The 55,216-nt window shown below is 57.5% G+C and carries 55 protein-coding genes and 7 pseudogenes (1 of these 62 cut by a window edge); 35 read left to right on the top strand and 27 right to left on the bottom strand.

The annotated features are described in order from the left end of the window. The 4 genes and pseudogenes from ACYZTY_RS17095 to ACYZTY_RS17080 form a co-directional block, all read right to left on the bottom strand. Positions 1–131, bottom strand: the beginning of a protein-coding gene (locus tag ACYZTY_RS17095; protein WP_461954703.1) for a putative selenate ABC transporter substrate-binding protein. The gene continues 721 nt to the left of window position 1, outside the view; 131 of the gene's 852 nt are visible here — the first part of the coding sequence; it begins with the start codon at positions 129–131; its stop codon lies beyond the left edge, outside the window. A 173-nt stretch (positions 132–304) separates the two neighbouring features. Then, positions 305–634, bottom strand: a pseudogene (locus ACYZTY_RS17090) (HIT family protein); the annotation flags it as partial. A gap of 296 nt (positions 635–930) precedes the next feature. After that, complete coding sequence (locus tag ACYZTY_RS17085) at positions 931–1,290, bottom strand: DUF6124 family protein (protein WP_461954702.1); 360 nt, start codon at positions 1,288–1,290, stop codon at positions 931–933. A 450-nt stretch (positions 1,291–1,740) separates the two neighbouring features. Next, the gene (locus tag ACYZTY_RS17080; RefSeq protein ID WP_461954701.1) at positions 1,741–1,989 is read right to left on the bottom strand and encodes a hypothetical protein; all 249 of its coding nucleotides are present in this window, start codon (positions 1,987–1,989) and stop codon (positions 1,741–1,743) included. Between the two features lie 207 nt (positions 1,990–2,196). On the opposite strand from ACYZTY_RS17080, the gene ACYZTY_RS17075 reads away from it, so the two are divergent. Beyond that, a complete protein-coding gene (locus ACYZTY_RS17075) occupies positions 2,197–2,538 on the top strand; it encodes a hypothetical protein (RefSeq protein ID WP_461954700.1) in 342 nt (113 codons plus the stop codon). A gap of 98 nt (positions 2,539–2,636) precedes the next feature. Continuing rightward, positions 2,637–3,062, top strand: a pseudogene (locus ACYZTY_RS17070) (acyltransferase family protein); the annotation flags it as partial. A gap of 84 nt (positions 3,063–3,146) precedes the next feature. On the opposite strand, the gene ACYZTY_RS17065 reads toward ACYZTY_RS17070, so the two are convergent. From ACYZTY_RS17065 to ACYZTY_RS17055, 3 genes are all read right to left on the bottom strand, one after another. Further along, positions 3,147–3,749, bottom strand: coding sequence for a P-loop NTPase family protein (locus tag ACYZTY_RS17065; protein WP_461954699.1), 603 nt, complete (start codon positions 3,747–3,749; stop codon positions 3,147–3,149). A gap of 98 nt (positions 3,750–3,847) precedes the next feature. Then, positions 3,848–4,033, bottom strand: coding sequence for a winged helix-turn-helix transcriptional regulator (locus ACYZTY_RS17060; protein ID WP_461954698.1), 186 nt, complete (start codon positions 4,031–4,033; stop codon positions 3,848–3,850). 152 nt (positions 4,034–4,185) lie between these two features. Beyond that, positions 4,186–5,064, bottom strand: coding sequence for a LysR family transcriptional regulator (locus tag ACYZTY_RS17055; protein ID WP_461954697.1), 879 nt, complete (start codon positions 5,062–5,064; stop codon positions 4,186–4,188). A 206-nt stretch (positions 5,065–5,270) separates the two neighbouring features. Here ACYZTY_RS17055 and ACYZTY_RS17050 point away from each other — a divergent pair, with 206 nt between their 5' ends. From ACYZTY_RS17050 to ACYZTY_RS17015, 8 genes are all read left to right on the top strand, one after another. Continuing rightward, positions 5,271–5,696 carry a VOC family protein gene (locus ACYZTY_RS17050; RefSeq protein ID WP_222586807.1) on the top strand — a complete coding sequence of 142 codons (426 nt, stop codon included), beginning with the start codon at positions 5,271–5,273 and terminating at the stop codon, positions 5,694–5,696. A 113-nt stretch (positions 5,697–5,809) separates the two neighbouring features. Further along, positions 5,810–7,069: a cation:dicarboxylate symporter family transporter gene (locus ACYZTY_RS17045; RefSeq protein ID WP_461954696.1), complete on the top strand. Its 1,260-nt coding sequence runs from the start codon at positions 5,810–5,812 to the stop codon at positions 7,067–7,069. Between the two features lie 109 nt (positions 7,070–7,178). Beyond that, the gene (locus tag ACYZTY_RS17040) at positions 7,179–7,760 is read left to right on the top strand and encodes a TetR/AcrR family transcriptional regulator (RefSeq protein ID WP_461954695.1); all 582 of its coding nucleotides are present in this window, start codon (positions 7,179–7,181) and stop codon (positions 7,758–7,760) included. A gap of 57 nt (positions 7,761–7,817) precedes the next feature. Continuing rightward, positions 7,818–8,921 carry an alkene reductase gene (locus ACYZTY_RS17035; protein WP_461954694.1) on the top strand — a complete coding sequence of 368 codons (1,104 nt, stop codon included), beginning with the start codon at positions 7,818–7,820 and terminating at the stop codon, positions 8,919–8,921. 77 nt (positions 8,922–8,998) lie between these two features. Beyond that, on the top strand, positions 8,999–9,742 hold the full coding sequence (locus ACYZTY_RS17030; RefSeq protein WP_461954693.1) for an SDR family oxidoreductase: 744 nt from the start codon (positions 8,999–9,001) through the stop codon (positions 9,740–9,742). Positions 9,743–9,814: 72 nt separating this feature from the next. Beyond that, positions 9,815–10,195: a nuclear transport factor 2 family protein gene (locus ACYZTY_RS17025; protein ID WP_461954692.1), complete on the top strand. Its 381-nt coding sequence runs from the start codon at positions 9,815–9,817 to the stop codon at positions 10,193–10,195. Positions 10,196–10,234: 39 nt separating this feature from the next. Continuing rightward, entirely contained in the window at positions 10,235–10,621 is a 387-nt protein-coding gene (locus tag ACYZTY_RS17020; RefSeq protein ID WP_461954691.1) for a nuclear transport factor 2 family protein, read from the top strand. A gap of 192 nt (positions 10,622–10,813) precedes the next feature. Beyond that, positions 10,814–11,251 (top strand): SRPBCC family protein, encoded by a 438-nt coding sequence (locus tag ACYZTY_RS17015; RefSeq protein ID WP_461954690.1) that lies wholly within the window; start codon positions 10,814–10,816, stop codon positions 11,249–11,251. 252 nt (positions 11,252–11,503) lie between these two features. Here the strand turns inward: ACYZTY_RS17015 and ACYZTY_RS17010 are convergent, their stop codons facing one another. The 4 genes from ACYZTY_RS17010 to ACYZTY_RS16995 form a co-directional block, all read right to left on the bottom strand. Then, entirely contained in the window at positions 11,504–12,502 is a 999-nt protein-coding gene (locus ACYZTY_RS17010) for an NADP-dependent oxidoreductase (protein ID WP_461959338.1), read from the bottom strand. A 76-nt stretch (positions 12,503–12,578) separates the two neighbouring features. Continuing rightward, positions 12,579–13,439 (bottom strand): alpha/beta fold hydrolase, encoded by an 861-nt coding sequence (locus ACYZTY_RS17005; protein ID WP_461954689.1) that lies wholly within the window; start codon positions 13,437–13,439, stop codon positions 12,579–12,581. A 51-nt stretch (positions 13,440–13,490) separates the two neighbouring features. Then, complete coding sequence (locus ACYZTY_RS17000) at positions 13,491–14,279, bottom strand: SDR family NAD(P)-dependent oxidoreductase (protein ID WP_461954688.1); 789 nt, start codon at positions 14,277–14,279, stop codon at positions 13,491–13,493. A gap of 69 nt (positions 14,280–14,348) precedes the next feature. Next, positions 14,349–15,449 (bottom strand): alkene reductase, encoded by a 1,101-nt coding sequence (locus tag ACYZTY_RS16995; RefSeq protein ID WP_461954687.1) that lies wholly within the window; start codon positions 15,447–15,449, stop codon positions 14,349–14,351. Positions 15,450–15,598: 149 nt separating this feature from the next. Between ACYZTY_RS16995 and ACYZTY_RS16990 the strand changes: the two genes are divergently transcribed. Beyond that, a complete protein-coding gene (locus ACYZTY_RS16990) occupies positions 15,599–16,198 on the top strand; it encodes a TetR/AcrR family transcriptional regulator (protein WP_461954686.1) in 600 nt (199 codons plus the stop codon). Between the two features lie 111 nt (positions 16,199–16,309). Beyond that, positions 16,310–16,768: a metallophosphoesterase family protein gene (locus ACYZTY_RS16985; protein WP_461954685.1), complete on the top strand. Its 459-nt coding sequence runs from the start codon at positions 16,310–16,312 to the stop codon at positions 16,766–16,768. A gap of 128 nt (positions 16,769–16,896) precedes the next feature. Here ACYZTY_RS16985 and ACYZTY_RS16980 read toward each other — a convergent pair whose 3' ends face one another. Beyond that, the gene (locus tag ACYZTY_RS16980; protein WP_461954684.1) at positions 16,897–17,961 is read right to left on the bottom strand and encodes an alpha/beta fold hydrolase; all 1,065 of its coding nucleotides are present in this window, start codon (positions 17,959–17,961) and stop codon (positions 16,897–16,899) included. Positions 17,962–18,238: 277 nt separating this feature from the next. Between ACYZTY_RS16980 and ACYZTY_RS16975 the strand changes: the two genes are divergently transcribed. Continuing rightward, complete coding sequence (locus ACYZTY_RS16975; protein WP_461954683.1) at positions 18,239–18,511, top strand: hypothetical protein; 273 nt, start codon at positions 18,239–18,241, stop codon at positions 18,509–18,511. 42 nt (positions 18,512–18,553) lie between these two features. On the opposite strand, the gene ACYZTY_RS16970 is transcribed toward ACYZTY_RS16975, so the two are convergent. The 3 genes from ACYZTY_RS16970 to ppk2 all read right to left on the bottom strand — a co-directional run bounded on the left by ACYZTY_RS16970 (position 18,554) and on the right by ppk2 (position 20,522). After that, positions 18,554–18,913 carry a DoxX-like family protein gene (locus ACYZTY_RS16970; RefSeq protein WP_461954682.1) on the bottom strand — a complete coding sequence of 120 codons (360 nt, stop codon included), beginning with the start codon at positions 18,911–18,913 and terminating at the stop codon, positions 18,554–18,556. 5 nt (positions 18,914–18,918) lie between these two features. Next, positions 18,919–19,371 carry a thiol-disulfide oxidoreductase DCC family protein gene (locus ACYZTY_RS16965; protein WP_461954681.1) on the bottom strand — a complete coding sequence of 151 codons (453 nt, stop codon included), beginning with the start codon at positions 19,369–19,371 and terminating at the stop codon, positions 18,919–18,921. A 233-nt stretch (positions 19,372–19,604) separates the two neighbouring features. After that, positions 19,605–20,522 carry a polyphosphate kinase 2 gene (ppk2, locus tag ACYZTY_RS16960; protein ID WP_461954680.1) on the bottom strand — a complete coding sequence of 306 codons (918 nt, stop codon included), beginning with the start codon at positions 20,520–20,522 and terminating at the stop codon, positions 19,605–19,607. 199 nt (positions 20,523–20,721) lie between these two features. On the opposite strand from ppk2, the gene ACYZTY_RS16955 reads away from it, so the two are divergent. From ACYZTY_RS16955 to ACYZTY_RS16935, 5 genes and pseudogenes are all read left to right on the top strand, one after another. Continuing rightward, positions 20,722–21,657 carry a Ppx/GppA phosphatase family protein gene (locus ACYZTY_RS16955; RefSeq protein ID WP_461954679.1) on the top strand — a complete coding sequence of 312 codons (936 nt, stop codon included), beginning with the start codon at positions 20,722–20,724 and terminating at the stop codon, positions 21,655–21,657. A 152-nt stretch (positions 21,658–21,809) separates the two neighbouring features. Beyond that, positions 21,810–21,893: pseudogene (locus tag ACYZTY_RS16950) on the top strand (DUF1801 domain-containing protein); the annotation flags it as partial. Positions 21,894–21,978: 85 nt separating this feature from the next. Then, positions 21,979–22,518, top strand: a complete 540-nt coding sequence (locus ACYZTY_RS16945; protein WP_438661461.1) for a PAAR domain-containing protein — start codon at positions 21,979–21,981, stop codon at positions 22,516–22,518. After that, positions 22,519–23,247: a peptidoglycan recognition protein family protein gene (locus ACYZTY_RS16940; RefSeq protein ID WP_461954678.1), complete on the top strand. Its 729-nt coding sequence runs from the start codon at positions 22,519–22,521 to the stop codon at positions 23,245–23,247. Then, on the top strand, positions 23,244–23,531 hold the full coding sequence (locus ACYZTY_RS16935) for a hypothetical protein (protein WP_438661463.1): 288 nt from the start codon (positions 23,244–23,246) through the stop codon (positions 23,529–23,531). Before ACYZTY_RS16940 ends, ACYZTY_RS16935 begins: the two co-directional genes overlap by 4 nt. Before the next feature lie 93 nt (positions 23,532–23,624). Here the strand turns inward: ACYZTY_RS16935 and ACYZTY_RS16930 are convergent, their stop codons facing one another. From ACYZTY_RS16930 to ACYZTY_RS16915, 4 genes are all read right to left on the bottom strand, one after another. Continuing rightward, positions 23,625–23,918: a DUF3077 domain-containing protein gene (locus ACYZTY_RS16930; protein WP_131063042.1), complete on the bottom strand. Its 294-nt coding sequence runs from the start codon at positions 23,916–23,918 to the stop codon at positions 23,625–23,627. Positions 23,919–24,329: 411 nt separating this feature from the next. Further along, positions 24,330–24,884: a hypothetical protein gene (locus tag ACYZTY_RS16925; RefSeq protein ID WP_461954677.1), complete on the bottom strand. Its 555-nt coding sequence runs from the start codon at positions 24,882–24,884 to the stop codon at positions 24,330–24,332. After that, entirely contained in the window at positions 24,862–25,068 is a 207-nt protein-coding gene (locus tag ACYZTY_RS16920; RefSeq protein ID WP_461954676.1) for a helix-turn-helix transcriptional regulator, read from the bottom strand. Before ACYZTY_RS16920 ends, ACYZTY_RS16925 begins: the two co-directional genes overlap by 23 nt. Continuing rightward, positions 25,065–25,439, bottom strand: a complete 375-nt coding sequence (locus ACYZTY_RS16915; protein WP_461954675.1) for a hypothetical protein — start codon at positions 25,437–25,439, stop codon at positions 25,065–25,067. Before ACYZTY_RS16915 ends, ACYZTY_RS16920 begins: the two co-directional genes overlap by 4 nt. Before the next feature lie 187 nt (positions 25,440–25,626). On the opposite strand from ACYZTY_RS16915, the gene ACYZTY_RS16910 reads away from it, so the two are divergent. Further along, a complete protein-coding gene (locus ACYZTY_RS16910; protein ID WP_461954674.1) occupies positions 25,627–25,962 on the top strand; it encodes a hypothetical protein in 336 nt (111 codons plus the stop codon). A gap of 294 nt (positions 25,963–26,256) precedes the next feature. Here ACYZTY_RS16910 and ACYZTY_RS16905 read toward each other — a convergent pair whose 3' ends face one another. Both ACYZTY_RS16905 and ACYZTY_RS16900 read right to left on the bottom strand, forming a co-directional pair. Continuing rightward, the gene (locus ACYZTY_RS16905; protein ID WP_461954673.1) at positions 26,257–27,942 is read right to left on the bottom strand and encodes a sensor domain-containing diguanylate cyclase; all 1,686 of its coding nucleotides are present in this window, start codon (positions 27,940–27,942) and stop codon (positions 26,257–26,259) included. A gap of 134 nt (positions 27,943–28,076) precedes the next feature. Continuing rightward, positions 28,077–28,211, bottom strand: a pseudogene (locus ACYZTY_RS16900) (LysR family transcriptional regulator); the annotation flags it as partial. On the opposite strand from ACYZTY_RS16900, the pseudogene ACYZTY_RS16895 reads away from it, so the two are divergent. Beyond that, positions 28,195–28,596 (top strand): annotated as a pseudogene (locus ACYZTY_RS16895) (enolase C-terminal domain-like protein); the annotation flags it as partial. The pseudogenes ACYZTY_RS16900 and ACYZTY_RS16895 overlap by 17 nt on opposite strands. A 71-nt stretch (positions 28,597–28,667) precedes the next feature. Here ACYZTY_RS16895 and ACYZTY_RS16890 read toward each other — a convergent pair. Further along, entirely contained in the window at positions 28,668–29,561 is an 894-nt protein-coding gene (locus ACYZTY_RS16890; RefSeq protein WP_461954672.1) for an AraC family transcriptional regulator, read from the bottom strand. Between the two features lie 138 nt (positions 29,562–29,699). On the opposite strand from ACYZTY_RS16890, the gene ACYZTY_RS16885 reads away from it, so the two are divergent. From ACYZTY_RS16885 to ACYZTY_RS16875, 3 genes are read left to right on the top strand one after another with little or no spacing between them, the layout of a single operon-like run. Beyond that, positions 29,700–30,443, top strand: coding sequence for an SDR family NAD(P)-dependent oxidoreductase (locus ACYZTY_RS16885; RefSeq protein ID WP_461954671.1), 744 nt, complete (start codon positions 29,700–29,702; stop codon positions 30,441–30,443). A gap of 18 nt (positions 30,444–30,461) precedes the next feature. Further along, entirely contained in the window at positions 30,462–30,863 is a 402-nt protein-coding gene (locus ACYZTY_RS16880) for a VOC family protein (RefSeq protein WP_461954670.1), read from the top strand. Continuing rightward, positions 30,860–31,828, top strand: coding sequence for a saccharopine dehydrogenase family protein (locus ACYZTY_RS16875; protein ID WP_461954669.1), 969 nt, complete (start codon positions 30,860–30,862; stop codon positions 31,826–31,828). Before ACYZTY_RS16880 ends, ACYZTY_RS16875 begins: the two co-directional genes overlap by 4 nt. Here the strand turns inward: ACYZTY_RS16875 and ACYZTY_RS16870 are convergent. Both ACYZTY_RS16870 and ACYZTY_RS16865 read right to left on the bottom strand, forming a co-directional pair. Next, on the bottom strand, positions 31,825–32,130 hold the full coding sequence (locus ACYZTY_RS16870; protein ID WP_461954668.1) for a DUF7693 family protein: 306 nt from the start codon (positions 32,128–32,130) through the stop codon (positions 31,825–31,827). The two genes, ACYZTY_RS16875 and ACYZTY_RS16870, sit on opposite strands and share 4 nt — an antisense overlap. A 74-nt stretch (positions 32,131–32,204) precedes the next feature. Further along, positions 32,205–32,780, bottom strand: coding sequence for an acyl-CoA thioesterase (locus ACYZTY_RS16865; protein ID WP_461954667.1), 576 nt, complete (start codon positions 32,778–32,780; stop codon positions 32,205–32,207). 105 nt (positions 32,781–32,885) lie between these two features. Here ACYZTY_RS16865 and ACYZTY_RS16860 point away from each other — a divergent pair, with 105 nt between their 5' ends. From ACYZTY_RS16860 to ACYZTY_RS16850, 3 genes are read left to right on the top strand one after another with little or no spacing between them, the layout of a single operon-like run. After that, positions 32,886–33,851, top strand: a complete 966-nt coding sequence (locus tag ACYZTY_RS16860) for a GlxA family transcriptional regulator (RefSeq protein WP_461954666.1) — start codon at positions 32,886–32,888, stop codon at positions 33,849–33,851. 38 nt (positions 33,852–33,889) lie between these two features. Beyond that, positions 33,890–34,279, top strand: coding sequence for a c-type cytochrome (locus tag ACYZTY_RS16855; RefSeq protein WP_461954665.1), 390 nt, complete (start codon positions 33,890–33,892; stop codon positions 34,277–34,279). Between the two features lie 31 nt (positions 34,280–34,310). After that, positions 34,311–34,838: a GNAT family N-acetyltransferase gene (locus ACYZTY_RS16850; protein WP_461954664.1), complete on the top strand. Its 528-nt coding sequence runs from the start codon at positions 34,311–34,313 to the stop codon at positions 34,836–34,838. Positions 34,839–34,914: 76 nt separating this feature from the next. Here the strand turns inward: ACYZTY_RS16850 and ACYZTY_RS16845 are convergent. Then, positions 34,915–35,157 (bottom strand): annotated as a pseudogene (locus ACYZTY_RS16845) (phage infection protein); the annotation flags it as partial. Positions 35,158–35,863: 706 nt separating this feature from the next. On the opposite strand from ACYZTY_RS16845, the pseudogene ACYZTY_RS16840 reads away from it, so the two are divergent. From ACYZTY_RS16840 to ACYZTY_RS16830, 3 genes and pseudogenes are all read left to right on the top strand, one after another. After that, a pseudogene (locus ACYZTY_RS16840) lies at positions 35,864–44,998 on the top strand (non-ribosomal peptide synthetase); the annotation flags it as partial. Positions 44,999–45,158: 160 nt separating this feature from the next. Beyond that, entirely contained in the window at positions 45,159–46,367 is a 1,209-nt protein-coding gene (locus ACYZTY_RS16835) for an MFS transporter (protein ID WP_461954663.1), read from the top strand. Positions 46,368–46,414: 47 nt separating this feature from the next. Beyond that, complete coding sequence (locus ACYZTY_RS16830) at positions 46,415–46,894, top strand: VOC family protein (RefSeq protein WP_461954662.1); 480 nt, start codon at positions 46,415–46,417, stop codon at positions 46,892–46,894. A 39-nt stretch (positions 46,895–46,933) separates the two neighbouring features. On the opposite strand, the gene ACYZTY_RS16825 is transcribed toward ACYZTY_RS16830, so the two are convergent. After that, the gene (locus tag ACYZTY_RS16825) at positions 46,934–47,827 is read right to left on the bottom strand and encodes a LysR substrate-binding domain-containing protein (protein ID WP_461954661.1); all 894 of its coding nucleotides are present in this window, start codon (positions 47,825–47,827) and stop codon (positions 46,934–46,936) included. 135 nt (positions 47,828–47,962) lie between these two features. Between ACYZTY_RS16825 and ACYZTY_RS16820 the strand changes: the two genes are divergently transcribed. From ACYZTY_RS16820 to ACYZTY_RS16795, 6 genes are all read left to right on the top strand, one after another. After that, positions 47,963–49,015, top strand: a complete 1,053-nt coding sequence (locus tag ACYZTY_RS16820) for an agmatine deiminase family protein (protein ID WP_461954660.1) — start codon at positions 47,963–47,965, stop codon at positions 49,013–49,015. 2 nt (positions 49,016–49,017) lie between these two features. Then, positions 49,018–49,926 (top strand): N-carbamoylputrescine amidase, encoded by a 909-nt coding sequence (aguB, locus tag ACYZTY_RS16815; RefSeq protein ID WP_461954659.1) that lies wholly within the window; start codon positions 49,018–49,020, stop codon positions 49,924–49,926. A 1-nt stretch (position 49,927) separates the two neighbouring features. Then, positions 49,928–51,025: an extracellular solute-binding protein gene (locus ACYZTY_RS16810; RefSeq protein ID WP_461954658.1), complete on the top strand. Its 1,098-nt coding sequence runs from the start codon at positions 49,928–49,930 to the stop codon at positions 51,023–51,025. Positions 51,026–51,048: 23 nt separating this feature from the next. Beyond that, entirely contained in the window at positions 51,049–52,167 is a 1,119-nt protein-coding gene (locus ACYZTY_RS16805) for an agmatine deiminase family protein (protein WP_461954657.1), read from the top strand. Between the two features lie 332 nt (positions 52,168–52,499). After that, positions 52,500–53,276, top strand: a complete 777-nt coding sequence (locus ACYZTY_RS16800) for an alpha/beta fold hydrolase (protein WP_461959337.1) — start codon at positions 52,500–52,502, stop codon at positions 53,274–53,276. Positions 53,277–53,540: 264 nt separating this feature from the next. Beyond that, positions 53,541–54,362: an alpha/beta fold hydrolase gene (locus ACYZTY_RS16795; protein ID WP_461954656.1), complete on the top strand. Its 822-nt coding sequence runs from the start codon at positions 53,541–53,543 to the stop codon at positions 54,360–54,362. Positions 54,363–54,607: 245 nt separating this feature from the next. On the opposite strand, the gene ACYZTY_RS16790 is transcribed toward ACYZTY_RS16795, so the two are convergent. Beyond that, positions 54,608–54,856, bottom strand: a complete 249-nt coding sequence (locus ACYZTY_RS16790) for a hypothetical protein (RefSeq protein WP_461954655.1) — start codon at positions 54,854–54,856, stop codon at positions 54,608–54,610. Between the last annotated feature and the right edge of the window lie 360 nt (positions 54,857–55,216).

The raw sequence follows: 55,216 nt of genomic DNA, 5'->3' as shown, positions 1-55,216 counted from the left end.
AACTTGCGCAGCAATTCGGTAGGGGCTTCATCGGGAATCGCACTGACTTTCAGGGTGTCGGCGGCCTGCGCCAACAAGCTGCCAAAAGACAGCGTAAAGCCGACGGCCAATGCCAGGGTACGCTTGAGCATGGAAGCTCTCCGGTGAAATGAACAAAAAGAATATCGTTGCGCCTGGCACAAGCTGATTGCTGCCTGGCGCTTTGTGAGGGTAGACGAAGCGCAGCGATATTAACCGCTTTTGACCTAATCATTATGTGTCGTGAGGGGGGCAATCGACACCAGAGCAGACAAACTCGCTGCCCCTATCTGAATGCTTTGCGTAAATCATCAATGACCCGGTCGATTGACGGCCCTTGGACTGCCGACGGCTCCGGGCTTTCTCCAAACTCACGCCAGATGAACAGCGTCAGTTCCGCTCCGTCAGTCAGTGACTGGGCGTTTTCGACGCTGGCGAATGTCTGCAAAAGCCTGTACCTGGCATCTTTCCAGAAAAGCTCCTCGACCCAGGCGTACACCGGGATGAAGTGAAAGTGGATGGGGTAGTCAGGGTCATGACCGAATCGACTGATGTAGAGCCACTTCGGTTTCAGCTGCAACTCCAAGGTTTTCTGGATGTTGGCCATCAGCCCACCAGAGAAGCCAGTGGGTGGTTTCAAGAATGACGAATTGTGGTGCTACTTCCATGTGCTGATGTCCATGATCATGGGGCACACAGAGTATGTGATCTGGACGGCAACAAACTGGCTGCTTATTGCTTTAACCCTGTTTAAGCCTTGTATGAGGCTAATGCCGTTCACTTCAGAAAATCTTTAGTTGAGCAAAAAACTGTGGCGAGGGGATTTATCCCCGTTGGGTCGCGCAGCGGCCCCAAAAAAGGGACCGCTGCACAGCCCAACATCAATTACCCGCTCAACACAGCAGACCGCACCTACTTGGGCAGATCAATTCTATCCAACACCCGGTTCGCTGTAATCTCCGCCACCATGATGCTGTTGGAAATACCCAGCAGGGCATAACGCGACTCACCCTCCAGATGATCCACCAACTGGTGGACCATCACGTCGACCGAGGCCAGGATCTCGACCAAATAAACTGCCAGAATTTCGGCCGTGGCTTCCGGGTCCACGGAAAACAGACTGCTGCGTGTTCGTGGGGCGGCTTTGATGTCGGCATTCGACGGGAAGTGGAAGTCGAGCGCCCGCTCGGCGGCCTCGTTGAGCTTCTTTGAATCAGGTTCGTACGGGGAGGCCGGATCGGTGTCCGGTGGGTTTGGCGTAACTTTGAACATGGCAAAACTCCTAGAGATATGGAGCTGCCACCATTCGCTGCGAAACGAAAATAGGTGGCAACTGTACGCGGGTTCGCAGACCAGGACTCTAGGAACCCGGCAGACCCTAAGGTCTCCCACGCACAGCCGCCATGACATGAATGACAGACCTGATGAAGCGTCTGCTCATGAGACGTAGACGTTGTGCGTCTAGAGATTACCCGGGCTGCGAAACCCGATCACTGATGGGCAGTGACGGGTATCAAGTTACCGAGGGGCCCAAAGGCGCACAAGCCGGCGGATTCTGGCGCAGCCGTAGGCAACGGCGCAAGGTTTTGTAGCTTTCAGGACGTAAACTCGAAGGCGTTTAAACAGGCCGTCCCCAGCCTGTTTAATCAGCAAGCGCACGCCGTGAGAGGCGATCAAATCAAGGATCAATTCCGGCCAACGAATCGCCCCCCCCCGAACCTGTCATGGGTCAGGCGAAAGCCACGTATCCACCACCCGCCGATCCAGCTCCTCCCAAGCCGCCATGCCCAACACCCGCGTGGTGTTCAACCCGCGCAGATAACCGCGCAGTTGATTGGCGGTGGCATGCACAAGCTCCGAGTCGGGCGCGTTTTCGCACAACAATACGGTTTCGTACTCGATCAAATAGTCGGCCACCCGGTCACGGAAATCGGGCAGGACGGCGTCGCGGATCAGGTCAAACGTTCTCAAGGAGAGGCCTCATCAATCTTTTTAAGTTGGGATTGAGTGTGTACCAGTCTGCGCGGCACGCAACTATTGCTGGAAGTAATAGTGACAATCAAGAAACACAAGTTCTGCTTTGTCAGCAATGACCGGACAATCGCCCCCATCGAACACCCCCCGTGACGCTGTCACGTCGCGTGATGAACCGGACTTTTTATTTTCAGGATGACACCGATGAGCCCTTTGTTTGTGCCTGTCATGGCGTTGGCTTCTTTGTTGCTCGCCGGTTGCGCCTCTGCGCCGAACGACCCGACGCTGACCTTGCAGACCCGCAAGACACCTGCGCAATACGCCGATTGCGTCGTACCGAAATTGCAGGGCAGTGCGTTGAACCCGACCGTCTCGCAGACCCAGCGCAGCTACCGGATCGTGGTGCCGAGCAAAGTTTCCGCGGACAACGTGCTGGAAGCCTACAAGGCCGGCAGTGGGGGCAAGGTGTTCATCTACGAGCGGCACTTGCTGGCCTCGAACTACCTGCCTTCGAGTTTTGAACGCGCCGCACAGGATTGCATCTGACCCGGCCCGTAAACGTTTTCAAGCGCTCCTTTGGTTGGCCGCAACCAACCAATTTTTTGCCCCGCACCGCGTTTCGGTTGCGGGGCTTTTTTTTGCGCCGACAGGCGAAGGGCTTGGCGATCGCCGCCGGCACCGCCGTGGTGGCTGCCTTGATGTTTGCGGCAATCGAAGCGGGACTGATTGAGCGCCGGCCGTTCAATGCGGAGGTGACTGCGGGTATAGCGTCAGGCATCCCGGCCGTGTACGTGCTGACAAAAATCAGGTTTCATCGGATTGACGAGTTCCTCGGCGACATCAGCTACGGCGTGTTTTTGAACCACTTTGTGGTGATGTACTTCCTGCGCGCTTTCTGGCCCGTTGCCTATGACGCGCACATCGTTGCCGCCGTTCTGGTCCTGTCGTTCGGATTGAGCTGCGTTTCGTACTACTCCATCGAACGGCCGGCCCTGCAACTCCGTCATGTGCTTCGGGCGGGCGTGAGGTATGGCGTAGGTAAACCGCAAGGCGGCGAAACAGCGGTTTAGTGCGAGTGGTGGCTGGTGCTCGTAGAGCGGAGGCCGAGTGGCAATCGACGGTGATGCCTTGCGCTGGATTGCAGCCTTCTGGGACTACTGACCGCTTGTGGGGTCCGGACCTCCGTCCGGGCCAAGGCAGCTCGCGCGCGCGGGGTGTGGAGGCCGGGCGGAGGTTTCAGGCGCTGCGGGCAAACTATCGAGAAATGCCGCAATCTGCCGAGTGCCGCGCAAGTGCAGCGTAGGAATGTGCGGACCCACGGCCAGGTGCACCGCCTCGATACCTGGGCGGTAGCCGCGATCGAAATTCCATACGAAGTTCAGAAAGGTCAAGAACTCCCGGTCGAGCTTCTCTGTACAGCCCGCTGCAAGGTCTGGGCGTGGGCGGTTCATTACGCTGCGCATGATCACCCGTGTGAAACAGGTGAACCGCGGCGTATCGAGCCAGATGATCAGGTCGGCACGGGGCAGGCGAAGGTCGAAGGTTCGCCGCGCATAGTTGCCTTCACAGACCCAGGCATCCGTTGCGATCGCTTCGCAGACCCGTGCACGGAATTGCTCAGCATCGGGTTCGACCCAGCCCGGCTCCCAGAACAGCGTGTCCAGATGCACCACGGGCAGACTCAAGCGCTTGCCGAGGGCGCGGGCGAGGGTGGATTTGCCGCTGCCGGCATTACCCAGAACTACAATCCGTTGCATCGGGACATCCTGTCGCGAAAAAAGCCGGCGATTGTGCAGGTTTTGGATGGTCAGTTAAAGGCTGAAGTGGCGCGGGACCGCATCAGGGTCAATTGGAGTCAGTTAACGCGATCTCGAACGACCGCCTCGCATGGCAGCAGCCTATGACCCTCGTCGAGTTCTACGGCGTGATGGACGCCCCAATCGATCAGAGATTCCAGGATGGACCGCAGGCTTTCGCCGAGCGGGGTGAGCAGGTATTCGATCCCCTGACGATCCAGGGTGCTGGGTTGCCGGCTCACCATCCCGTGTTCCTCAAGCGCTCGCAGTTGCTCGAAGCAGGCGTTTGGTACTGGGTGGCTCTGCGAACGCCTGCTGGTCGCCGCCGTTGCCGGTGGGTCAGGAGCTTTGGCTGAAAACAATGGGCCCTTCAAGCTCCCTTTTTGCAATCCGGGATTTATTCGGCGGCGGTCTTTACCTGGTCACTAATAAGCTGTGCCAGTATCCGCACAGGTTCAGTCAAGCTTTGGCGAGACCTGTGTACCAGCCCGATATCACGATGAAAGGTGTGTTGTCCGAGGTCGAGTACTCTTACAGCCGCTGGCCATTCCTTATGTATCGCTGTCTGAGGCACCAGAGCTACACCTACGCCATTTTCCACTAGCTTGATGATTGCCTCCAGTTCATCCAGTTCGCAAACTTCACGCAAGGTGAAATGCATCTGGCGCAGGAAGCGATCCACCTGTCTGCCCCCGAATGATGATCGGTCATACCGAATGAATGGTTGGCTGGAAAGCAACTCTGACCAATCTTCTCCCCGTACCTCGCGCGGAACAATCAGTCGGTAAGGTTCAAGTGCCAACGTCGTCCAGCGTAGATCGCTCTGGAGCGAGAAGGGTGGGCGAATGATTGCGGCCATGTCGATCTCGCCGGCATCCACAAGGTTCACCAATTCCATCGATAACCCCGGAATTACGCGGGTTCGGCATTGCGGGCATTGTTGGTGAAACCTGGCGAGTGCATCCGGAAGATAGGAGCGCTGCACGGAAGCGATAGCACCGATGTTCACCAGAACGCTCGCAGGAAGTCCGACCGTGGTGGAGCCTAAATTGTCGTAAAGCCGAAGCAGTTCTTGCGCTTGCAGAAGTATTTGATGACCCATCCTGTTGAGGTGGGCTGAGCGTCCCTTCCTGTCGAAAATCTCAAAGCCGAGTTCGGCTTCCAGACGCTGAATCTGTGCGCTCACGGCTGCCTGGGTGAGGCCGATTTTATTCCCGGCAGCGGCAAACGTACCTTCCCGTGCAACGGCGATGAGTGTTTTGAGTTCTTTGATCATTCATAAATATTAATTGTGTTTCTAAGAAAATTATATTGATTTTTTTGCTTGGTTTGCCGCCCTACGATGTGCCTATCCCCCGACAACGGCATGAACCTATTAGCCGATGGCGGTGGGACGGCGGAATTTGAAGGGGCGCGAAAAACCAACCGCTTGCATTCATGCGCTCCGTCCTTCACCAACAAAAAAACTGTATTGGAGTTTCGATGAGCCTCTCGCCTTTCCACCTCGCAATCCCCGTTTACAACCTCGCTGGCGCACGCACATTTTACGGCGAAGTGTTTGGCCTGGAAGAAGGTCGTTCCAGCACCCAGTGGGTCGACTTCAACTTTTATGGCCACCAACTGGTTATTCACGAACACCCGAAAACTGCTTCCCAGGAAAGCGTCCATAGCAACCCGGTAGACGGCCACGACGTACCTGTTCCGCACTTCGGCATCATTCTGGGCTGGGAAGAATGGGAAGCACTGGCCGAGCGCTTGAAGTCTTTCGGCACCGAGTTTGTGATCGAACCCTACATTCGTTTCAAAGGGCAAGTCGGCGAGCAAGCCACCATGTTCTTGTTCGATCCTTGCGGTAACGCCCTTGAATTCAAGGCATTCAAGGATATGAGCCAGCTCTTCGCTAAATAAGAAAAGTGTTGGCACAACACTGTTGTGCCATTTGAACTCAAGTGAGCTGGAAGCTCATGAATCTAGCAACTGCCAGTTAACGCAGTCCTTTCATTCCAACAAGAAGGCTAGACATGAAACGTATTCCCTTGGTGTGGCAAATCATTGCCGGGCTGTTGCTTGGCGTGCTCGTCGGTTGGTATTTGAATACCCATCCGCAGTATCAATCGTGGGTCAGTGCAGAAATCCTGAAACCGCTTGGCGATATCTTCATCAAAATGATGAAGATGGTCGTTGTACCGATCGTGTTCTGTTGCATGGTCCTGGGCATCGCAAGAGGCGGAGATAACAAGTCGTTTGGTCGCATGGGCGTCAAGTCGCTGGGCTACTTTTTTGCGATAACCGGCCTGGCCATCGTTATGGGATTGTGTTTCGCGAACTTCTTCGAGCCTGGCACCGGCACTGATATTTCAGGCATTGCACATAGCTCAGCATCCCTCTCGATGGAACCTTCGAAGGGCGCTCTCGTGATTGTGCAAAACATTGTCCCAGACAACGTCTTTGTGGCGATGTCGGAAGCCAAGCTACTGTCGGTGCTGTTCTTTGCGGTGTTGTTCGGCATGGCGTTGAACTCGCTCCCGAGGGAGAAGAGTGCACCTGTAATCGCGTTGGTTCAGGGTATTTCCGATGCGATGTTCAAGGTGGTTTCTATAGTCATGGCTTACGCTCCGATAGGTGTATTCGGCATGATCGGCGCCACCGTTGCGACCTTTGGATTTGCCTCGCTATTGCCGCTGCTCAAGTTGATTGGTGTGGTTTATCTGGCCCTGATTGTTTTCGCTTTGGTGGTGCTCGGGGGCATCTGCTATTTGATCGGAGAGAACATTTTCAAGCTGATCAAGTATTTCCGGAATGAGTTGATTCTTGCATTTTCGAGTGCAGCCTCCGCAGCGGTCATGCCGCAATTGATGAGCAAGTTGGAGAGCTACGGAGTACCGCGGCGGATCGTCAGTTTCGTGGTGCCGGTGGGCTATGCGTTCAATCTGGATGGCGCGTCGATTTTCCTGGGCGTGGCGACGATTTTTGTCGCTCAACTTTATGGAATCGATCTTTCGCTGTCTCAGCAGATTTTGCTGGTAGTGACGATGGTGCTGACCTCCAAAGGTGCTGCCGGGGTCCCTGGATTTGCCATCATTATCTTGTCAGCAACGTTGGCCTCTGCCGGTCTTCCATTGGAAGGAGTTGCACTGATCGCGGGCATCTTCAGGATTATCGATAGCGGTACCACCACATTGAACGTGTTGGGGAATGCCATTGCACCGTTGGTTATTGCCAAATGGGAGAGGGCCGCCCTTGAGCCTTCACGAGTCAATCCGATAGGGCAAAAAGCATAGCAATCCACAAGTAGACGTCTGACGGGAAACGCTAACGGCTCATTCAGTTCATCAGGTAGCGGCAAGAGTTACTAGACGACCGGTCTAGTTTTGTATAGGCTGCCTTCCCATGAAGAAACCTATCCAAGACATGCGACAGCACATTATCGATGTGGCCAAGTCGCTGATGACCAACAAGGGCTACACCGCCGTCGGTCTGTCAGAAGTGCTGACAACCGCTGGCGTGCCCAAAGGGTCGTTTTATCACTACTTCCGCTCGAAAGAGGAATTCGGTCAGGCGCTGCTCGAAGAGTACTTTCAGGAGTACATCGGGCGCGTCGATATCGTGATGGCTGAGCAGGGGACCGGAGCCGAGAGGCTTTTGGGCTATCTGCGTTACTGGGCGAAGACCCAAGCATTCGATCACCCCGAGGAGAAATGCCTTGTGGTCAAATTGGGCGCTGAAGTCTGCGACTTGTCGGAAGACATGCGTGCGGTGCTGGAAGAAGGCACCGCGCTGATCATCCAGCGCATCACGCGCTGTGTTGAGCAGGGCATGGCAGATGGTTCCATTTCGCCGACCCAGGACGCGGCGATATTAGCCGAATCGCTTTATCAGCTATGGCTTGGCGCCTCGCTGTTGGTCAAGGTCAAGAAGACCACGGCCCCATTTGAAACCGCACTGATCACGAGTGAACGCCTGCTGGCATAGGGGCGTTTTTTTTAATCATTAAACTAGACGATCGGTCTAATATTTCAGGTATTGAGCATGATTGATAACAGTCTTGGCACCGACCTTTTTTCGCCCATGCAGATGGGCGCCTTGCAACTGACTAATCGAATTGTCATGGCTCCAGTGACACGCAGCCGGATGGCGGAAGATGGCGTGCCGAATGAACTGCACGCCACTTACTACGCCCAGCGTGCCGGCGCAGGCTTGATCATCGCCGAGGCCACGAACATTTCTCCTCAGGGGCGTGGCTATGCCATGACGCCGGGTATCTGGTCAGAAGAGCAGGTGGCAGGCTGGAAAAAAGTCACTGATGCGGTACATGCAGCAGGCGGCAAAATCGTCAGCCAGCTATGGCACGTTGGCCGCTTCTCCAGCGTCTATTTACAGCCGAACGGCGAAGCGCCAGTCGCTCCTTCGGCGATCAAGGCCGAGGGCAGCACTTACACCGAGAACGGCTTTGTCGAAGTGTCTATGCCCCGCGCGCTGGAAACCTCAGAGATTCCCGGAATCATCGAGCAGTACAAACACGCGGCAGAAAATGCCAAGCGAGCCGGTTTCGATGGCGTGGAAGTGCATTCCGCCAACAGCTATTTGCTCGACCAGTTCCTGCGTGATTCCACCAACCAGCGCACTGACCAGTACGGTGGTTCCATTGAGAACCGGACTCGGCTGACGCTCGAAGTTACCGATGCCGTTGTTGCGATCTGGGGCAGTGACCGGGTCGGTATTCGGCTCTCGCCGGTTACGCCGGATGCAGGCAATACACCACCCGACAGCGATGTTATGGCGACCTACGGCTACCTGGTTCAGCAGCTCAACACGTTCAACCTGGCCTATCTGCACTTCGTCGAAGGGGCTACCGCCACTTCTCGTACCGTTCCTGAAGGTGTGGATCTGGATGCGTTGAGTGCACAGTTCGACGGGCCGTTCATTGGCAATAACAACTATGACCTGAATATGGCGCTGAAGCGCCGGGCGCAAGGCCGGATTGATGCGGTAGCGTTCGGTCGCTTGTTCATTTCCAACCCAGACCTCGTTGATCGCCTGCGTCGCGGCGCCGAGCTGACCATCGCTCCCCGTGAGAGTTACTACGGCGGAGGCGCCAAGGGCTACACCGATTGGCCAACGGCTAACGACTGAGTCGCCCCCCTTGCGCCCGCCAGGCGCATGGAGGCTCCGTCGCGAAAGCATCTCACCGCAAAACAGGTATTGATTGAATGAACTATCTACAAAACAAGGTTGCCATTGTGACTGGCGCGTCTTCCGGCATTGGTGCTGCCACCACCCGCGCATTGGCCGCACAGGGCGTCCGCGTGGTGGCGGCAGCACACGATCAGATAGGGCTGGAAGCGTTTGTTGCAGAACTGCGTGAGGCAGGGAGCGAAGTGGTTGCTTTTACCACCGATGTCACTCATTTGGATCAAACCCGGGCACTGGCCAAGTTTGCACAAGACACCTATGGGGCCGTGGACATTCTGGTCAATAACGCTGGCCTGATGCTCTTTTCCAACTGGGTCGATCTGGCCGTGCAGGATTGGGAAAAGATGATCGATGTGAACATCAAGGGCTACCTCAATGCGACTGCTGCGGTACTGCCGTTCATGCTGGAACAGAAGTCCGGGCAGATTCTCAACATGGACTCTGTTGCCGGTCACCAGGTTGGGCCGGCGGCGGGTGTCTACAGCGCGACCAAGTTTTTCGTCCAAGCCATGACCGAGTCCATGCGAAAGGAGTTGGGCGTGCAGCATGGCATCCGCGTCAACACCGTCAGTCCAGGCGTCATCAATACCGGCTGGGCGGACAAAGTCAGCGATCCCGAGGGGCGTAAAGCGGCTCAGGAACTGAACCGGATTGCCATTGCGCCCGACGATATCGCCCGTGCCGTGATTTATGCGCTCAATCAGCCGGAAAACGTCACCGTCAACGATCTGATTATCTCGCCGACACGCCAGGATTGGTGATCGTTGGTAGGCCATGCTGCGCCCATCCAGACCTGATGGGTAATCGGAAAATCTTTCAATCAGGAGTCCATCATGAGCAATCCAACTTACGTCCAGGAATACAATGCGATCGTCGCCGTGCTTACCCAGTACAACGAAGGTGGTGCCAAGGCTGACAGCGCGTTGATGAAGCCCGCGTTCAACGAGCACGCCACCATGTTCGGGGTCGACGGCGACCAGCTCGTCGGCGGCGCGATCCAGAATCTGTACGACGTCATCGACAACTCTTTCCGCCCGTCTCCAGAAGCCAACGCCGCAATCGTGCGCATCGACATCGTGGGCACCGCCGCCAGTGCTCGGGTCGATACCGACAACGTTTCGGGATTTCGCTTCACCGACTTCTTCAACCTACTGAAGGTAGAAGGCAAGTGGACGATCGTCAGCAAGATTTACCACACCCACCCGAGCGTTTGATCCCTGATCGCATCTCACCGTCAATGAAAGGAGTGCACCATGTCAAAGAACATCAAGGCAGTACCGACCTCGGAGTACAACGCTGTCATCGCTACCGCCAACCAGTACGTTGAAGGGCTACGTGTGGGTAGTGCAGAAGGGGTTGCGCAAGCTTTTCATAAAGACGCCGTGATGTACGGTTTCACGAATGGCGAGCTGCTGGGTGGCCCGATAAAGAATTTGTTTGATTTCGTTCGGAAGAACGGTGATGCCCCCGAAATCACTACCCGAGTCGACGTACTGGCAATCACACCCACAACAGCTGTGGTACGTGTCGATATGGAGAAGGATGCGATCGGTGCCGACTACAACGACTACCTGACCCTGATAAAAATCGACGGTACCTGGAAGGTCATCGCCAAGGTCTATCACCAGTTCGAAGGTTGAGCGTGGACCGATCCAGGTTGAGTCAATGCCGGGATCGGATTTCGACCATCGTCAAAGGGAGACGCGACCATCAAGTGGTGCTCGAATCAGCCCTTGAGCGAAGACCGGGTGTATACATCATTACCGCCGAGCGCTGCGTTTGAGCCAAGGTCAGGTGTTCTTAAAAGTTGATATTTTCAGAGTGTAAACACGATGCCGATGGTTGAATTTTCCGCTGTCCTGGATAGCGATGCAGGACACGCCTGGGGCGTATTGAAGAAATTTGGTGAGATTCAAAAATGGCATCCGTCAATTGTCGAAAGCAGCATTGAGGACAATCAACCTGATGGTCTGGTTGGCTGTATCCGCAAACTCACGCTGGCCGATGGCGCAATCGTCAGGGAGCGTTTGATGTCGGTGGATGACCGCCATCAAACGCTTTCTTACTGCTTTGCGCAGGCGCCATTACCTCTGGACAATTATGTGGCCACCGTGAAGTTGGTCGCATTGACAGGACAGTCCAAGACGTTCATCAATTGGTCTGCAGGTTTCGATCTGCAAGATCTGAGTACAGCAGAACACTATCAGGAGCTTATTCGAAACCTGATCATGGAAGGCCACAATGGTCTTCAGTCACTGCTTGTCGAGTAAAACACGAAGCACAATTACGACTTGTAGTGCTTCACCCAGCGTAGGCTGATAGCGTCGCTACACGAACCACTCCTCATTACTGATCGAGCATCAAGCTTCGCCAAATGATTGTTGGTGGCTCAACAGGTGTGACATCCGGTTGCAACTGTTCCTGTTTTTGCAGGTTTTGAGGGGGAGGTTCATTTAGTTCAGGCGACGGATTCTTATCCCTGGCAGGATGCGCTTTGTCTACTGGCATTTTATGTAGAGTACTTATTTGATCGTTATGATGACTTTGCCTTTGGATCTGCCTTGTTCGACATACCTCAAAGCTTCTGCCGTTGATTCAAAAGAGAAGGAACGGTCAACCATCGGTTTGATAATGCCGGCCTCAATGAGTGCGGTGATCTTCTGTAATTGGGTGCCATTTGCTCGCATAAACAAGAATGCGTAGCTGATTTTATTTTTGCGTGCCTTTCTCCGAATTCCGCTGCTTAACAGGCGCATGACTTGCCTCAATACCCAAGACAATCGTTGCTCTTGGGCGAACTGCGCGGTCGGCGGTCCCGAAATGGAAATGAGCTGGCCGCCAGGCTTCAGAACCTTGAGCGATTTCTCCAGTACATCGGCGCCCAGGCTGTTCAACACCACGTCATAGTCGTGCAATACGCTTTCAAAGTTCTGCTTTTTGTAATCGATGATCACGTCCGCCCCCAATGCCTTCACCCACTCGACATGTGGTGTGCTGGTGGTGGTCGCAACAAAGGCTCCCAGGTGTTTGGCAAGTTGGATGGCAATGGAGCCGACGCCGCCGGATCCGGCGTGAATCAATACCTTCTGGCCCTTTTTCAATTGGGCGGTTTCAACCAGCACCTGCCAGGCCGTCAGAGCGACCAAGGGGATGGAAGCGGCTTCAGCCATGTTGATATTGGAAGGTTTCAGCGCGAGTGCGTTTTCGTTCACAGCAATCAGTTCAGCAAAAGTCCCGATCCGATCCTCCGGCGGGCGTGCATAGACTTCGTCTCCAGGCTTGAATTGCTTTACCGCCGAGCCTACCCGAACCACGACCCCGGCCAGATCATTGCCCAATACCAATGGAAATGAGTAGGGCAGTATCAGTTTGAATTCGCCCGCTCTGATCTTTGAGTCCAACGGATTCACGCTCGTGGCATGCACTTGAATCAGGACGTCATGTGCACCTACCGCAGGGTCGGGCACTTCGGCAATACGCCCGTTTTGTTTGCCGTAGCGGTCAATAAAAAATGCCTTCATGATGATGTTGCTCTCGTTAATTCGAATGAGGTCAGGGTTAGCCTCTACAGCGATGATGCGATAAGACTCGATGCTCTCAGGCGTCGAGAAACGCCAAAGCCTTTGCCACAAAATCAGCATGGTGTTGGAAAATTCCACCGTGCCCAGCGTCTGCGTAAATGATCAATTGCGCGTTGTGGATGCGATTCGCCAGCGCGATTGAGTTGATTGTAGGCACCATGATGTCGTGGTCGCCGTTGGCAATCAGTGTAGGGATCCGCAGGCGACCGAGGTCCTGTGGCGCCTGTTTGCCCCACGCGGTGATGGCTTTCAACTGCCGTAGGAACGCGGTGGGCGTCGGGCCTTTGTCTCGACCTTTCTTGCGTTCTTTCAGTCTTTGCAAAAACGCCGATGCGGCTTGGCGCCCGTTGACCGTCGAGGTAAAGAACAGGTAGAACTTGGGATCTCGCAGCGTCAGCAAGCCTTTGATCATCAAGGGCCATGCCACCGAACCGACCCTGTCGATACCTGCGCCACCGGCCGGTCCGGTCCCGGTGAGAATCATTCTGCGCACCCGCTCGGGCGCCTTCAGGGCGATGTCTTGAACGACGAATCCACCGAGTGAAAAACCGAGCAGGTCGACCTTGTCAAACCCCAGCGCACGAATCAGGCCGATTGCATCGTTAGCCATTTCACCGACGGTCAGTGGTGCGGTTCCACCCGAGCCACCGATGCCTCGGAAGTCGGTGGCGATGACACGACGTGTTTTTGCCAGGCCGTCGATGATCCTGGGGTCGAAGTTGTCCAGCACCGCGCCCCAATGATTGAACACAACCAGCGGCACCTCAGTCTTGGGTCCCAGGTCACGATAGACGAAGGGTATACCGTCAACCGTGATCGATTGGTTCGCTGCCTTGACGAACGGCGCCGGCAACTCAAAGTGGTTTTTTGTATCCATGAGAGGCGTTACTACTCCGTGCCGATCGCGAGGCCGCCTGCTATGAAAAGGTCAAACCTGGGCTTGGTATCGTTGCGCAACAGCGGACTGCCTGATTTGCGACAGCAGGCCCTGACGCGCTGTTTGCAGGGCATCCCAGCGTTCACCTTCATGCAACGGTGGAATGGTCACCGGCTCGCGACGATCGAAGCCGACCAGCGCGGCGTCGACCAGATCACCCACTTCCATGATGTCGCTCAAGGTATTGATGTCGATACCGGCGCGCTCCCAGATTTCAGTGCGGGTGGCGGCGGGCAGTACGGCCTGCACGTAAACACCTATGGGGGACAGTTCCAGGCTAAGGCCTTGGGAAAGGAACAGTACAAACGCCTTGGTCGCCCCGTAGACCGACATGCCGAACTCTGGAGCCAGACCGACCACCGAGCCGATATTGATTATCGCGCCGTTGCCCGCTTTGGCCAGGCGTGGAGCGATGGCACTGGCGAGGCGTACCAGCGCGGTCGTGTTGAGGGCTACCAGATGCGCGACACTGTCGGTGGACTGATCGATGAAGTTACCGGACTGCGCGGCGCCGGCGTTATTGACGAGGATGCCAATATTGTCGTCGTCGCGCAGGCGCGCTTCGACGGTCGCAAGATCGCTGAGTTGGGTCAGGTCCGCCTGAAGCACATCAATGGCGACCTTATGTTCGCTGCGTAGCTTGGTGGCGAGCGTCTGCAGACGCACAGCGTCGCGGGCAACCAAGACCAGGTTGTGCCCGCGCTGGGCGAAACGCTCGGCGTAAACAGCGCCTATGCCGGTGGAAGCGCCGGTGATCAGAACGGTGGGGCGAGTGGTCATGGTGTTGTCTCCTTTCAGGGACATCGATAGGGATTGATGAGCGAAAACCGAAGCTTGATCACGTTGCGTTTAGTTCGAAGCAGCGCTCGACTCAGCAATCGTCGGGTAATCGGTATATCCCGCCGCACCGCCGCCATAGAGAGTGGCTGGATTGAAGGCGGACAGTGGGGCGCCCGTCTTGAGTCGCTCCACGAGATCGGGGTTGCCAATGAAGGGGCGACCAAAGGCGATCAGGTCGGCCTTGTCTTCAGCGAGTCGGGAAGTGGCCAGGTCCAGGTCATAGCCGTTGTTGGCGATATAGGTGTTAATGAAGCGCTGGCGCAGTGCGCCAAAATCGAAGGGCGCCACGTCGCGCGGCCCGCCAGTCGCGCCTTCAACCACATGCAGGTAAACGATGTCCAGGGCATTAAGTTGATCGACGATGTAATCGAACTGCGCCTGCGGGTCGCTGCTTGAGACACCGTTGGCCGGCGAGACGGGCGAAAGGCGAATGCCAGTGCGATCAGCGCCGATCTCGCTGACCACCGCTGCCGTTACTTCCAGCAGCAGGCGCGCACGATTTTTGATAGAGCCGCCGTAGGCATCGGTACGCACGTTGGCACCGTCCTTGATGAATTGATCCAGCAAATAGCCGTTCGCACCATGGATTTCCACGCCATCAAAGCCTGCCGCAATAGCATTCGCCGCCCCCTGGCGGAAATCGTTGACGATGCCGGGCAGTTCGCTGATATCCAGCGCTCGCGGTTCGGAAACGTCCTGGAAACTATTGTTGACGAACACTTTAGTCGCGGGACGCAGCGCAGAGGGTGCTACAGGCGCGGCACCCTTTTCTTGCAGGTCAACGTGTGAAACGCGGCCGACATGCCACAGCTGCAGGAAAATTTTCCCGCCCTCTGCATGGACGGCATCGGTCACTTTGCGCCAGCCCTCAATTTGTTCCTGAGTGTAGATTCCGGGGGTGTCTTGGTAGCGCTGTCCCTGGCGGGAAATCTGCGTGGCTTCGCAAATCAGCAGGCCAGCCGAGGCACGCTGGCTGTAATAGGCAGGAGCGAACTCACTCGGCACGAAGCCTTCGCCTGCACGGTTGCGCGTCAGCGGAGCGAGGACGATTCGGTTCGATAGTGTCAGGGAGCCAAGCGTGTAGGGAGTAAACAGTTTCTGGTCGGTCATGTCGTGTTCTTCCGTGCCCGGTTGATGAATAGCGATGTTGCCTGCGATTAGGATGATGATCGAAATCTAAGCTGTCAACAAATTTGATTACGTTCAGCATCTATGTAACATTGGCGCATGTTTTTTTGAGCGAACACGAGGTGTTGTACGTGAGAGTGACCAAGGCCCAGGCTCAGGCAAATCGGGAGCACATCGTCGAGACAGCCTCTGTAGTGTTTCGCGAGCGAGGTTTTGACGGCGTAGGCGTGGCTGACCTTATGGCGGCGGCCGGATTCACCCACGGAGGCTTCTACAAACATTTCGGCTCGAAGGCTGACCTGATGACCGAAGCATCTGCGAGCAGTCTTTCCAGATCGCTAGTCAGTGCCGAAGCGCTCGATGTTCAAGGTTTCATCGATTTGTATGTGTCCAGGGATCACCGGGACGGGCGCGGCAGCGGTTGCACTATGGCTGCTTTGTGCGGCGACGCTGCGCGCCAGCCGGACAAGCTGAAGGCGGCGTTTGCCGACGGGATAGAGCGCACGTTGCAAACGCTGGGAGAAAAGTATCCATCGGGTCCGGATGCGGCGCCCGGGGACGCGAGAGTGAAGATGATCGACATGCTGGCGCATGCCGTCGGCGCGATCATATTGTCGCGTGCTTGTCCGGATGACTCGTCTCTGTCCGATGAAATACTTGAGGTCTGCCATGCACAGATGACGGCCTCATTGCCGGTGATGTCAGCCAATGAACCCAAAGAAGGGGCATAGACGGTCGATCCAACCCAATCTCTAACAGGCAGCAGAAAAAGCACGTCAAGGCTGCTTGCCCTCACCGGGTTACACTCCGTTCCGATTCCTGAACCTGCCGCGGAGCCGTGCATGAAAGTTGGCGTGATTTCCGATACCCATGGCCTGCTCCGCGCCGAAGCCCTGGCTGTCCTGGCGGGATGCGAGCGGATCATTCACGCGGGCGACATCGGCAACGCCGACATTCTCGATCAACTAAAGGCTATTGCCCCTTTGTACGTCGTTCGCGGGAACAATGACCTGGACGCCCCGTGGGCAGAAAACATCCCCGACCTTCTTCGTTTCGATCTCAACGGATGGGAGACGCTGCTGGTGCATGACATTGCTGATGTCCCAGCCGAGCTCGACTCAGCCATCAAGCTGGTGATCACCGGCCATTCGCACAAGCCCCGCATAGATTGGCGCGGCGATCAGCTCTATCTCAATCCCGGTAGCGCGGGGAGGCGGCGTTTCAAGCTGCCGGTGACGGTGGCGCTGCTGGAGGTGCTTGAGACCTCGATAGAGCCGCGCCTGGTCTCTCTGTTGGAATGATTTTCGCGAACACGCTGAAGCAATAATGGGGCTGGGTTTGTTCAAGAAAGAAAAACGGCCCGTTTAAGAAAACGAGCCGTCGTTGTGCAGTTGCTTATCGGGGAAACTGCCCGGACATCAGAGCAACCTCAGAGGTGATCCGCATCAATCACAGCCTTGGCAAACGCCTGCGGATCTTCCTGCGGCAGGTTGTGGCCAATGCCGCCGCTGATCAGCCGGAACTCGTATTTGCCGGTGAAACGCTTGGCGTAATCCTCAGGCTTAGGGTGCGGTGCGCCGTTGGCATCGCCTTCAAGGGTGATGGTCGGCACGCTGATCGACGGCGCGGTGGCCAACTTCTGCTCGAGCGCCTCGTATTGAGGCTCGCCCTGCACCATGCCCAGGCGCCAGCGGTAGTTGAAGACGGTGATCTCGACGTGGTCGGGGTTATCCAGCGCCTTGGCGCTGCGGTCGAACGTGGCGTCGTCGAACGCCCATTTCGGCGAAGCCAGTTGCCAGATCAGCTTGGCGAAGTCGTGGGTGTTTTTCTCGTACCCGGCGCGACCGCGGTCGGTGGCGAAGTAAAACTGGTACCACCACTGCAATTCAGCCTTGGGTGGTAGCGGGTTCTTGCCAGCCGCCTGATTACCGATCAGATAGCCGCTGACCGAAACCAGCGCCTTGACCCGTTCGGGCCACAACGCCGAGACGATGCCAGCGGAGCGCGCGCCCCAGTCATAACCGCCGAGCACCGCTTGCTTGATCTTCAGCGCATCCATGAAGTCGATGACGTCACTTGCCAGTGCAGCCGGTTGGCCATTGCGAAGGGTTTTGTCGGAAAGAAAATGCGTATCGCCATAACCACGGGCATATGGCATCAACACTCGATAACCCTTCGCCGCAAGCAGCGGTGCCACTTCGTCATAGCTGTGAATGTCGTACGGCCAGCCGTGCAGAAGAATCACCGCTGGCCCATCAGCCGGGCCCGTTTCGGCATAGGCCACGTTCAGCAATCCGGCCTTGATGTGCTTCAGTGGGCCGAACGGGGAGGGTGTTGTATAAGTGGCGTCGGCCTTGATCGCGGCCGGCTGTGCGGCGGCGGGCGTTTGTGCGTGGGCCGCACCGAGAGCGCCGAACAGACTTAGTGCGAGGATCGACGAGCTGACCAGGCGGCGGCGGGTATTGCCGATTTTGTTGTGCATTGCCATCTTCATGGTGATGTCTCCGTTGCAAGCCGTTGGCCAGGGGTTCCGGCTGAGCCCCTTGAAACCTTGAATGCATTTGAACGCGGTGACGTATCTGGCCTGTGTCGAATCCCGGGCCCGCTGAAAACTGATGTATCAAGAGGATAGCCAGACACACTGAGATACATAGTGGTGCACTCAAAATTCGCGATATTGGCGCTGTGTTGCGACCTGTCGCGCTCCATACGACGCCGGGCATTCCAGAGCACATGCATTCAGAGATCGCCCTGGTGCAGGCCGCGCGGGAATGGATGTTGCTGGACGTGGTTTTGAGCTGCTCACAGATGCACAACGCGAAGCGGTGATCGCCGCCTGGCCCCGCGAAACAGACTTTGCCCATCAGATGATCGACGCGTTTTATCACGGGCTGCAGCATCGTCCCCAGAGTACATTCGGCACCTTCAACGATGATTTCCTCGCTTACAAGGATCCGGGTTTCCAGCGGGTGAATCTTTGCAGCGTCATCTTGGGCTCAAGTTGGGAGCGAATAAACTTACCGCTCAGCGCTCCAGGTTCTTGACCGGGATACATCCCGGGCGAGTATCGGTTCACACTTATTCGCTCAAGCCCTGGTATTCCACGCCACTGCACACAGCGCAAGTCCAGCCACATTGAGTGTGACGGGATTAAAGGCATCCCTGAGCATGGATGGATTGACGATCGCGACATCCAGCAGCAGGCCCACCAGCGCCGTCGAAGCAACTATCAGTGGCCAGGCGAGCCGTTGCGCGAGCAATATCCATAAGGCCAGGGCAATTTCCGCAACCCCGGCGGCATAGGCAAACAATTCCACCTGATGGATGCCATGGGCTTGAATCATGGTCCGCTCGCCCGGACTCAGCCACAGCAACTTGGGCACCAGACCGTGGTAGGCAAACATGAACGCCAGACTTCCCCGGGCTATCCAGTGGGTGCGCTTCATGGCGCTCACGTTGGCGTTTTCAAGAATCGAAGTTCATGGTCAGGGTTGGGCAACAGGCACGTGTCGTATTTTCCAAAGAGCCGATAGCGATTCAGCGCAATGCGATCGTAGGCCCAATCTCGCAGCCTGCGTGGGCAGGCGCGCAACAGTCTCATCGGGCGCCAGGCACCGGGCAGTTGGGCGATGACTTCGAAGATGGCATCCGAACGCACCCAGTAATGCTGGTCGCGGATCACGGCCATGGTATCGAATTGATCCAGGGGCAAACCGGCCCACGCCAGCAGCGCTTGCCCCTCGGGCGATTGCACTGCCGCCAGCCGCACGCGTCGGTGATGATCGTGGCGGATCAAAAACCTTGCCCAGCCATTGCATAGCTTGCACACGCCGTCGAACAAGACCACGGTTTCGCCTGGCTGGAGTAAGGGCGCGGGTGAGGGGCGGGTTCTGGACGCTGGCATAGACATGATCCATAGCGGGTCATGCCAGTCATTTAAGCCATGACGCAACCCGTAGCAGCAGGCTTCGCCAGCGGCAGGAATTGCGTTGCGGCAGAAATTGCTTAACTGATTGGCATTAGGAGGTCGGTTATTCCCGGATCATAACCGCGTGCCAGGGCGAAAGTCTTTATGGGAAGCGGCAGCCTCTATCGAGACTGCCGCTGCTCAACGTGGAAACCCTCGTTTAACCAGTCTCAATAAACCTGAGGCACGATGATTTCCGGTGGCGTTGGATTGCGCGAATAGTCTTCCTGGCGCTCGCGTTCCGGTAACTGGATCACCGCTTGTTCCACCTCTTCATAAGGCATTTGCCCAAGCAGATGATTGATGCAGTTGAGCCGGGCCTTTTTCTTGTCGTCGGCCTGCACCACCCACCAAGGGGCTTCGGCGATGTGGGTGCGTTCGAGCATGATTTCCTTGGCCTTGGTGTAGGCCTCCCAGCGCCGACGGGACTCCAGGTCCATGGGGCTGAGTTTCCATTGTTTGAGCGGGTCATGAATACGGCTGAGAAAGCGCAGATGCTGTTCCTGGTCGGAGATGGAGAACCAGTATTTGATCAACTGAATACCGGAGCGGGCGAGCATCCGTTCGAACTCCGGCACAGTGCGGAAGAACTCTTCATATTGATCGGCGTTGCAAAAGCCCATGACCTGCTCGACACCCGCGCGGTTGTACCAGCTGCGGTCGAACAAGACGATTTCACCGGCGGCCGGCAGGTGTGAGACGTAGCGCTGGAAATACCATTGCGTGCGCTCGCGGTCATTCGGCGCGGGCAGGGCGGCGACCCGGCAGACCCGGGGATTGAGCCGCTGGGTAATGCGTTTGATCACCCCACCTTTACCCGCCGCATCACGTCCTTCGAACAGAATCACCACTTTGTGCCCGGTCTTGACCACCCAACTCTGCAACTTCACCAGTTCGCCTTGCAGACGAAACAGTTCGCTGAAGTAGCGTCGTCTTTCTTCCTTTTCGTCGTTGTCGCTCAGGTGCTCGTCAAACAGCGCGTTGAGGTCGTGTCCGTCCTCCAGTAATTCCAGTTCCAGTTCTTCGTCGCTGTGATCGAGCAGCTCACGATGGATGCGTTGCACCAAAGTGTCATTGGTTAGAAACATGGCTGGAACTCCTGCCGAAGGTGGAAGTGTCCATGCTAGGCCGGGGGATATGACGCAGACGTGACGATGAATGGGCGGGACCAATAAAGGGCGGTGTCATCTTGGTGTCACCTAAGGCATGGCAGGATCATCGCAAACCGTCTTGAACACCCAGCGCAACCCCGCCCTCGGGCTGATGAATTTGCCAGGAATCCCCACCATGAAAGGCGACGCCTCCCTGTTTGCGGCCATTGACCTGGGCTCCAATGCGTTTCGCCTGATGATTGGCCAGTCGGTCAAACGGAACCAGCAGATCGTGATCCAGGAAGTCAAAACCCTGCGCGAGCCCGTCCGTTTGTCGGAAGGATTCCAGGGCGGCGCGCTGGATGAACTGGCGCTGGATCGGGGATGGCAAGCGCTCGCGCGATTCGGCAAAAAATTGCGCGGCTTCGAGGCAGGAAGGGTGCGCGCCGTGGCGACCAGCGCGGTGCGCGAAGCCGACAATGCCCAACTGTTTCTGACCAGTGCCGAGCGGCACCTGGGTTTTCGCATTGACGTGATTTCCGGGCATGAAGAAGCGCGACTGGTGTATGCCGGCGTTGCCCATACGATACCGAGTGCCGCGAATATGCGCCTCGTCGTGGACATTGGCGGCGGGTCCACCGAGTTGATTCTGGGACAGGGCACTCAGCCGCTGTTGACCGAAAGCATCGCCATTGGCAGCGGCACTTTTGGCACGCGTTACTTTCAAGGCGGGTGCATAACAGCTCAGGCCCTGCTGGAAGCCGAGCGCGTGGCCACTGTGCAGTTTGAAAAGATTGCACGACGTTATCGGGCATTGGGTTGGCAGCAGGCCATCGGCTCTTCAGGCACCGCGCGGATGCTCGCCAAAGTCCTCAAGGCCAACGGCTTGAATGACGACGGCCAAAGCGGAATCACCTACGGCGGCCTGCTGCGCCTGTCGTTGCGCCTGCTTGAAGCGGGGCATGTCCACCAACTCAATTTAGCGAGCTTGCAACCCCATCGCCTGAGTACCTTGCCGGGCGGTCTGGTGGTCATGCTGGCCGCGTTCAAGGTTTTTGGTATCGCGCAGATGACACCTTCTGAAGCCGGGTTGAGGCTTGGGGTGTTGCATGGGTTGATGGCCAGGCACTGACTGGGTGCTGCGCGCCTGGCGTTACCTAGGCGCAAACCGTCAGTCAGCGAGACTCAAGCGGCGGGAAAACGGCAACTATCCTGGAGCGGGCGAAACCATCCTGACAGAGGTGGCAACCCCATGAAGAAGGAAGCCATCGCGCAAAGGAAGGAGAAGGGGAAGATGCCTCTTCGCTGATAGACGCGAGAATCAAGGAGCTGAGTGATTGGCGGGGCGAGACCCTCGCCAGGGGCCGAGGGGGCAATTGCAGCTGGCGAGCCTTTCGGAACGCCCGGTGGTACATTGCTGCCCTCATTAAGAGCAACCAGAAAGGAATCTGAGATGGCAAAGCCTGCCGCCCGCATCAATGATCCTACCGCGTGCCCCTTGCCTGGGCATAATACAAATCCGATCGTTTCCGGCTCCCCCGATGTTTTTTTTGATGGACTGGCTGCAGCCAGAAAATCGGACACGAGCGCGTGCGGAAGCGCGTTGGTTGGTGATGTCTCCGCTACTGTTTTCATTAACGGGTTAAATGCCGCGACTGTGGGGAGCACTGGAACTCATGGGAACTCCGTCACAGCGGGATCCGGAACCATCATCATTGGAAGCTCTCACACCCCAGCCCCATTCATTGCGCCACTCCCGTTGTCCTTTCAAAAAGTATTCGGGCAATCATTCAGCGTTAGCGATAGCGAAACTGGGCAGCCTTTGGCTTTACGGGAGTTTGTCGCCACCGTTGATGGTGTGCAAACCCCGGGAGTGACCGATGCGAACGGGGTCGCACATGTCAAGGCGCCGTCCCCCGATTCTATAATCTCCCTGCATATTAAATTCAGCGCGCCCGCGCGTACTCTCCATGAAATGTCGGAGGGCGTTTGAATGGGCGCCAAATTTGCTACCGAGGCGACCGCTCAGGAGATCAAGCCTGGCGAGTTCATGTGCCCGGTGCCGATCACCATTAATGACCGTGCTGCCACTCGCGAGGCAATCATCAAAAAGGTCCAATCGCTTGGGCACACTTTCACTGAGCGCTCAGAATGGGGGGCTTTGAAAGGAAAGCCGGATATGGTGAAAGACTGGGACTACACAATGATCGCCTTGCACCATGCTGGCCGGTCATATGAATGCACGCCTGGTGGAGTCAAACAGATGCAGGGCGTTCAAGCACACCACATGGGTAACAAATACGACGACATCGGCTATCACTACGGCATCGCCTGTGACGGTACCGTTTTAGAAGGGCGTGATATCCGGTTACAGGCATCCAGTGTCAAGCTATTTAACACAGGCGTTATTGGCATCGTCCTTCTGGAAAATCTAACGACCGCAGAAGAGGGCGGAGACATCGTTGCCAAAGGGCGTGAAACCCTTGAGTACTTGGGCTATAGCACAACGAATGTCATACCTGCGACGCAAATAGACGCTCTGCTGCACCTAGTCGAAGCCCTGAAAAGTGTATTTGTCATTGAGCGGTTTGGCGGGCATCGAGAGTTTCCAGGTCAAGACAGAGACGGCAAGATTTGTCCGGGGAATATTGGTATGGAGCTGGTAAGGAATATCCGCACTAAAACGCAGCTTCTGCCACCGCCTCGGCCGGCCGTAGAATGAAGTACTTTCTATTAGCAGGCGTGCTTGCATTGCTGGTGGTGCTAAACATTGGCTACTACAACGAAGTTTCAGATGGTGAGGTCAACACCATCTTCTTTGTGAAAAAGACGCCTACGTTGAGAATGAAATTCTTCAACATTCACGCCAACGACGGTGACTACCGGAAGGTAGAGAAGCTGAGCGATGAGTTACGCCAGGACATCATTGACTACTGCAAATACAGATTGGGCATTGAAACGGAAGTGAAGACGCAGGCTGACGTCGAGATGTGCGCAAAAATGTAGGTTTGTCTTTGCAGGTAGGGTCGTTGCTCATACTGCGGCAATTGTTCAGAGGCCCCGACAAAGTCGGGGCAAACATCTGGATGTGATTAGCCGCTATTTTGCGACTTTCATACTCGCTCTATCAGGTCGTGGCGTAACCGCTTTGACCACATCATCAATCACCGCTTTCCCCATTGCCGTCAAATAGTGCGCGGCCCACGAAAAACGGTCCGTTTCTCTGTCATAGGCGGCGTCTTTTGTAAGCGCCTTGGCCAGGAACAGTAGATCTGAAGCCATTGCCAGTGCTGCGTCGACAGGAACGCCGGCGCTGACATGGAACAGTGGGCGGTCTACGCAATAGATGCAGGGGGTGAAGCCAATGGTTTTTGCTTCGGTTGGTTCGGTCATTTTCCACCCCCGATTATCAAGCAGAAGGGGTGGTCGAGCGATAGATCATTGCGCGCTTTAGTGCGCAGAAAAGAAAGGCTGAGCTTATACGGATTAACAGTGTGCATTTGTCCAACTCCTTGACGTGAGGAGCTGCCACTTTTCGTTACCAAGCGAATGGGTGGCAGCTGCGCGCAGGTTGGTAAACCGGGAGTCAAGGAGACCGGCACGCCCGAAGGCGTCCCACGCACAGCCGCCATAACACAAGTTCGTAGCCGTACGACTGCCAGAAACTGTGAAGGGAGCGCTGTTGCGCAACTCGACGGGTTACCAAGCCCGATCGCTGAATGTGCAGCGACGTCTGAAGAATATCCCGTCGGAAGAAAGGCCAACAAGGCTATAGCTTGCTGAAAAGCACTGAAACGCGCTTCCTTACGCAACTCTCGGAGTTTGCCTACAACTCCGACATGAAGCCACCCAATATTCTGAAAAGAGCACCGCCAGCGACGAAGACGGCCCGCTGCTCGGCGAGGTGGCAGCGCTGGCCCCGGTGCAACGCACATATGCAAGACTCAAACGACGGGCGAAAAAAAACCGCCTTTGCGGGGCGGTTCTTTTGTAAGCCTCAGTTTGCGGCTGTGGCCTGAGCTTCTCGTTCTTCTGCTCGGAACTGGCCGACTCGCCGCTGTGGGTCATCGGCACCGAGGTGTCCCACGAACACTCCGCAACCTCCAGCGCCTGCACCTTCACGGGCATGGCCCTGGCGGGCGCCGTGTCGCCGGTAGTGATCGGTTGGTTGCTGGACATCACGGGGAATAACTGGGCGGTGGCGTTCGGTGCTTCGATCGCCGTGGTGCTGATGGGGCCGGAGGGAAGAGGGGGGCGTGCACGATTGATGGAGTGGCGATGGAGCTGTGTCAAAAGCCGCCGTTCAACAGCGGCGGCAATTGACCAGAGCCACGCATCAGCCCTGACTGGAAAACTCATCGTCAAAAATGCTTTCGATGGGTAACTCAAAAGCCCTGGCGATTTGAAATGCAAGCGGAAGGCTCGGATCATAACGACCGTTCTCGATCGCATTGATCGTCTGGCGCGAGACATTTAACAGCGCTGCCAGATCGACCTGCGACCACTTGCGTTCGGCGCGAAGTTCCTTGAGTCGGTTCTTCATTGATAACGGCGTCTGGCTACTTGCAACCCGATGATCCACATCAATCCCATCACCGGCCAAACCCACAACCACGGCAGATGGGGCGCCCCGACATTTTCCAGAAAGCCGTAGCTGAAGGTCAGTAGTGCGGAAGCCGCAAACGCGAAGCCGAGCGCCTCAAACTGGATGCGTAAATGCATTTCGTCCAGACGCCGAAGTTGCCGCACGACTGCCCAGCAAATCAAGGCGGCTGGAATCACGGGTGTAAGTGTGATGACGGTGCGCAAAACAATACTGGCCTCCTGTATGCGCAGAAGTAGGAATATCGAAGCCATTAACACGACCGAATACAAGGCCAGCCCAGCGCCCATTTCGTAGTAGTACCGTTTCATTTCATTGTCCTTGATGTAAAACGGCCTTTACATATTCGCCGATGATCTTGTGGATGTAAAGCACGCTTTACATAGGTTTTTACAGTGAGTCATGCCCTGCGCAGGCGATACCAATTGGCCACCTATTCCGTTAGAGTGTGTGCCGCCCGAGAGATGGATCCCGGGCAACATCTCATGGAGTTTTTCAGTGAAGTACCTCAGTAAAGTTGTTGCCGTTTCTCTGTTCGGTCTGGTTCTGGCGGGTTGCACCGGCACTCCGATGAACACCCAGCACTATGAAAGCAGCCAATACACTGTAATCGGCCACAGCGAAGCGACGGCCACCGGCCTGTTGCTGTTTGGCGTGATCCCGATCCAGCAGAACAACCGTTTTGTTCGCGCACAGAACGCGGCGATCAAAGCCAAGGGTGGTGACGCGATGATCAACACCCAGGTGCAGGAAAACTGGTTCTGGGCTTGGGTCCTGACCGGCTACACCACCAAGATCTCCGGTGATGTGGTCAAGCTGAAAAACGTTCAGTAAGCTCAACGCACCGTCACGCGTTGATCTGAAAAAGCCCGGCTAAGCCGGGCTTTTTCGTAGGTGTAAGTTGAAGAATCGCGACGCTCTAATCTGTAGCAGCTGGCGAAGCCTGCGTTCGGCTGCGCAGCAGTCGTAAATCCTGAGCACGCGATTTTTCTGATACACCGCATCGTCTGATTTCACGACTGCTGCGCAGCCGAACGCAGGCTTCGCCAGCTGCTACAAGAGTATGTGACAGCAGAAATTGCTTAACTGGCCGGACTTTTTGCTTTGGGTTTTGAAGAGTTGGGGCACTCAGTGGCGCTCCGGCACGCGAGCCTGTTGAGCCACCCGATTCCTTCCCGACCACTTCGCCTGATAGAGCTGCTGATCGGCGCGTTTGATCAGCGCGGTCGTATTGCTATCCGATGACTCGGCCAGCCCGATACCGATACTGACCGTGACGTGCCCGACCGTGGCAAACGTGGCTGCGGCAATCGCGGCACGGATCTTCTCGGCAACGACCTCGGGACTCTCGGGCTCCTCGACTTCCGGTAACAGCACCGCAAATTCCTCACCACCGTAACGGGCCACAAAGTCAGTGGCGCGGGTGGTGTCCTGAATCAGCCGGGCGAGTTGGTGCAGCACTTCATCACCAATCGCGTGGCCGTGGGTGTCATTGATTTGCTTGAAGTGGTCGGCGTCAATGAACAGCAACGCGAAGGGTCGTCCGGTGCGTTGAAACAGCAGGTTGCACTCGTCCAGTTTCTCGTCGAATCGCCGCCGGTTGTACACCCCTGTCAGCGCGTCGTGGGTGGCCAGTTTCAACAGATCGGCATTGGCCTGGGTGAGGGCAGCGGTGCGTTGCGCGACGGTGGCTTCCAACGACGCATTGGCCTCCTGCAACTCGCGCTCTTTGCCGAGCAAGGACTGCGTCATGCCCTGGAGGGATTGGCCCAGTTGGGCAATTTCTCGCACCGAATGATCACGGGGGAAGGTCACGCCGGGTTGTTGGTTCTGTACCTGTTTGGCCGACTTTGCCAGTTGCTCGATCGGGCGACTGAGGTACAGCGCCAGGTAGTAGGCCACCAGACCGAACACGATCGCGGCGATGACGCCCAACCCCAGCAACTTGTAAAACAGGATACGTGCCGGCTGAAGCGCGATATCAAGGGGTTGCCGTACGGCGATGTACCACGCAAGGTCGGTACTCGATGGCGTCGGCACCGCGACAACGCTGGTCAGGTAACCGCTGCCCACTGACCAGCCAGAAGTGGCGGAATGGTTTTCCCGGGCCAGCGGCATATTTGGCACGCGTTGCCCCATGAGCGATTCCGGGTAGAGCACTTTGCCGTTGTGGTCGACGATCAGCGCCTCCACTTCAGGCGTCATGTCTTTTCGCAGCACCGCCGCGTCAACAATCCGCGTCACCCAACTCCAGTGGGCATGAGCGCCCAGCACGCCGACGACCTGGCCCTCGGCATTGCGTATCGGCGCGGCGAAATCGATGAAGCGCAAAGGTTCACCACTGGCGGTTCCCGGCAGCAGTTTGGCCAGCAACACCGCCTCGTGAGGATCGCCGGTGTAGGCACCGCGCAAGCCGGCTTGAAACCAGGGGCGCTCTTTCACCGATTGATTCACCAGAAGGCCATTCACGGCTTGCCGCACACGTCCGCTGGCGTCCGCCACGCCCATCCAGGCGTACTCGGCGCGGGACTGCGAACGCAGCTCCATCGAGGTCAAGATATCCGGATCGTCCAGGTCGCCATGTTTGAAAAACGGGGCCCGACTGAGCAGGGATACTTCGAGCTGACGTTCATGCAACTGAGCGCCCAACAGCTCTGCCGCAGACCTTGCCGTGCTCAACAATGCATTGCCGCTGGCCTGCTTCATCTGCTCGGTGGCGATGTGGCCCACGTAGAAACCCACGCTCACGAGCGTGAGCAGCGACAAACCGGCAAACCAGAGAGTCAGGTGGCTTCGCAGACTGGCTTTGATCATGGGGGCCTGGCTGAAGTGTTTGGAGTCGCGGCATGGTATGCGCAATGGTCGGGTGGGTGCCAGTGGCGGCGCTTTCATGGCCCGGGTGGATCGGGGGCAGGGGAGTGTGCCGAACGACTGTTTTCGTGGCAATTTCAAACCCCCCATCCTTCCCGCACAGCCCGTCGAATCCCCTCCAGCAACATCGCAAACGCCGGGTTGTCGTTGTTCCCGCGCGAGATCAAATGCAACTCGCTCTGCACCCCTTCGCTCAGGTCGATGTCGCGAAACGAAGAGCAGATCGTCGCCCAGGCGCTGGCGAAAATGTGCGACACCTTTGGCCTTGGCGTGTCCATGCATTCCAATTCGCACTTAGGCATCAGCCTGATGGCGATGGCGCATGTGGCCGCTGCATTGCCCAATCTGGATTATGCCTGCGACACGCATTACCCGTGGCAGGAGCCGGATGAAGAGGTGATCAAGGGCGGCAAAATTCCGATCGTCGATGGCTACGTGAAAATCACCCGTGCACCGGGTCTGGGCTTAGAACTGGACCACGATCAGCTCGGCAAGCTGCATGACCAATACCTGACTTGCGGCATTCGCCAGCGCGATGACGTGAAGCAGATGCAGCGTTACAAGACGGACTGGAAGGCGGTCAAACCGCGGTTTTGATCCTGTGAGCTGTGCAGACTCGGGAGGTCGAAAAGCCCTGGCACATCCTTAGGGGTAACAGGGCTGATCACTCAGTCGGCACGACCGCGCATTTCAGCCATAATCCGCGCGGCATCTCGTGCCGGAGGCAAGCCGAAGACACGGGCGTAGTCGCGGCTGAATTGGGTGGCGCTTTCATAGCCGACATCGAAAGCGGCGCTGGTGACGCTTTTAGCGTTCGCGATTAACAGGGTCCGCGCCTGAAGCAACCGGACGCGTTTTTGATACTGCAAGGGGCTGAGCGTGGTGACGGCTTTGAAATGGCGGTGGAACGCAGACACGCTCATCGACGCTTTCCGGGCCATTTCTTCGACCCGTAGCGGCTCGGCGAAGGCGCGGCGGATCCACTGGATGGCCAGGCTCACTCGGGCCATGGCCGTATCAGGCGCGGCAATTTCGCGCAGCATCCAGCCGTGGGGTCCTTGCAAAACCCGATAAAGGATCTCCCGCTCGTAAACCGGGGCCAGGGCCGGAATGTCCGCCGGCCGGTCCATCAACCGCAGCATGCGCACCCAGGCATCCATCAGCTCGGGCGTGACCGCGGCCACCGAAAAACCGGCCTCTTGCTCATGCTGGGCGGCAGGTTTTGGCAGGTCCGTCAGCAGCATCGCCAGAACGGCAGGATCAAGCGTCAAGGCGACGGCGAGATACGGTTCGCCGGAAGTTGCCGGATGCACACTGCCGACCGCAGGCAGTTCAATCGACATCACGAAGTAAGTCGCCGGGTCATACTGTAGCGTACGATCGCTGACGGTCATGGACTTACTGCCCTGCAGGATCAGGTTGATCATCGGCTCATAGACAGCGGCCAGTTGATGCTCGGGAATCGCACCCTGGACCATGGCCACGCGCGGAATGCCGGTCTCTGTACGCCTGTTTTCGGCCCTGGCGGCGAGGGCCCTGAGTTCATTCAGTTGATTTTCCATGGGGAGACATCTGACAGCAGGGTGACGCACGACGCAAGCAAAAAGCAGAAACAGGCAGGATTGGAGTAGTAACGGCTGCGCTCGCCCCGTGTTCTATGGTTACCGTGGTTGCTCACCTGATTAGCAGTGGAGCAAACCATGAGTGTTATCGTCATTACCGGCGGCAGCCGAGGCATCGGTGCCAGCGTCGCAGTGCAATGTGCCCGGCGCGGAATGGGCGTCATCCTGACCTACAAGAGCAACCTGCAAGCGGCCGACTCGGTTGTGCAACGCATCAAGTCCGAGGGTGGCAATGCCGTTGCCCTCGAACTGAATGTCAGCGATGCCGGATCGTTTGGTGTGTTCTTCGAGGCGGTACGGCATGCACTGCAATCGAACTGGCAAGCCACAACCCTGGGCGGTCTGGTCAACAATGCCGGCCACGGCTTATTCAATCCGATCGAGACAGTCACCGAGGCGCAGTTCGACGACCTCATGAACGTTCACCTCAAAGGCCCGTTCTTCCTGACCCAGGCATTGCTGCCGTTGATGGAGGAGGGTGCAAGCATCGTCAACCTCACCAGCGCGACAACGCGCGTGGTCACTCCGGGCGTGGCGCCTTATGCCGCCTTCAAGGGTGGGCTGGAAGTACTCACTCGTTACATGGCCAAAGAGTTTGGTGCGAGGCGCATCCGTGCCAATTCTGTCTCTCCCGGTGCCATTCGCACTGAACTGGGTGGCGGTTTGAGCGAAGAGTTCGAGACCCTGCTAGCTTCGCAAACGGCGCTCGGCCGTGTCGGCGAACCGGACGACGTGGGTCGTGTAATCGCCACGCTTATGTCCGAAGACAGTGGCTGGATCAACGCGCAATCCATTGAGGTTTCCGGCGGTTACATCATCTGAATCAGCGAGGCACATTCCATGCTAGATCATGTTTTTATTTCGGTGAGCGACACTCAACGCTCCGTCAATTTCTATACCGCGGCGCTCACACCGCTCGGGATTACCAGCCGGCTGGATTACGACGGCAAGGACGGCCCGCCGGGCCATCCGGACCTCAAGGGTTTCGGCGCGCAAGGTCGGGTGTTTTTCTGGCTGCGTGAAGGTGTGGTAGAGGGGCGGGCTGCTCATGTCGGGTTCGTCGCGAACAGCAGGGCCGAGGTCGATGCGGCTTATGCCGCTGCGATGGCGGCAGGCGCAACCGATAACGGCGCTCCCGGCGCACGGCTGCATTACGACCCGAACTACTACGCTGCCAACGTACTGGACCCGGATGGGTACAGCATCGAATTCGTCTATAAAAACTGGCAGCACCCACAATGAGCAAACTGCTGATTTACGGTGCCACCGGGTACACCGGCCGGATGGTGGCGGCGCAGGCGAAGGCCTTGGGGCTGGACTTCGAGATCGCCGGACGAGATGCAGCAAGGTTGGCGGCGCTTGCCCGGCAACTGAGCGTGCCTTATCGAACCTTTGCGCCAGACGCTCAAACGGCGCAAGCGCTCAACGGCGTCACCGTCCTGTTGAACTGCGCCGGCCCTTTTGTATTGACGGCAGAACCTTTGATGCGGGCCTGTATCGGGGCCGGAGTCGACTATCTCGACATCACTGCCGAGATCAACGTTTATCGACTGGCCGAGCGGTTAGGTGAGGGGGCCGGCGTGATGCTTTTGCCTGGCGTCGGCTGGGACGTTGTCCCCACCGACTGCCTCGCCATGCACGTTGCCCGCCGCGTCGAGAATCCGCAGTCGTTGCGGATCGCGCTTCAGGTCGCAGGCTCCATGTCACGCGGATCGGCCAACAGTGTCGGCGAGATCATCGGTGCGGGGCTGATGGCGCGGGTCGACGGCGTACTCGTTCCTGCGCCGGATGCGCAACCGAGTCACTTCGATTTCGGTGCCGGGCCTGTGCTCTGTGCGCCGCTGTCGTTCGGTGACCTGGTCACCGGTGGGCGCTCAACGGGTATTCCGAACATTGCCATGTTCGTGCACATCAGCGGTGATGCTTTCCCCGAGGGCGACCTGTCGCAACTTCCCGATGGCCCTGACGAGCAAGAGCGCCTGTCTCACCGGGCTCGTGCGGTTGCCGAGGTGACGGGTGACGATGGGCATGTTGCACGGTCGGTGATTGAGACCGTCAACGGTTATTCGTACACACCACTGGCCGCTGTGGAAGCAGCGCGACGCGTGCTGGGCGGGGAGCGGCGTTGCGGGTTCGAAACGCCGGGTCGTCTGTTTGGTGTCGAATTTGCCGAGAGCATTGCGGGTACATTGATCGTTGATCTTTAAGGTTTGCGCAGCAGGCCCAGCAACCGCTCAATCTGCGCCAACTCCCATGTGCTGAGCAAACTGACCGGGTCGGTGCCGTAGCGTTGCCAGCGGTCGAGTTCACCCTCGCGGCCGTCCGGGCTCTGGCAACGTTGGCAATGCAGCAGGCGATTACCGTCGACACCGAGGCTCAGGCGCCAGCCTTCGATATTGACCTGCACGTGGCCGGGCTCGGATTGTTCGGCGAGGCGCATTAGAGGCCGAACTTCCAGCGCGGCGTCGCGCAACTGCTGGTAAACCTCGCGGGCGGTCAGGGGTGGCACAGAGTTCTCCGGTGAAATCGCGGGGTGCACAGGATAGAGTCTGCGCTTGCTGCTGTCAGCGGATAACGGGCGCCTCAAACTTCTTCGACTGTCCGCGGGCGCCGGGCAGGCTGACCTTCCTCCTCTCGAAGCTCAAGGCTCATGTCGTTGCAGCTTTGCGACCAGTCTGTCAGCCACTGCGGCATCGGTGGCGATTGTTCCGCCAGGCCCAGCTCCCGGGCAAACTCGCCGGGTGCAACCGTGCCTTTGCCCGCGCGGAACAGGCCGCGCATCACGACCACGCCGACCACGCGCCCTTTGCTCACGAAGCGATGTTCCATAAAGCTCCACTTATCGTCCCAGCCAAGCATCCGGGTGTGAATCTCGAAGGCTTCGAACAGCTTCAGCTCACGACGGAATTTGCCCCAGGTATCGCCAACGATCGGCACCGCCTTATTGCGCAAGGCCACGCGGAATGCGCCGCTGCGCAGTACGTAGTCCATGCGCCCCAGGTCGGCCAAGGTGAAATAACGGCCATTGGTCACGTGGCGGTTGAGGTCGAGGTCGAGCGGCCAGACGCGCAGACGGATGACGGTGGTCGCCAGGGCGTCGACTGGCTTGCGCCACGGACGACGAAACAGCATGAGGAACAGTCGGAACCAGAGATTCATAAGTACGCCGATGATTGAGTGACCGGTGCACTTTAGGGAGGAGGGATCAGGTAAGGTAGGTGCGCAAATGACTTTTTACATGCGAAAAGCGCAACAGGATCATGCATGCACGTCACTCTTTTACTGGCGGACCAATGTTCCGCTGCCAGCGCCACCATGGCGTTGGAAGTGCTCAGCGCCGCCAATCTGTTCGCAGACACGGCGGTTGCGCCTTTTGAAGTTGTCATTGCCTCCCTTGATGGCAATGATGTCGCCGCATGGGGAGGGCAGACGCTGCGCGCGGACCTGTCCACCGTCGAGGTCCTGCGAACCGATCTGGTGCTGATCCCCGGTTTTCTCTTCACCCTGAGGGACGCCTTGCCGGCATTTTCCGCCTATGGTCCCTGGCTGCGTCAACAGCATGCGCAGGGTGCGGTTGTGGCTTCAATGTGTACGGCGGCGTTCATGCTGGCCGAAGCGGGCCTGCTGGATGGCGTTCGGGCAACCACGCACTGGGCCTTTGCAGACCTGTTTCGTCGTCGGTATGCCGAGGTCTGTCTGGAGGAAACGCAGATCCTCTGCGAGGACAACCGCGTGATCACCAGCGGTGGCGCGAGTGCCGCCATGGACCTTTTGCTGCACCTCGTGCGCCGGTTTGCCTCATTGGATCTGGCGCAGAAATGTGGCAAATACTTGCTCGTCGACACGGTGCGCAGCGAGCAATCGGTGTATGTCATGTGGTCTATGCCGAAGAGTCACGGGGATGGCGACATCCTGCGCTCGCAAAACTGGCTGGAGGCACACTTCGATCAACCGCTGCTGATTGACGATGTCGCCCAGCGCTTCGGGTTCGGCGTGCGCAACTTCAAAAGGCGCTTCAAGGAGGCTACCGGGTACACGCCGATTACCTACCTGCAAACCCTGCGTCTGGAGAAGGCCAAGCAGTTGCTTGAGTCCACGCGAATGACAATGGACAGCATCACGTACGCCGTGGGCTACGAAGATGGCAATTCATTCCGTAGACTTTTCCGCCAGCGGGTGGGTTTGTTGCCGGCGGCTTACCGGAAGAAATTTCAACCGGGTGCGAGTTGATTCACAAGCGATAAGCCACAGATGATTTGGAGCAGGACATGAAGAAAGCCGCAGCACTCACCCTGGCCTTGGTGCTCAATGCCGGGCTGTCCAGCGCGCAGGCACACGCGGCCGGCGATGCTGAAGCGGGAGCGGCACTGTTCAAACGGATATGCGGCGGCTGCCATCAGGTCGGGGAGTCGGCGCGGGGTTCGTTCGGGCCGCAACTCAATGGCATTTTTGGACGCCACTCGGGCAGCACCACGGATTACCAATATTCCGACGCCATGAAATCAGCCGGCATCGTCTGGACCCGCGAAACCCTGGCCGCGTACCTTGAAGCGCCAAAGAAAGTGGTCCCTGGCACTCGCATGATTTTTTGGGGGCTCAGCGATCCGGAAAAGATCGAAAACCTGTTGGCGTACCTTCAGACCTTTCAGCCGCAATAGGCTTCCCGACATTCGCCAAGGATCAAAAGCGATGCAACGAACCACCTCGCGATTGTTTTTAAGGCCACCTCAACCCGAAGACCTGGCCAGCCTGTTTGCCATCTACGGCGACCCTGCCACGAACCAATACAACCCGGTCGGGCCTTTGACGCTTATTGACCAGGCTGAAACGCTGCTGAATGACTGGATTCGCCACTGGACCATTCACGGCTACGGACTGTGGACCATCGCCACCCGTGTTGCCCCTGATTGCGTCATTGGTTTCGGCGGTATCGGTTGGCGCAAGTACGGCGATGTCGAGCGGCTAAACCTCGGTTATCGACTTGCCGTGTCCGCCTGGGGCCAGGGGTATGCGACTGAGTTGAGCAGGGCGTCGCTTGAATATGGATTCGACGAGCTGAAGGTGCCTGAGGTTTTTGCGCTGGTCAGGCCCGCCCACACTGCCTCGATAGGCGTGCTGGAAAAAATCGGCATGCAACGTGTCGACGTGCTGGACGACGTACCGGGGCAGGCGCCGAGTTTTGTTTACAAGGTCAGTCGGTCCTTGATTGGAGACTGATTTATTCTGGCGCATGAAAAAGCCCGGCGGACAGGCCGGGCTTTTCATTGAGTACCGCGGTGAAGCTATTCATTTATGCAGCGTGGCTTTCGATCAGACGGTCGGAGCCACCTTCGGCAACACGGCTTTCGATCAGACGGTCGGAGCCACCTTCGGCAACACGGTTTTCGATCAGACGATCCGAACCACCCTCAGCCACACGACTTTCCATCAGACGATCCGAGCCGCCTTCAGCGACAACCGGGTGAGCAGAGGTAGCGGCGAAAGCGTTAACTGCAAAAACCGAGAAAGCGATGCTGAGAAGGAGTTGGCGTTTCATGATGGTGTGCTCCGGGGGGTCGTTGTTTTGGTATGGAGCCGATGTTACGCCGCAGATTTTTTATGAGAACTTCATTGAGTTGATGGTGACTATCGACGTAGGCAATGGATGACAGAACGGTCAAAGCGACCGCGCAGACGATGACAATCGATTCGTAGGAAAGCACCTACAAAAAACTCACGAAACGGTTATTTCACACTCATGAATCGAACTTGATAACCGCCAGTGTGGCGGTTTTACTTCGTCAGGATGTGTCAGTTTTCGACCGGTATTGACTTCGATGTGTCAGGGGTAGACTCTTGGCATCGATGGGCCTCATAGCTGAAATCGGATCGAAATCGTTCTGCTGAACAGACTAAAAGATCATTGTTTATCTCTAACGCAGAAAAGAAATGTCCTGGCTTGTCTGGCCATGGATGTTGTTTTTCATGGGCGGCAATAACCAGGGTTTTTAACTGGCATCTGTCTGGAATGCCCGGCAGGCGCGGGGTTGGTGATGTGTGATGGCATTGGCAAGATGATGTCGGCTGATACGCCTGTTTATATGTTAGATAGTGATTAGTTCTAATGATCGATACGTTGCCGCTGGATTGGTTTAGGCTTGCGGCAGGTAGAAGTCAATAGATAGTATTCCATGGACTTGCACTTACATGATGTAGGTGCAATCAATCGATAGAAGTGACTTTGTTCACTTCTGGAGGCAAGGATGCACGACCAAGTTACGTCTGAATATTCTGTACATCTGTGTATTCATCAGTTATTCGAGGCGCAGGTTGCGCGCAATCCTGAGGCAACAGCACTGGTGTTTGAGGGCGAGGTGCTCAGCTATGGCGAACTCAACGCCAGGGCTAATCGGTTGGCGCATCGGCTGATTGCTTTGGGCGTCAGGCCCGACCAGCACGTGGCGATCTGTGTCGAGCGCTCCTTGGCGATGGTTGTTGGCCTGATGGCGATCCTGAAGGCGGGTGGCGCCTATGTGCCGCTCGATCCGGAGAGCTCGGGGGAGCGACTGGCGTTCATTCTTGGCGATACGGCTCCGGTTCTGGTGCTGGCTGATGCGGCCGGGCGCCAGGCGCTCGGGGACGCTTTAAAGGCTCTTACCGTCCTTGATCCCCGGGAGGTCCCGACCGAAGCGGACACCAACCCTGACGTCCCCGGCCTTACCCCCGGCAACCTCGCTTATATCATCTACACCTCGGGCTCAACCGGACAGCCCAAAGGGGTCATGGTCGAGCATGCTCAGGTGGTGCGTCTGTTCGACACGACACATCCATCCTTTGGTTTTGTGGCCAGCGACGTCTGGTGCCTGTTCCACTCTTTTGCCTTCGACTTCTCGGTCTGGGAGCTGTGGGGAGCCCTTCGTTATGGCGGCACGCTGGTGTTGGTCCCGCATGCCATTACCCGTTCTCCCCAAGCGTTTTACCAGCTGATTTGTGAGCAGGGCGTCACCGTCCTGAACCAGACCCCGAGCGCCTTCACCGCCTTGATGGAATACCTACAACCGTCATCGAACCCTCTTCGCTACGTCATTTTTGGCGGTGAAGCGCTGCAACCGTCGACCTTGCGCGACTGGTATGGCGTGCGTGAAGAATCTGCCCCGCAACTGGTCAACATGTACGGGATCACCGAAACCACGGTCCACGTCACTTATTACCCGCTGACTTCATCCGATGCGAGACAAGTCGACAGCGTGATCGGTCAATGCCTGCCGGGTTTGAATCTCTATCTTCTGGACTCGCATGGCCAGCCGGTTCCGATGGGGGAAGTGGGTGAAATGTACGTCGGCGGCGCCGGTGTTGCGCGTGGCTATCTGAACCGTCCCGAGCTGACGGCTGAGCGTTTCCTGCACGACCCTTTTGCGGGGAAGGCTGACGCGCGTATGTACCGGTCGGGGGACCTGGCCCGTTATCTTCCAGACGGAAATCTGGCGTTTATGGGGCGCAATGACGACCAGGTGAAGATCCGCGGTTTCCGGATCGAGCTGGGTGAGATTGCAGCCAAATTGGCCGAGCATCCCTCCCTCCGCGAGGCGGTGGTAGTGGCGCAAGGCGAGGAGACCGACAAGCGTCTGGTGGCTTATGTGTTGGCGCAGTCCGAAGTTGAGGACGCATCGGTCGATTGTGAATCTGGCTTGTCGCTGGCGGGAACGCTACGTGATTACCTGAGTAACCGTTTACCCGACTACATGGTGCCGTCTGCCTTTGTGCGGATGGACAGCTTCCCCCTGACGGCCAATGGCAAGCTTGATCGCAAGGCGTTGCCTGTTCCGCAGGAGGACGCTTTTGCCCGTGAGGCCTACGAGGCGCCGCTGGGCGAGATCGAGGTCCACCTGGCCGGGATCTGGTCGGAGCTGCTTGGCGTTGAACAAATCGGTCGCCATGACAACTTCTTCGCCCTCGGCGGTCATTCGCTCATGGCCGTGAGGCTGGTCAGTCGCATTGCAGCCCTTGGGGCTGAATTGCCGCTCGCCACCTTGTTCGCCTCTCCAACGCTCGAGGCTGTGGCTTTGGCGATTGAAGCCCTGCGCAACGGCGGCGCTGTGGCGCGTGGATCGATCCAGACCCTTTCTCGCGATGAATCCTTGCCGCTGTCTTTCGCTCAGCAGCGACTGTGGTTTCTGGCCCAACTCGACAGTGGGATCAGCGATGCCTATCACATCCCCTTGGCCCTGAGATTGCGCGGCCAGTTGAACGTGACGGTGTTGCAGCAGGCCCTTGATGCACTCTGGTCGCGCCATGAGGCATTGCGCTCGGTCTTTGTCACCCAAGAGGGCGAGGTCGAAGTGCGTCTGCTGGCCGGCGACCAGGGGTTGCCATTGCGCCGGATTGATCTTCTTGAATCGGGCGCAGAAGCCGAGCTTGCAAGGCTTTGCACCGACGAAGCCCGGGCGCCCTTTGATCTCGCTAGTGGCCCGCTGATTCGGGCTTGCCTGATCCGGGTGCCTGTCGCCGCCTCCGTCGATGAGCATGTATTGCTTCTCACACAACACCACATCGTCTCGGATGGCTGGTCGCTCGGCATACTTTTGCCAGAGCTGAGTGCGCTGTACACGGCGTTCATTAACGATCAGGCCAGTCCATTGCCGCCGCTGGCGATCCAGTATCCGGACTATGCCGCCTGGCAGCGGCAATGGCTGTCGGGGGAGCGCTTGAATGAGCAGGCGGCGTACTGGAAGCAGGCGCTGGCCGATGCGCCAACGCTGCTCGACCTGCCCACAGACCGGCGGCGGCCTGAGCAGCAGTCCCTTGTGGGCGCCTCTGTGCCGATCGAGCTCAGCGCAGAGCTGACAACGGCCCTCAAGCGTTTCAGCCAGCAGCAGGGCGTGACGCTGTTCATGACCGTGTTGTCGGCCTGGGCGGCAGTACTGTCACGTCTGTCGGGGCAGGAAGACATTGTGATCGGCGCGCCAAGTGCCAACCGTGGCCATTGCGACATCGAGCCGCTGATCGGCTTTTTCGTCAACACACTGGCGCTGCGGATCGATCTTGGCGACAACCCGAGTGTGACCGACCTCATTGCGCGAGTACGCGAGCGGGCACTCAAGGCCCAGGATCATCAGGATCTGCCGTTCGAGCAGGTGGTGGAGATGACCCAGCCGCCTAGACGGTTGAGCCATACGCCACTGTTTCAGGTGGTATTTGCCTGGCAAAACCATGATGCAGGCCAATGGGCCTTGCCCGGCCTTGAAGCCAGCCCAGTGGGTTCATCCTATGAGGTGGCGCGGTTCGATCTGGAGCTGAACCTGGCCGAGGCGGGCGATCGAATCGTGGGGGCGCTTGGCTATGCGACGGCGTTGTTTGACGCAGCCACGATCGAGCGCCACGCGGGTTATCTGAAGACTGTCCTTGCCGAGATGACCCGGGATGCCAGCCAGACTGTCGCCAAAATAGACCTGCTTGAGGCGTCTGAGCGCACCTTGTTGCTCAAGACGTGGAACTCGGTGGATGAATCCCGCCCGGCTCATCTGTGTATGCATCAGCTATTCGAGGAGCAGGTTGCACGCAATCCTGAGGCAACCGCACTGGTCTTTGAAGGCGAGGCGCTCAGCTATGGCGAACTCAACCTCAGGGCCAATCGGCTGGCGCATCGGCTGATTGCTTCAGGCGTCAGGCCTGACCAGCGCGTGGCGATCTGTGTCGAACGTTCCACGGCCATGGTGGTTGGCCTGATGGCGATCCTGAAGGCGGGTGGCGCCTATGTGCCGCTCGATCCGGAGTACTCGGGGGAGCGACTGGCTTTCATCCTTGGTGATACAGCTCCGGTTTTGGTGCTGGCTGATGCGGCCGGACACCAGGCACTCGGGGACGCTTTGCAGGCTCGTACCGTAATCGATCCCAATGAGGTCCACGCTGAAGCGTCGATCGGGGCGGACGCCAACCCTGTAGTTCCAGGCCTTGGCACCAATAACCTCGCTTATATCATCTACACCTCGGGCTCAACCGGACAGCCTAAAGGGGTGATGATCGAGCATGCTCAGGTGGTGCGTCTGTTCGACACGACACACGCCGACTTTGGTTTTGAGGCCAGTGACGTCTGGTGCCTGTTCCACTCTTTTGCCTTCGACTTCTCGGTCTGGGAACTGTGGGGCGCCCTTCGTTATGGCGGCACGCTGGTGTTGGTCCCGCATGCCATTACCCGTTCTCCGCAAGCGTTTTATCAGTTGATTTGTGAGCAGGGCGTCACCGTCCTGAACCAGACCCCGAGCGCGTTCACAGCCTTGATCGAATATGCACAACCGTCATCGGACCGCCTGCGCTACGTCATCTTTGGCGGCGAAGCACTGCAACCGTCGACCCTGCGCGTCTGGTATGGCGTGCGTGGCGAATCGGCCCCGCAACTGGTCAACATGTACGGGATCACGGAGACCACGGTCCACGTTTCCTGGTACCCGCTGACTTCATCCGATGCGCGACAAGACGACAGCGTGATCGGTCGGCGTCTGCCGGATTTGAATCTCTATCTGCTGGACGCGCATGGCCAGCCTGTTCCGATGGGGGCCGTGGGTGAGATGTACGTCGGCGGCGCGGGTGTTGCGCGTGGCTATCTGAACCGCCCTGAGCTGACGGCCGAGCGTTTCTTGTTCGATCCCTTCGCCGGCAAACCTGAAGCGCGAATGTATAAAACGGGGGACCTGGCCCGTTACCTTCCGAACGGCAATCTGGCGTTTCTGGGGCGCAATGACGATCAGGTGAAAATCCGCGGCTTCCGGATAGAACTGGGGGAAATTGCGGCCCGATTGGCCGAGCATCCTTCCCTCCGCGAGGCGGTGGTGGTGGCGCAAGGCGAGGATGCCAACAAGCGCCTGGTGGCTTACGTGGTGACGCACTCCGAGGTTCAGGACACGCCGGTAGACGCTGCAACTGGCCGGGCGCTGGCGGGAACGCTGCGTGATTACCTGAGCAGCCGTTTACCCGACTACATGGTGCCGTCTGCCTTTGTACGGATGGAAAGCTTGCCGCTGACGGGTAATGGCAAGCTTGATCGGCGGGCGCTGCCGGTTCCAGAGGACGATGCCTTTGCCCATGCGGCCTACGAGGCGCCGTTGGGCGAGATCGAGGTCACCCTTGCCGGGATCTGGTCCGAGCTGCTTGGCGTTGAGCAAGTCGGTCGCCATGACAACTTCTTCGCCCTCGGCGGCCATTCACTCTTGGCGGTGCGGTTGATCGAACGGCTGCGCCGCCAGGGTCTGAGTCTTGCTGTGCGTGATCTGTTTCAGACGCCGGTGTTGTCGGTGCTGGCCAGCACGCTTGGCCAACACAGAGAGGTGGTGGTGCCGCCGAATCTTATCAATCCCGAGACCGGCAGAATCACGCCCGACCTGCTGCCGTTGATCGATCTCAGCCAATCGGACATCGATCTGATCGTTTCACAGGTACCTGGGGGGGCAACCAACATTCAGGATATCTACGCGCTCTCACCGATGCAGGACGGCATCCTGTTCCACCACATGCTGGCAAAGGAAGGTGACCCCTATTTGCTGGTTGCGCAGATGGCCTTTGCTGATCGTGAAACACTGGAACGCTATCTCGGCGCCGTTCAACAGGTGGTAGACCGTCACGACATTTTGCGTACCGCTTTTGTCTGGGAAGGAATGTCTCGCGCCGCGCAAGTTGTCTGGCGACAGGCTCCACTTTCCGTCACTGATGTTGTTCTCGATCCGGCAGACGGCCCCGTTACCGAACAGCTTTCCCGGCGCTTCGATTCATGTCGACACCGAATTGACCTGACCCAGGCACCGGTGCTGCGCTTTATCGTTGCCCATGACCCTGTCGCAGGCCGCTTCATTCTGATGCAGCTGCAGCATCACTTGATTGACGATGCTTCTTCCTTGCAATTTTTTTATAACGAAGTGCAGGCTTTCCTCGCCGATCGCGGTGAGAAGCTGCCGTCGCCTCAACCGTTCCGCAACCTGATCGGTCAGGTGCGTTTGGGCAAGAGCGTGGCGGAACATGAACGTTTCTTCAGATCGATGCTGGCTGGCATAGATGAGCCGACGCTGCCCTTTGGATTGGCGGAAGTGCATCTGGATGGCGCGCAGGTGGGGCAGACCTGCCGCATGGTTTCGGCCGAACTCAATGATCGGCTGCGGGCGCAGGCGAGGCGATTGAATGTGAGTCTCGCCAGTCTGTGTCATGTTGCCTTTGCCCAGGTTCTGGCGCGCACCAGCGGCCAGGAAAAGGTCGTGTTTGGTACGGTGCTGTTTGGGCGCATGCAAGCGGGCCACGGGGCGGATCGAGCGATGGGCATGTTCATCAACACGCTTCCAATCCGCTTTGACTCAGGCGGCATTGATACCGCTGAGAGTGTCCAGCAGGCCCATGCCCGACTGGCCGAGTTGCTCGCCCACGAGCATGCCTCGCTGGCACTGGCACAAAGGTGCAGTGGGGTCGCTACAGGCACGCCGCTGTTCAGCGCATTGCTCAACTATCGGCACAATGATCTGGCGGGTGCGGACAACATCGTCCAGACCATGGGGCAAATGCCGGGCGTCGAGTTCTTGAGTGAACAAGAGCGGACCAATTATCCGTTCACGTTGTCTGTGGAAGATTTCAGTCACTCACTGGGGTTGACGACCCAAGTGGTCACGCCGTTCGATTCCGAACGCGTGTGTGGCTACATGGAGCAGGCGTTGGACAGTCTGGCGCAGACCCTGGAGCGCTCGCCGCAGCGCCCGGTTCGACAGCTGAATATTTTGCCTGCGCCTGAACGTACCTTGCTGCTCAAGACGTGGAACGCGACGGATGCATCCTGCCCGGATCATGTGTGCATTCATCATTTGTTTGAGGCGCAGGTGGCGCGCACTCCAGAGGCAATGGCGCTGATCCTTGAGGGCGAGGCGCTCAGTTACGGTGAACTCAATGCCAGGGCCAATCGACTGGCACATCGGCTGGTCGAGCAGGGCGTCGAGCCCGACCAGCGGGTGGCGATCTGTGTCGAGCGCTCGGCGGCAATGGTTGTGGGTCTGATGGCGATCCTGAAGGCGGGCGGCGCCTATGTGCCGCTTGATCCGGCCTATCCGGGAGATCGACTGGCTTACATTCTTGCCGATACGGCGCCGGTCCTGGTGTTGGCCGATGCGGCCGGACGGCAGGTGCTGGGTGAGGCACTGCAGTCCCATACCGTGCTTGATCCCAATGAAATGTTGACGACGTCTGATGTCAATTTTCAGGTTCCCGGCCTTACACCGCGCAACCTCGCTTATCTGATCTATACCTCGGGTTCAACCGGTCAGCCCAAGGGCGTCATGATCGAACACCGTGGATTGATCGCATCGACATTGGCACGAACCACAGTCTACAAGCCAGGTTCCGACGCTGTATTTTTACTGCTGTCATCAATGGCGTTTGACAGTTCTGTAGCCGGCATCTTCGGAACATTAACCACCGGTGGTGCCTTGTGTTTACCAGGCGGCAAAGCCGTCGTAGATCCACTGATCATCAGCCGCCTGTTGATTGAGAACAAAGTCACGTCAGTGCTGTTGGTGCCGTCTCTCGCAAGATTGGTTTTGCCGCAAGTCGCCCAACTTGGATATGGACAACTGCGTCAGGTGATCGTGGCGGGTGAAACATGTCCTGCGAAGCTGATCCAGGAAGTGACTTCAGCATTCACCAGCATTGAGTTGTTCAATGAATATGGCCCGACTGAAGCGACAGTCTGGGCGGCAGTCCATCGCTGTTCCTCTGATGACGTTGATCCGGTGCCGATAGGCCGTCCGATTTCAAACACCCGCATTTACCTCCTGGACGCGTATGGCGAGCCAGTTCCGCTGGGTGCGGTGGGCGAGATGTACATCGGGGGCATGGGTGTTGCGCGTGGGTATCTGAACCTCGCTGAACTGACGGATGAGCGTTTCTTGCTTGATCCATTTGCCGGCGAGCCTGACGCGCGTATGTATAAGACGGGGGACCTGGCCCGTTATCTGCCGGACGGAAACCTGGTGTTCCTGGGGCGCAATGACGACCAGGTCAAGATCCGTGGCTTGCGGATTGAACCGGGTGAAATTGCGGCCAGATTGACCGAGCATCCTTCCCTCCGCGAGGCGGTGGTGGAGGTGCAAGGCGTAGACCCGGACAAGCGACTGGTCGCTTATGTAGTAGCTCGGCCAGAGGTGTTGGGAAATGCCGACTCAGAGGCGGGTTTATCGCTTGCAGGTCGACTGCGTGATTATCTGAGTGAACGTCTACCCGACTACATGGTGCCGTCTGCCTTTGTGCTGATTGAACGCTTGCCGCTGACCCCGAATGGCAAGCTTGATCGGCGGGCGTTGCCTGTTCCTGAGGGCGAGGCTTTTGCCCATGCGGCGTATGAAGCACCACAAGGTGAGACCGAGACGATTCTGGCAGCGCTCTGGTCAGGGTTGCTCGGGGTTGAACAAGTCGGCCGCCATGACAACTTCTTCGCCCTCGGCGGCCATTCGCTAATGGCCGTCCAACTGATGCAAAAAATCAGGGGTTATGGTCTGGAGTGTTCGCTGAGCGACATTTTTGAACACCCGAGATTGGCCAACCTTGCCACTCGGATCGCACAGTCTCCTGTGTTCAATCCGCAGATCGGGGCGATCACGGTGCGCGCTGGCGGGACTGAGCCACCGGTCTTTTTCGTGCCCTCGGGATTGGCCGATTATTCGTACGCTATTTCTCTGGCGCAACAACTCCGGGTTAGCTGCCCGATCCATGTATTGCCGTGGTCGGCCATTGGCGACCCTTTGCCTCACTCGATGGAGGATATGGCCGAAAGAATGATACCGCTCATGCAGGCGATCCAGCCTGAAGGGCCTTATCGCATTGCGGGGTATTCCTCTGGAGGGATTCTCGCTTATGCCATCGCCCATGCGCTTATGTGCAAGGACGCCAGTGTTGAGTTCTTAGGGTTTATTGACGTGCCGGCCCCGCATAAGTTGCTTTATAAAAATCGAGCCATAAAAGACTACTTTATTGAACATGTTAAGGCGGTGGCTTGCGAGGCGGAGCGTCATAAATTCGATGTGTTGAATGAGGGTGATGAGTTTGCCGAGCTGATTAAAAAAGCACAGGATCTGGGAGGTTATGATCCAAATGCAGACCTCTCGCTGGAAACAGTCAAATGGCAAGCCATTTATCATTTCTCACACATTGCCGGCGCCTATAAACCCTCTCCATTGCCGGTCAATCTCTATCATTTCTACGCGGCTGATCGTGAGCGTAGCCCTCTGCTGCGGGTTGATAGGGTAGGCGGGTGGAGAGAGCTCTTGCCTGATTTGGCGATTAATTCTGTTTCGATTCCAGGCGGGCATGTGTCGATGATGGAGGACGTCAGTAATCGCAAGCACTTGGCTGAAGCATTAAGCCGAGCGCTTTTGTAAGAGGCAATGATTGAGCGTTTCGCTCATCTGCATGCAAGTGGGTTTGTAATAGCCCACTTGCATGCTGGCTCAAATAACCATTCAGGTGCCGATACCCCATTAGTTTGCATTGCATGCCAGCGGGCTACTTATCAGCGTCGAAGTATAAACAGGAGGAATCATGGCAAATCCCTACCGCGAACTTCTCACCACCCCGGGCGTCATGGGGTTGGTGATCGCGAGTTCCATTGCCCGTCTGCCACAGGCAATGATCGGCATCGGCATCATTACCATGCTGGTGCAGCAGACGGGTCTTTATTGGCTGGCGGGCTCGGTCGCCGGTACTTTTACCTTGGCGAATGCGCTGATCGGCCCGCAAGTGTCGAAGCTCGTTGATCAGCGGGGCCAGAGTCGGGTTCTGCCCTTTGTGACGGCCTTCAGCATTGGCATGTTGCTGGCGCTGATCATCGCTGTCTACATGAAGGCTCCGGCCCCACTGCTTTTTATTCTTGCGGCATTGGCGGGCACGATGCCAAGCATGCCCGCCATGATCAGAGCACGCTGGACGCAGCTTTTCCGTGGCAAGCCGCAATTACACACGGCCTTCTCCCTGGACACGGTGCTAACTGAACTCGCCTTTATCATCGGCCCACCACTTGCCATTGGTTTGAGCGTCAGCCTTTTCGCCGAAGCCGGGCCTCTTGTCGCCGTCTTGTTGCTGGTTGTCGGCGTGACGGCCTTTCTTATGCAGCGCCAGACAGAACCGAAGGTGGTTGTGGGTGTTAAAAGGAGCGCAAGTTCCACTCTGCTTATCCCCGGCGTTCGTACCATCGTGCTGGCGCTCTTGGCGATGGGTGTAATTGGCGGATCAGTCGACGTGGCGGTTGTTGCCTTCGCCAACGCACAAGGCTGGCCGGCGTCTGCCAGTTTCATCCTGGCAGCCTATGCGCTCGGCTCCATGATCGCGGGCCTGACGTTTGGCGCGTTAAGGATTTCCTTGCCGATTGAAAAGCAGTTCTTTATCGGGGTTCTGATAACGGCAGTCACAGCTGTACTGCCCATTCTCTCACCGAACGTCTACATCCTTTCCGGGATGCTGTTTGTGGCCGGTATGTCATTTGCGCCAACGATGGTCGTCGTCATGAATCTCGGTACGATCATTGTTCCGCCTTCCAGGATCACCGAAGGACTGACGTGGATGACGACAGGCATCAGCATCGGCGTAGCGCTCGGTGGCGTACTGGCGGGCCTGGTCATTGACGTCCATGGCGCGCAGGCAGGCTTCGGTGTCGCCATTGTCGCGGGGCTGGCCATGGTGGTGATCGTGCTTTTGGGGCTGCGTACACTTCGTGCTACGTCTGCGGTTTGTGCAGAGCCGAGCTTCCAGTAATCAGCAAGCTAGAATGATCATTCATTCCCCAATATTGGAGAACCAGAATGGTCAGCAAAAACACGATTTGTCTCTGGTACGACGGTGCCGCACTGGACGCCGCCACGTTCTACGCCAAGACGTTTCCCGACAGCGCGGTGGGAACCATCCTTCGCGCGCCTGGCGACTATCCGGCGGGCAAGCAAGGCGATGTATTGACGGTCGAGTTCAAGGTGATGGGCATTCCTTGTCTCGGCCTGAACGGGGGGGCGGGGGTCAAGCACAACCAGGCTTTCTCGTTCCAGGTGGCGACTGACGATCAAGCCGAAACGGACCGTTTGTGGAACGCGATTATCGGAAACGGCGGCGTGGAAAACGTCTGCGGCTGGTGCCAGGACAAATGGGGACTGTCGTGGCAGATCACGCCGCGCGTCCTGACAGACGCCATCAACAATCCTGATCAAGTCGCGGCCAAGCGTGCGTTCGACGCCATGATGCAGATGGGGAAAATCGACGTCGCGGCGATCGAAGCGGCTGTTAAGGGTTGATCCGCGCGGCTTTGGGCTGGGCGGCTTGCACGATAACTTTCACGAGGACGAACAAGGAGACGTGTATGCGCAACTCGCTGCGTCCAGGTTACTCAGTAACCATTCGACAAAGCTTCGCGCGAGCGGATTGTTCTCGCTGTCACGGTGGGTCAGCAGCGCCCAGTTCGGGCCGCGAATGGTGTCCTCCACCAAGGGTTGCAGCAGTCCGCTGTCGCGCGCCGGCCGACTCAGCAATTGGCTGACCAGCGCGATGCCGAGCCCCGCGCACGCCGCGTCCAGCAGCAGGCCGGGATCGGAGAAATTCAGCCCCTGATCCTTCTGGCCGACATCGATGCCAGCCTCCACGGCCCAATGGCTCCAGTCCATTTCCCGCTCGCCGTGCAGGATGGTGCGCTGCTCGACGGGCACCGCCAACAGGTCCGGGTGACAGGCCGGGTAGAGGCGGTCAGCGTGCAGCACCTTGAAGCTGCACTCGGCCTGGGAGCTGATGTCGTCACGCACTGCGAGGTCGATGGTCTGGGTGGCCATGTCCGGGACTTCATCGGTGCTGAAAATCCATAGGTCGACCTCCGGATGCTGACGGCGAAAATCTCCCAGTCGTGGCAGCAGCCAGTGACGGGCGAACGTCGGCGTGGTGTTCAGCACGAGTTGGTTGGGTTTCTGGTATTGCCCGAGGCGACGAATGCCGACTGCCAGTTGCTGCAATAACGCCTGGGTCGTGCTGAGCAAATCATGCCCGGCATCGGTCAGGCTGACGCTGCGTCCACTGCGAAAAAACAACGGCTGCTCAAGGTACGCTTCAAGCGTGCGGATCTGCTGGCTGATGGCTGACTGGGTCAGGTGCAACTCGTCGGCGGCCTTGTGAAAACTGCCCAGGCGGGCGGCTGCTTCAAAGCCGCGAAGGGTGCTGAGCGGGGGCCAGTGCTTAAGCATACTGATAAGTTCCTCTAATCACTTTTCTACAAAATCCATCGTTTGTTAGCCCTTTTTTACAGCCGTAGCATGCATGCCAAGACCGCCAAGGCAGTTTTCATTGAACACAATGGCTTAACTAAAGGGCTTTTTATCATGCAGCAGAGCGAACTTCAAAACAGTGGCTGGTTGATGCCGGCAGAGTGGGTCAAGCACGCCGCGACCTGGATGGTCTGGCCGCACAACCAGGCGCTCTGGGAGTCGGGCTGGGGTGTCACCTTGCCGCTGGTGCAAGAGGATTTTGCCCGGGTGGCCAACGCCATTGCCCGGTTCGAACCGGTGAAAATGGTGGTCGACCCGTCGGCTGTCGTGAGTGCCCAAGCGCTGTGTGGACCCAACATCGAACTGATCCCGCTGGCGGTCAACGACAGTTGGTGCCGGGACTCTGGTCCGAGCTTCGTCTGCCATCCGCAACACGGTCTGGCCGGTGTGAGCTGGCGCTTCAACGCCTGGGGTGGCAAGTCGCTGCATAACCTGGATGAAAGCCTGGCACGTCGCGCACTCAATCACCTCGGCGTGCCGTGTTTCGGCACCCCACTGAGTAACGAAGGCGGCGCGATTCATGTCGACGGCGAGGGCACGCTGATCACCACCGAGTCGGTGTTGCTCAACCCCAATCGCAACCCGGGCATGACCAAGGCCGAGATCGAGGAAATTTTCACCCGTCTGTTGGGCGTGAAAAAAACCATCTGGCTGCCGGGTGATCCGGACTACGTGACGGGCGACATGACCGACGGCCACGTTGATGGCGTCTGCGCCTTCGCACGTCCCGGCGTATTGCTGGTGGACGCCACCCACGACAAGCACTCTGTTTACGCCGAAGTTGCACGGGAAAACCGTCGCGCGCTGGAACTGGCCACCGATGCCCAAGGGCGCAAGTTCGAGCTGATCGAGCTCTATGAAGCCACCGATGCCGTGGACACCGAAGCCGAAGTGTTCTGTGCCTCGTACACCAATTTCTACATCGCCAACAACGCGATCATCATGCCGGCCTATGGCATCGACGCCGACAACGCAGCGGCCGAAGTATTGGCTCAGACGTTCCCCGGGCGCGAAGTGGTGCCGGTGCGGATCAATCACCTGGCCCATGGTGGCGGCGGGGTGCATTGCATCACGCAGCAACAGCCGGCCTGGCCAGTGGAGGGTTGACCATGACCCTGTTGACGATTGCCACCACCCAAATGCCTTGCACCTGGGACCTGCCGAAGAACCTCGATCAGGCCGAGCAGTTGGTCCGTGAGGCGGCAGCGAAGGGCGCCCAGGTCATCCTGTTGCAGGAGCTGTTTGCCACGCCGTACTTCTGCATCGAACAAAGCCATAAACATTTGGCGTTGGCCGAAGAGTACCGATACAGCGGCGTACTCAAACGCTTTGCTGCGTTGGCCAAGGAACTGGGTGTCGTGCTGCCGCTGAGCTGGTTCGAACAGTCCGGTAATGCCTACTTCAATTCCCTGAGCGTGGCCGATGCCGACGGGCGCTTGCTGGGGGTGTATCGCAAGACCCACATCCCCAACGCCATCGGTTATCAGGAGAAGGAGTACTTCAGCCCCGGCGACACCGGTTTCCGCGTCTGGGACACCGCGTTCGGGCGTATCGGCGTAGGGATCTGCTGGGATCAGTGGTTCCCCGAAACCGCCCGTTGCCTGGCATTGATGGGCGCCGAAGTCTTGCTGTTTCCCACCGCCATCGGCTCTGAACCGGGCTGCGCAGCGCTGGATTCCCGTGACCACTGGCAGATGACCATGCGCGGCCATGCCGCTGCCAACATCCTGCCGGTGGTGGCGTCCAATCGCGTCGGCCGGGAAGTGGCGACCACCGATCCGGACTTGCAGATGAGCTTTTACGGCTCGTCGTTTATCTGCAACCACAAGGGCAAGTTGCTCGCCGAGGCCGACCGTGACACCACCGGCGTGTTGGTCCATCGCCTGGACCTGGCCGCCATTCGCGAAGAGCGCCTGAGCTGGGGCATCTACCGCGACCGTCGTCCGGACATGTACGGGGCGTTATTGAGTCAGGACGGTCGTCACCTTCATGCACGCTGGAACACTCAAGGAGTCTGACATGCGCATTCCCCGCAAGTTGTTGCTCGGCGCCTTGGGCTTGGCAATCGCCTCGTCGTCGCTGCATGCCGAAGAGAAAACCCTGAGGCTGTACAACTGGGCCGATTACTTCGCCGAAGACACATTGGCCAAATTCACCGCCGAAACCGGGATCAAGGTGATCTACGACGTCATGGATGGCAGCGAAACGCTTGAAGCCAAGATGCTCGCCGGAAACAGCGGTTATGACTTGATTTTCCCCGGCGACACCGTTGCCGAACGCTTGATGCGTGCCGGCAGCCTGCTGCCGCTGGACCGCTCAAAACTCACCGCTGTGGACGACATCGAACCCGGTTTGCAGAAACTGCGCCGGCAGTATGAAACGTCGAGCAAGGCCACTGTCCCCTACACGTGGGGAACCATCGGCGTGACTTACAATGATGAACAGATCAAACAGCGTTCGCCGGACGCCCCGGTCAGCAGCCTCGACATGTTGTTCAAACCGGAGTTGGCGGCCAAATTTGCCGATTGCGGTATCTCGATGATCGATTCGCCGGACGAAGTTCTGGCGGTGGTGCTCAATTATCTGGGTCGCGAGCCACGCAGCGCAAAACCTGAAGACCTGGCCGCGGCGAGTGAGTTGCTGATGAAACTGCGACCGTACATTCGCAAGTTCCAGTCGCAACCCGTGACCGACCTGGTGAACGGCAACCTGTGCCTGTCCCTCGGTTACAGCGGCGACATGACCCAGGCGCAACGGACATCGGACAGCGCCGGCAAGCACACCCGCTTCGAGTACCGCGTTCCCCGCGAAGGCACCACGGTGTGGATGGACACCATGGCGATTCCAGTGGACGCCAAACACCCGGAGTACGCCTATGCGTTCATCAACTTCGTCATGCGCCCGCAGAACATGGCCGCCATCAGCAACTTCACCGGCTACCCGACCTCCAACGCCAAGGCCCGGCCGGACGTCGATGCGACGATGCGCAACAACCCGGATATCTACCTCGATGAAGCCACGTATGCGCGGCTGATTCCAGGCAAGGACATTCCCCAATCCGACATGCGCGCGCGGATGCGTACCTGGACCAAATTCAAGACGGCCACCGCAAAATGAGTGCTTCACACAAGGATTCACATATGCCGACGCGTCGGGATTTCATCAAGCAGGTGTCGGTCATTGCCGGTGTCGGCGCCGCGGCCTCCATCGGCTTCAGCTTCGCGCCAGTGCACGCCGCGACCCAAGGTCGCTGGCGCATGCCGGATGAGGGCGACCGACACGAGCGGGCCTTCATTGCGTTCGGCGCACAGAAAGCCATCTGGGAGGATTTCACGCCCCACGTGCAATCGGCAATCGGCCTGATCGCCAGCACCATCGCCCACTATGAACCGGTCACCGTGTTCTGCCGCCAGCGTGAGCGGAGTCTGGCCGAACAACTGTGCGGCACCACCAACATTACCTACGCCACCACCGAACTCGACGACATCTGGATGCGCGATATCGGCGCCAATTTCGTCATCGACGGCGAAGGCGGACTCGGTGCGGTGGATTTCAACTTCAATGGCTGGGGCAACAAACAACAGCATGACAAGGATGCGCAACTGGCCGCTTTGGTGGCCGACACTGCGGATGCCCGTTACCTGCGCAGCGAGTTGGTGGGCGAGGGCGGTGGCATCGAAGTGGATGGCCACGGCACGGGGATCATGACCGAAAGCAGCTGGATCAACCGCAACCGTAACCCCGACTGGACCAAGGCTGAGGTCGAGCAGGAACTGAAAGAGCGTTTGGGTTTGCGCAAAATCATCTGGCTGCCGGGCATCAAAGGCAAGGACATCACCGATGCTCATGTCGATTTTTACGCGCGTTTCGTCAAGCCCGGCGTGGTGATCGCCAACCTCGACAACGACCCCGAATCATACGATCGGAAAGTGACATTGGCGCATTTGGAGATCCTCAAGAACGCCACCGATGCCGACGGCCGAGCGCTGCAAGTGCACACCCTGTCGCCGCCGCTCAATCCACGCAAGAGCCAGTTCAACCGCGACAACCCGGACTTTGCTGCGGGTTACATCAATTACTTCTTGGTGAATGGCGCGGTCATTGCGCCTGAGTTTGGTGATCGTTCGGCAGATGCGAAAGCGTTTGATCTGTTGTCGCAGCTGTACCCGGACCGAGAGGTGGTGCAGTTGAATATCGACGCCATCGCGGCGGGTGGCGGGGGGATTCACTGTGTGACCAGTCATCAGCCGGTGGCTTGATCGGGAGTGAAGCGAAGGCGCAATGCCTTCGCTGTACTGGCACCTTAGGCAACGGCGCAAGGATTTGTAGCCTTTGGGAAGTGACGCGGAGTGTCGTTAAACAGCCGTTAAACGTGTACGAGCCAGCTTTCAACGTCTGGGCGCTGACGACATTCGTTATTGATCTGAAAGTAACAGCACATGAGTACAATCGACTTGCCCCCGTATGCACCAATCTGACTATCGCTTAGCGTGTCGAAGAGGCAGCGTGTGGGTAAATACAAGCTCTTCAGATTCATGCTCGGTGTTCTCCAAAACCTGTCATGCACCCTTGGAAGGAACTCGGTATGAAAATGAATAAATTAGTGACCCATCTGGCCTTTTCTGCTGCGATGGCCGGCGCAACATCAGCCATGGCCGACACAACCAAACCTACCATTGTGCTCGTTCACGGTGCTTTCGCCGGCTCCAGCAGTTGGAATGGCGTCATCAAGATTCTTGAGAAAGATGGCTACACCGTTATTGCTGCCGCCAACCCGTTGCGCAGTGTTAAAAGCGACGCCCAATCCATTACCAATCTGCTCCAGGGCATCAAAAGCCCGGTGGTGCTGGTAGGCCATTCCTATGGGGGGCCGGTTATCAGCGAAGCAGCCAATGGACAAGCCAATGTGAAAGCACTGGTGTATGTCTCCGCTTTTGCACCTGAAGTCGGTGAAAGCGCCGTCGCGCTCACCGGAAAATTCCCGGGGGCGACCCTTGGCCCAACGCTAGGTACTCCAGTAGCTCTGGAGGGTGGCGGTAAGGATCTCTACATCCAGCAGGATAAGTTTCCCGCTCAATTCGCAGCCGACGTCCCCGTTGCCGATGCCCGCTTGATGGCCGCTACTCAGCGCCCCGTCACTGAGCAAGCACTGAACGAAGCAGCAACGGACGCTGCATGGAAAACCATTCCTTCGTGGTGGATCTATGGTGACAAGGACAAGAACATTCCCCCACAAGCCATGAAGTTCATGGCTGAGCGGGCGAAGTCCAAACAGACGGTTGTGGTCAAAGGTGCGTCTCACGTAGTCATGGTTTCCAATCCAAAACCCGTCGCGCAAATCATCGAGGCCGCTGCAAAGGCTCTGTGAGAAACACCCAAGCCTTTCGCATCACCCGTTCAAGCATTAATTCACGCTCACTTGTTGAGCCAAGATCCTGAGTCTGACTCTCGTGCGATGCCGAGAGCAGGAGGTACTGTGTCCGATCAATACAACGCCCCATCGAGTTCTCGCAGGCAGGTACTCAAAGTTGGCGCCACTGCGCTGGCTGCCGGTTCGATTTCGGGAATGGTGATGGGTAGCAACGTTGCCCAGGCAGCAACTTCGGCCCCGACTAAAGAAGGACATAACGAAATGACCAGCTTCACCACCAGCGACGGCACCGAAATCTTCTACAAAGACTGGGGCACCGGTCAGCCCATCGTTTTCCACCACGGCTGGCCTCTCAGTTCCGACGACTGGGACGCGCAAATGCTGTTCTTTGTTTCCAAGGGCTATCGAGTGATCGCTCATGATCGCCGAGGTCATGGTCGCTCAACGCAGACCTCAACCGGGAACGACATGGACACCTACGCTGCAGACGTTGCAGCCTTGGTCGCTCATCTCAAGTTAAAGAACGCCGTGCATATCGGCCACTCCACCGGCGGCGGTGAGGTGGCTCGCTATGTCGCTCAATATGGTGCCGGCCTTGTGGCAAAAGCGGTATTGATCGGCGCAGTTCCGCCGATCATGGTCAAGTCCGCCAGCAATCCTGGCGGTTTGCCGCTGGACGTGTTCGACGGCTTCCGCTCAGCGCTCGCTGCCAACCGCGCACAGTTCTATAAAGAAGTGCCGATTCCGTTCTACGGTTACAACCGTGAAGGCGCCATTGTCTCTGAAGGCGTGAAGGAGAACTGGTGGCGCCAGGGCATGATGGGCGGCGCTAAAGCGCACTACGACTGCATCAAGGCGTTCTCGGAAACCGACTTCACCGAAGACTTGAAAAAGATCACAGTGCCAGTGCTGATCCTGCACGGTGACGACGACCAGATTGTACCGATTGCCGACTCAGCCGAGCTGTCCATCAAATTGGTCAAGAACGGCACCCTTAAAGTCTACAAGGGCTATCCGCACGGCATGTGTACAACTCACCCAGAGGTTATCAACGCAGATCTGCTGGCGTTCATCAAAGGCTGATGCGTAGTGGGCCTTCCATAAAATATAGGGGAGGCCTAGCGGCACCTGCAACCGATGCACTTCACAACTGTATGAAAAATGGGACAGATCTATCATCAAATTTCCGGATAGTAGATCTGTCCCTTTACTAATAGTGGGAGGAGACAGGATCGGTGTCCGGTGGTTTGGGCGTCATCTATTGATACCTATCGAAGGCAACACAGCCTGAGGAGGCTAGGGCGTCAAGCCCTAGCAGATAACAGATGTCACTTTTTCTTTTTCGCCGGCTTTTCTGCCTTCTCTGATTTCTTGGCCTTTTCTGGCTTGCTATCAGCTTTTTTTGCAGATTTTTTTGGTTCGGCATCTTTTTTCTTGTCTTTCTTTTCGGAAGATTTCGAAAGAGCCGAGGCCGCCGCTGATTTCTTTGCCGGTGATGACTTCTTGTCTTTCAATTCCTTGCTGGCTTTCGAAGCTTCCCCTTTGCTTTTTTTCTCGTCTTTAGCCACGTTGCCCACCTCTCGGAGTATGCCGATATTGGCAAATTGCCTGTGGGATTATCCACAAGCTGATCATTAGGCGAGCGTGTCTAAAAGCGGTTCAATTTTTTTGATGCGTCGATGTAGGCTTTGGGTGATGCACCGATAGGTACCGAGGGCTGGACATCTTGAACAGGTCATCAGCTACGCCTAGAGCGTAGGCATACCCAGGAGCTGTCTTGCATCACTTCGCGATGTTTTGGCCGTCGATGCGAATCTCGCCGCTGTTGACGACATAGAAGCGCAGCAGCCAGTTGATGAGATTCTGCCATTTAATGGTCGCTAGAAAGTTTTTGCGACGCCTGAGCGTGCCAAAGTGTCCGGCTAATTTCACTACAA

It is taken from the genome of Pseudomonas sp. LB1P83 (assembly GCF_054897885.1).
Note: the sequence above shows the minus strand (reverse complement) of the source record. Positions and strands in the feature narration are given on the sequence as shown.

Bases quoted from the DNA above. Each gene is read 5' to 3' on its own strand.
- ACYZTY_RS16965 (WP_461954681.1), bottom strand. From the start codon at position 19,371: ATGCCAGCGTCCAGAACCCGCCCCTCACCCGCGCCCTTACTCCAGCCA.
- ppk2 (WP_461954680.1), bottom strand. From the start codon at position 20,522: ATGTTTCTAACCAATGACACTTTGGTGCAACGCATCCATCGTGAGCTG.
- ACYZTY_RS16830 (WP_461954662.1), top strand. From the start codon at position 46,415: ATGGTCAGCAAAAACACGATTTGTCTCTGGTACGACGGTGCCGCACTG.
- ACYZTY_RS16820 (WP_461954660.1), top strand. From the start codon at position 47,963: ATGCAGCAGAGCGAACTTCAAAACAGTGGCTGGTTGATGCCGGCAGAG.
- ACYZTY_RS16925 (WP_461954677.1), bottom strand. From the start codon at position 24,884: ATGAGTTTTCCAGTCAGGGCTGATGCGTGGCTCTGGTCAATTGCCGCC.
- ACYZTY_RS16850 (WP_461954664.1), top strand. From the start codon at position 34,311: ATGCAACGAACCACCTCGCGATTGTTTTTAAGGCCACCTCAACCCGAA.
- ACYZTY_RS17010 (WP_461959338.1), bottom strand. From the start codon at position 12,502: ATGAAGGCATTTTTTATTGACCGCTACGGCAAACAAAACGGGCGTATT.
- ACYZTY_RS16955 (WP_461954679.1), top strand. From the start codon at position 20,722: ATGAAAGGCGACGCCTCCCTGTTTGCGGCCATTGACCTGGGCTCCAAT.
- ACYZTY_RS17045 (WP_461954696.1), top strand. From the start codon at position 5,810: ATGAAACGTATTCCCTTGGTGTGGCAAATCATTGCCGGGCTGTTGCTT.
- ACYZTY_RS16855 (WP_461954665.1), top strand. From the start codon at position 33,890: ATGAAGAAAGCCGCAGCACTCACCCTGGCCTTGGTGCTCAATGCCGGG.
- ACYZTY_RS17075 (WP_461954700.1), top strand. From the start codon at position 2,197: ATGAGCCCTTTGTTTGTGCCTGTCATGGCGTTGGCTTCTTTGTTGCTC.
- ACYZTY_RS17035 (WP_461954694.1), top strand. From the start codon at position 7,818: ATGATTGATAACAGTCTTGGCACCGACCTTTTTTCGCCCATGCAGATG.
- ACYZTY_RS16835 (WP_461954663.1), top strand. From the start codon at position 45,159: ATGGCAAATCCCTACCGCGAACTTCTCACCACCCCGGGCGTCATGGGG.
- ACYZTY_RS16810 (WP_461954658.1), top strand. From the start codon at position 49,928: ATGCGCATTCCCCGCAAGTTGTTGCTCGGCGCCTTGGGCTTGGCAATC.
- ACYZTY_RS17085 (WP_461954702.1), bottom strand. From the start codon at position 1,290: ATGTTCAAAGTTACGCCAAACCCACCGGACACCGATCCGGCCTCCCCG.
- ACYZTY_RS17005 (WP_461954689.1), bottom strand. From the start codon at position 13,439: ATGGATACAAAAAACCACTTTGAGTTGCCGGCGCCGTTCGTCAAGGCA.
- ACYZTY_RS17055 (WP_461954697.1), bottom strand. From the start codon at position 5,064: ATGATCAAAGAACTCAAAACACTCATCGCCGTTGCACGGGAAGGTACG.
- ACYZTY_RS16945 (WP_438661461.1), top strand. From the start codon at position 21,979: ATGGCAAAGCCTGCCGCCCGCATCAATGATCCTACCGCGTGCCCCTTG.
- ACYZTY_RS16920 (WP_461954676.1), bottom strand. From the start codon at position 25,068: ATGAAGAACCGACTCAAGGAACTTCGCGCCGAACGCAAGTGGTCGCAG.
- ACYZTY_RS16915 (WP_461954675.1), bottom strand. From the start codon at position 25,439: ATGAAACGGTACTACTACGAAATGGGCGCTGGGCTGGCCTTGTATTCG.
- ACYZTY_RS17015 (WP_461954690.1), top strand. From the start codon at position 10,814: ATGCCGATGGTTGAATTTTCCGCTGTCCTGGATAGCGATGCAGGACAC.
- ACYZTY_RS16860 (WP_461954666.1), top strand. From the start codon at position 32,886: ATGCACGTCACTCTTTTACTGGCGGACCAATGTTCCGCTGCCAGCGCC.
- ACYZTY_RS16985 (WP_461954685.1), top strand. From the start codon at position 16,310: ATGAAAGTTGGCGTGATTTCCGATACCCATGGCCTGCTCCGCGCCGAA.
- ACYZTY_RS16940 (WP_461954678.1), top strand. From the start codon at position 22,519: ATGGGCGCCAAATTTGCTACCGAGGCGACCGCTCAGGAGATCAAGCCT.
- ACYZTY_RS17020 (WP_461954691.1), top strand. From the start codon at position 10,235: ATGTCAAAGAACATCAAGGCAGTACCGACCTCGGAGTACAACGCTGTC.
- ACYZTY_RS16805 (WP_461954657.1), top strand. From the start codon at position 51,049: ATGCCGACGCGTCGGGATTTCATCAAGCAGGTGTCGGTCATTGCCGGT.
- ACYZTY_RS16890 (WP_461954672.1), bottom strand. From the start codon at position 29,561: ATGGAAAATCAACTGAATGAACTCAGGGCCCTCGCCGCCAGGGCCGAA.
- ACYZTY_RS16865 (WP_461954667.1), bottom strand. From the start codon at position 32,780: ATGAATCTCTGGTTCCGACTGTTCCTCATGCTGTTTCGTCGTCCGTGG.
- ACYZTY_RS16795 (WP_461954656.1), top strand. From the start codon at position 53,541: ATGACCAGCTTCACCACCAGCGACGGCACCGAAATCTTCTACAAAGAC.
- ACYZTY_RS16875 (WP_461954669.1), top strand. From the start codon at position 30,860: ATGAGCAAACTGCTGATTTACGGTGCCACCGGGTACACCGGCCGGATG.
- ACYZTY_RS16970 (WP_461954682.1), bottom strand. From the start codon at position 18,913: ATGAAGCGCACCCACTGGATAGCCCGGGGAAGTCTGGCGTTCATGTTT.
- aguB (WP_461954659.1), top strand. From the start codon at position 49,018: ATGACCCTGTTGACGATTGCCACCACCCAAATGCCTTGCACCTGGGAC.
- ACYZTY_RS16825 (WP_461954661.1), bottom strand. From the start codon at position 47,827: ATGCTTAAGCACTGGCCCCCGCTCAGCACCCTTCGCGGCTTTGAAGCA.
- ACYZTY_RS17000 (WP_461954688.1), bottom strand. From the start codon at position 14,279: ATGACCACTCGCCCCACCGTTCTGATCACCGGCGCTTCCACCGGCATA.
- ACYZTY_RS16800 (WP_461959337.1), top strand. From the start codon at position 52,500: ATGAATAAATTAGTGACCCATCTGGCCTTTTCTGCTGCGATGGCCGGC.
- ACYZTY_RS17065 (WP_461954699.1), bottom strand. From the start codon at position 3,749: ATGCAACGGATTGTAGTTCTGGGTAATGCCGGCAGCGGCAAATCCACC.
- ACYZTY_RS16975 (WP_461954683.1), top strand. From the start codon at position 18,239: ATGGATGTTGCTGGACGTGGTTTTGAGCTGCTCACAGATGCACAACGC.
- ACYZTY_RS17060 (WP_461954698.1), bottom strand. From the start codon at position 4,033: ATGGTGAGCCGGCAACCCAGCACCCTGGATCGTCAGGGGATCGAATAC.
- ACYZTY_RS17050 (WP_222586807.1), top strand. From the start codon at position 5,271: ATGAGCCTCTCGCCTTTCCACCTCGCAATCCCCGTTTACAACCTCGCT.
- ACYZTY_RS17040 (WP_461954695.1), top strand. From the start codon at position 7,179: ATGAAGAAACCTATCCAAGACATGCGACAGCACATTATCGATGTGGCC.
- ACYZTY_RS16930 (WP_131063042.1), bottom strand. From the start codon at position 23,918: ATGACCGAACCAACCGAAGCAAAAACCATTGGCTTCACCCCCTGCATC.
- ACYZTY_RS16980 (WP_461954684.1), bottom strand. From the start codon at position 17,961: ATGAAGATGGCAATGCACAACAAAATCGGCAATACCCGCCGCCGCCTG.
- ACYZTY_RS17030 (WP_461954693.1), top strand. From the start codon at position 8,999: ATGAACTATCTACAAAACAAGGTTGCCATTGTGACTGGCGCGTCTTCC.
- ACYZTY_RS16995 (WP_461954687.1), bottom strand. From the start codon at position 15,449: ATGACCGACCAGAAACTGTTTACTCCCTACACGCTTGGCTCCCTGACA.
- ACYZTY_RS16885 (WP_461954671.1), top strand. From the start codon at position 29,700: ATGAGTGTTATCGTCATTACCGGCGGCAGCCGAGGCATCGGTGCCAGC.
- ACYZTY_RS16880 (WP_461954670.1), top strand. From the start codon at position 30,462: ATGCTAGATCATGTTTTTATTTCGGTGAGCGACACTCAACGCTCCGTC.
- ACYZTY_RS17025 (WP_461954692.1), top strand. From the start codon at position 9,815: ATGAGCAATCCAACTTACGTCCAGGAATACAATGCGATCGTCGCCGTG.
- ACYZTY_RS16905 (WP_461954673.1), bottom strand. From the start codon at position 27,942: ATGATCAAAGCCAGTCTGCGAAGCCACCTGACTCTCTGGTTTGCCGGT.
- ACYZTY_RS16935 (WP_438661463.1), top strand. From the start codon at position 23,244: ATGAAGTACTTTCTATTAGCAGGCGTGCTTGCATTGCTGGTGGTGCTA.